Genomic DNA, 57,671 nt, shown 5'->3' on the forward strand with positions numbered 1-57,671 from the left:
ATGATGAGGGTATGGACGTTACCAATAACGATGATGTGGCAGTGGCGACAGCAGAAGATGCGGATATGATGGACGGTACTGAAGACTCAGAGCATGTATCGACGTACTAATCGCATATTATAGAATGCACTAGCGACATATTAAATGTACTAACTACATACTATAAATAGGCAGTTATCAGATAACACAACGCCTCGTATTCTAAAGTGATAAAATAAAGCCCAGAGCGATAAATGCAGTCTGGGCTTTTTTGTATTCGTAGTTTGCTAAAAACTGATTAACCCGTTGGTTAAATACAATATTTGCCTTTTTACTGCGTAATAAGAGACAATATGGCATTTTTCTCTTTGCCTCATCAGGCATATTACGATAATGCATCTAGATGCTTGTACTATATATAGATATAGCTCTTATTTTATTCGTGTTTTCACTCATATTTATTGGAAGTCTGCTGAACCATGCTTGATACTGCAAAAAACCCGACTCGGCCTATCGCCCTAGACTTACAAGACATCCATAAAAGCTACGGCTCATTAGAGGTATTAAAAGGGGTATCCCTAACTGCCTATGATGGCGATGTTATCTCTATTTTGGGCTCATCTGGCTCAGGTAAGTCGACGTTGCTGCGTTGTATTAATCTTCTAGAAAACCCCAATCATGGTCGTATCTTGATCGGTAATGAAGAGCTGATGCTAAAACCTGCCAAGTCAGGTGAGCTACAAGCAGCAGACGTGAAGCAGCTAGAAAGCTTGCGCGCACGCGTCGGGTTTGTCTTTCAGAACTTCAACCTGTGGCCGCATAAGACAATTCTACAAAACATCATCGAAGGGCCAACGCAGGTCTTAAAGATTAAAAAAGACCAAGCAATTAGTGATGCAGAAAAGCTGCTCGATAAAGTAGGCCTGCTCGACAAAAAAGACGCTTATCCTGCCAACTTATCTGGTGGTCAGCGTCAGCGTGTTGCTATCGCCCGTGCGCTTGCTATGCAGCCACAAGTCCTATTGTTTGATGAACCAACCTCTGCACTAGATCCTGAACTGGTCAACGAAGTGCTTGCAGTAATGCGCGAGCTAGCAGAAGAGGGGCGTACGATGCTTATCGTTACTCACGAAATGCGCTTTGCCCGTGAAGTATCAAGCAAAGTCGTCTTTTTACATCAAGGTGTGGTCGAAGAAATTGGCACACCTGAGCAAGTCTTTGATAACCCTACCTCTGAGCGTGTTAAAGATTTTATGGCGTCACACCGTCCTACCTAGTTATTAGTTATTAGTTATTTGCCTAATATCATGTCCAATACAGATGGTGGCAACACTCTTGCCACCATTTATCCTGCCAAACGTAAAATCACTGTAACGTAACCATTGTTGACTGTTTATTGCCCGATGATAACTATGAGTATGCAAAACGTTTGTTTTTGATATTTTACTCAGGTATTATCAAAAGGTTTATAGGCCGTCACGTCTCGTGGCTGTCTGTTATTCTGCTATCTATATTGCTTGTCTGGCAGGGACGTCAGAGAACAAAATATCAGAACCCTAAGTCAGAAGATCCTGTCAAAAACTTATGTAAAACCCATCAGAATTTAAGGAACGTATGATGTCGAATTCTCGCCTATTGTGGTCATCAATGACCGTTACTGCTGCATTGATGTTGAGCGCTTGTAGCCAACCTGCCGATGAAACTACCGATACCAACGCTGACGCCCCTGCAGCAGAAACCACTGGTAAAACCATTCGTATCGCCACTGAAGGCGCTTACCCTCCATTCAACTACACCAACGCTGACGGCAGCTTGGCAGGTTTTGATATCGATGTTGCCAATGCATTATGTGATCAAATGCAAGCCAAGTGTGAAATCGTTGCACAGGACTGGGACGGTATCATCCCAGGTCTATTGGCACAAAAATATGATGCTGTGATTGCAGGTATGTCTATCACTGCTGAGCGTCAAGAAAAAGTTGATTTCAGCGAGCCGTACTTTGCCAATACGATGGTATGGCTGACCAATACGGATGGTGGTTTTGATCCTATGGCGATTAAAGATGCAACGCTTGGTGGTCAACGTTCTACTACGCCAGGTGCTTATCTACAGGATAACTACGAAGGCAAAGAAGGCAACACAGTTCAGTTGTATGACAACTATGACAATGCCTATCTAGATCTAAAATCTGGTCGTAGCGATGCCGTATTGGCTGAAAAAGTTTCTGCCAAATCATGGTTAGCAGAAAACGCAGCGGGCTTCGGTATCGTTGGTGATGAAATTGATAACGATGACAATATTGCCATTGCTGTACGTAAAGGTGATTCACTCAAAGCTGACTTTGACAAAGCATTGAGCGAAATCCGTAGTAACGGTGAGCTTGCACGTCTTGAGCAAATGAACTTTGGTCAATAATGACTCACTGAAGATTTATGCTTAGAACAAGTAACGTTTGATGCGAGTAATGCTTAAAACCAAGCATGTTTCAAATAAACGGTGTTTATAAGCATGAATCAGCAAGCAGTGATTGACGATACAGCTGGTAAATATATTAAGGAATAAAACTTATGACAATTTCAATGACATCATCAATGAGCAAAAAAGCATTGTGGCTAGCACCGCTTAGCGCAGCGATGCTAATGCTGGCAGGTTGTAACAATAGCTCAGCACCAGCAGAAAATGCTGAAGCTGACACCGCTACTGAAGCACCTTTAAATATCAAAATTGCGACAGAATCGAGTTATAAGCCTTTTAGTTATACCGATGCAGATGGCAAACTGATTGGTTACGAGATTGAGCTGGTTGACGCATTATGTGCGCAAATGAAAGCTGAGTGTGAAGTCATCTCTCAAGATTGGGATGGTTTGATTCCAGGGCTTAACGCGCAGAAATTTGACGCAGCTATCGCAGGTATGTCTATCACGCCTGAGCGTAAAGAAGTGGTTGATTTCAGTGACCCTTACTTCCATAGCGGTATCATCTTGATCGGTAAAAAAGGTGATGACTTAAGCGTAGAGTCACTAACAGGTCTACCAATTGCCTCACAGCGCTCAACTGTTGCCTCGCAATACCTACAAGACGAGCATGCAGATGCTGATATCAAGTTATATGATACGCAAGACAATGCTTATCTAGATCTGACCTCAGGTCGTGTGCGCGGTATGATGTCTGACAAAGTAACGGGTATTGACTGGTTAAAAACAGACGCAGGCAAAGGCTACGAAGTTAAAGGTGAAGAAATCAGCACCAATGATGACGCAATGGGTATTGCTTTCCGTAAAGGCGATCCTTTAATTGCTAAGTTCAATGCAGCATTGGCTGAGCTAAAAGACAACGGTACCTATGATCAAATCACGGGTAGCTATTTTGGTACTAGCTCAACGGCTGCAGCACAAAAAGCGGTAGCAACAACTGATAGTGTCGAAGAAGTAGTGGTCGCTGAAGAAGAAGCACCAGCTAACTAATACGATATTTAGCAGTTTTACTGCTGTTGTTTAAAGACGTGTTGTTTACTCAAGAAAAAACCAAGGATGATCATGAGCAACCATTGTGCCCCAATCTGTACCACGACTGGCAAATCTAACATTAATGTAGCCAGTCGTCTGTCTATGTCATTGCTCGCACTAGCGACGGCCTTTACCGTTGCTGGCTGTAGCAATAGCCAAGAGAGTGCAGCTGATACCAATCCAGAGGCTACCAAAACAACGGCAGCGTCTACAGGTGATGTATTACGCATCGGTACAGAAGGGGCCTATGCACCTTTTAACTATACCAATGCCGATGGGACACTGGGTGGTTTTGATGTTGAGATAGCAAATGCACTTTGTGCGGATATGCAGGTAACTTGTGAGATTGTGGCGCAGGACTGGGACGGTATTATCCCTGGTCTAAAAGCGGGTAAGTACGATGCAATCGTGGCCGCGATGTCCGTTACTCCAGAGCGTTCGCAGCAGGTGAGCTTTACCGATCCGTACTTTAGCAATGCCTTGGTCTTTTTGGCCAAAAAAGACAGCAGCTTTGACCCTAGTAACAACAGCGATATCGACTCGCATTCTATTGCTGCACAGCGTTCAACCATTTCATCGCAGTGGCTAGAAGACACGTATCCAAAAGCCGATATGAAGCTTTATGATACGTTGAGCAATGCGTTTTTGGATCTCGGTTCAAACCGTGTCGATGCGATGATTTCTGATAAGCTGCCTGCCATAGAATGGCTGAGCTCAAATGCTGGTAGCAAATATGCGCTTAAAGGTGATGAGATCGATATCAATGATAACTTTGCCATAGCAGTACGCCCAGGCGATCCGCTACAAGCAAAGATCAATCAGTCTCTTGCTAATATAAAAGCTAATGGTACTTACGATAAAATCAATCAAAAGTACTTTGCGGTGCCAGCGTCTGCAACGAGCACAGTTGATGAAGACGCAAATACAGGCACAGATACAAATACTGCCGACCAACCAGCGACAGAAAACGTTAGTTAATAGCGAATAGCTAATAGTAGTCAAAGACAGCAGTCAAAAAATCGTGTTTTGATCAATAAAAGGATATCGCCTTCATGGTGATATCCTTTTTTATTTGTCGTTATAGCAACGAATATACATAATAGCCGCCTATCAATTTTGCTCAAATTTAGTCGGCTGATTGTATGTATCTAGAGGCAAGTGTCTGTTTAAGTACGGTTTAGGCGCAGCTTTTACGCGTCAGTATTAACATCACGGTGAGTGAATATGATAAAATCAGCGCTCATTTCTACTGTGTCAATTATCGCAGCGTTAATCGTATTCTTCTGACGTCATTTTTTGACGCCGACCATCCCTATTGATTTGGTATAAAATACGGTGTTTTGCCGCGTTCAGCTATTGATGCTGATTCTTTTAACTCATATTTTGCAAATTGCTAATATAAAGAGACTGAGTGGATAATCGTGTTTGACTTACAAGGATTTGGCGCGCTTTTATTAAGCGGCGCTACCGTCACCATACAGCTAGCTGTGACCAGTTTAATCATTGGTTTGGCTTTAGGCTTGCTCGGCGCAACCGCAAAGATGTCCAATATCTGGTTGCTGCGTAAACTTGCGACTGTCTATACTGCGACGATGCGCGGTATTCCTGAGCTGCTATTGGTGCTCTTTATTTATTATGGCGGCTCTATCTTATTGATGAGCATCCTCAAAAAGTTCGGCTATAACGACTATGTCGAGATTAGCGCTTTTTGGGGTGGTGTCATGGCGCTGTCTATTGCTTTTGGTGCGTATGCGACTGAGATTTTTCGCATGTCCATTCAAGAGATTCCAGTAGGGCAGCGAGAGGCTGCGCAAGCAATTGGTATGCGTCCTTTTCAGACCTTTTATCGCATCACTTTGCCGCAAGTGTGGCAGATTGCTTTACCAGGTTTGGGAAATTTATTTTTGGTACTGCTCAAAGATACCGCATTGGTATCGGTCGTGGGTCTCAAAGACATCATGTATCAGTCATCGCGTGCGGCACAGTCTACACAGCAGCCGTTTACCTTTTATATGGCAGCAGCGATTATTTATTTGGGTCTGACCATGTTGATTACTGGCTTTATGATGTGGCTTGAGTGGCGCGCCAATCCTGCGGCACGCTATGCCAAAAAGATAAGCCGTCAATCCACTCACAGTCAATCGACCATAGGGTAGAGGAGAGATACTATGGATTGGAATTGGCAGGTCATTTTTGACCATATCCCTGATTTACTAGGCGGCGCGGTATTGACCGTACAGCTGGTCTTGTTTTCAGGTGTGATTGGATTGCTGTTTGGTTTGGTTTTGGCGTTATTACGACTGTCTAAGAATTGGGTGGTACAGATACTACCGTTTCTGTATATCTTCTTTTTCCGTGGTACGCCGCTGCTGGTACAGATATTCCTGATTTATTATGGTTTGGGTCAGTTCGAGGCCGTACGCGAGTCGTTCTTATGGGAGCCAGTACTTAGCCAAGCATATTGGTGTGCCATCATCGCCTTTACCCTCAATACCAGTGCTTATCTAGCTGAGATTATACGTGGTGCGATTCAGACGATTCCAATTGGAGAGCTTGAAGCTGCTGATGCACTTGGTATGTCAAAATGGCAAAAGCTAACACGCGTTACGCTGCCGCGCGCATTTGGTATTGTGATTCCAGCATACAGTAACGAAGTTATCTTTATGCTAAAGGGCAGTGCGCTAGCTTCAACTATTGCATTGATGGATATCACAGGTGTTGCTCGTACGATTAGTGCGCGTACCTATACCTTGATGGAGCTATTCTTTGCCGCTGGTATCGTCTATCTATTGCTGTCGTGGGTTATCTTGTTTAGCTTTAGAATGTTTGAAAAACGTATGAACCGTCATGCCAGTTATGTACCGCCAGATGTGGTGACCAATACGATTCCATAGTTAGCAGTTAGCAGTTAGCAGTTAGCAGTTAGCAATTAGCAGTTAGCAATTAGCAATTAGCAATTAGCAATTAGCAATTAGCAACTAAAAATCGTCAAAGTCACTGTAGACAATATAGTATGGACTGCTGATAAAATAGCCATCATTTACAGGGAGAGTTTAGTATGAGCCAATCGCCACACGAGTCATTAGCGAACGCAATTGCAGCTGGTGTCAATGCCGAGCAGGGCGCTATCGATCATAATGAAAGATTGCGTACTTCTATTGGTAAAGTTGTCTGTGTTGGTCGCAACTATGCGGCACATGCTGCAGAGTTGGGCAATGAAGTGCCAACCACGCCGATACTGTTTATGAAGCCTGCGTCTTCAGTGGTTTCTATCCGTGGTGATGTGGTTCGCCCAAGTCCAGAGCTGTTTGGCGAGACTCACTACGAGGCCGAACTATGTATTCAGCTATCAGCTGACTTATCTATGGCGACGATTGAGCAAGCTCAGCAAGCCATTGGTGGTGTGACATTGGGACTGGATTTGACCTTACGTGATTTGCAAAGCAAGCTAAAAGAAAAAGGTCATCCGTGGGAGCGTGCTAAGTGTTTTGACGGAGCTTGCGTCCTTGCTGATTGGCTCGACCCGCAAGCGTTTGGCAATCTGCAGAATGTACAGTATCAGCTATCTATCAATGATAAATTAACGCAAGATGGCGATAGTGCCTTAATGCTATTTCCTGTCTATGAATTGCTGGTCAATATTAGCCATGCCTTTAGTTTGCAAGCAGGGGATGTGATTATGACTGGTACGCCAAGCGGCGTTGGTGTGTTGCAAGCAGGCGATCAGCTTAAGCTAAAACTGGGTGCTCATGAGTGGGTATCACAAGTACAGTGAGCTTGATTGCGATAACAGATACATATTAAAAGCCCCGAGCAATTGCTTGGGGTTTTTGTTTTTAAGCCTTTATATTTATTTTTTGACTTTGCTAACTGCCAAACAATGCTAATTATCTAATCATTCTATTTCTAAATCATCAGTACAGTCGATTGTCATCAGTTTGTCACCTATTGTTCAGCGTGCTGTCATAAAGGTTGAGTAGACTTAAGCGGAATTCGTATTTTTGTGGTCGTAATTATAAAGCCGCGATCAACTCTCTGCCAATCTAGCCTAATAGCAAGGTGACTGATAATGACATTATTGAACAATGAGCGAACGCTTGCCCACGAAGTGGTTGAAGACTCAAACCCTACTAATAATACTGACTTTCAGACGATTATCAATCGTCGATTGAACCGCCGTAGTATCCTAAAAGGTGGCACAGGGTTGACGGCTGCTGCGTTTTTTGGCGCATTACCTTTGGTCGGTTGTAGTGAAGACGACGATAGCAGTATTGTTGGTAATGACGATAATGCCGCTATCCCTGCACAAGGTAATTTGAAGCGTCCTGATACCTTAAAGTTTGAAGCAGTTGCGCATTCAACAGCGGATACGATGACCGTAGCAGCAGGCTACAAGGCAGAGATGATATTACCACTGGGTACACCGCTGAACTCTGGTATCGAGGATTGGAAAGACAATCGCGAGCAATCAGCAGAGTCATTTGAATGGCGTATGGGTGACAACCATGATGGGATGTGGTTCTTTGGCAAAAACGGTAACGCTTACGATGCCAAAGCGTCAGAAAACAGCTTGCTAGTCATGAATCATGAATACGTTAATAGCAGTGAGCTTAGCCCATTTGGCTATTACGTCACTCAAGATAACGAAGCTGCGCCTATCTTTCAAAACCGCCGTCTCGCAAGCGACGTCCGCCGTGAAGTCAACTGTCATGGCGTCTCAGTGGTCGAGTTAACTCGCCGTGCAGATGGTATGGGTTATGAGATGGTACCTGACTCTAAATACAATCGTCGCATTACCAGTAGTACAACAGCACAATTGGCCGGCCCTGTGGCAGGCTCTGCTCTGGTCAAGACCAAGTTTGATCCGACAGGCTATCAGACTCGCGGCATCAATAATAACTGCGGCGCAGGTCTGTCACCGTGGGGTACTTATCTGACTACCGAAGAGAATTTCTTGGGGGTGTTTGCCCGTGGACAAGATGCCAGCCAATTGAGCGCTGGTGATAACTATGCGCGCGAGCGCTACGGTGCGGTGGAGGACTTCCCAGGTTGGGAGTATCTATGGCATACCCCAGAGGCAAAGGATGCCAAAATAGCAGACGAGTTCTCACGCTGGGATATGACAGCTGTCGGTGCCAGTGCTGCGGAAGATTATCGCTATGGCTTTAACACTTTCGGTTATATTACTGAGATTGACCCATTTGACCAAAACTCTATACCGCAAAAACGTACTGCACTGGGCCGATTCGCTCATGAAAACTGCGCGTATGCTCCGGTTGAGCAAGGTAAGCCAGTAGTCTTCTATATGGGTGATGACGCCCGAGGTGAGTACATTTATAAGTTTGTCTCCAAAGCAATGTGGTCCAACTCGGACATCGGCGGCGGACTAAAAGCAGGTGACAAGTATCTAAATGACGGCACGCTATACGTGGCGGTCTTTAACGAAGATGGTAGCGGTGAGTGGAAGGCACTCGTCCATGGTCAAAACGGACTAGATGCTTTTAATAGTGTACTGCCATTCAATGGGCAAGATGAAGTATTGGTTTTTGCCCGTGCAGCTGCCGATGCTGCTGGTGCTACTAAGATGGATCGACCGGAATGGGTATCGGTCAGTCCTATGACGGGTGATGTCTATGTGACATTAACCAATAATAAATATCGCGGCGTACGTGATGACCAGCCTGTCTCAGCTTCCAATCCGCGTAGCTATCAATCAAGCGGAAAAGCACTTGGTAATGACAATGGCCATATCATTCGCTGGGCAGAAGCGGGCGGCGACCATGCTGCAACGAGCTTCGAATGGGATATTTATCTGTTTGGTGCGCCAAGTGATTTATCAGCAGAAAACCTTTCTCAATTAAATGATAATAATGACTTTTCTTCACCTGATGGGCTATATTTTGACCCGCGCGGTGTCTTATGGATTCAGACAGATGACGGCGCTTATACCGATACCAGTAGCTGTATGTTGCTCGCGGCTCTACCGGGTAAGGTCAGTGATGGAACGATGACGACCACATCGGCAGGGCAGTCAACCCGAGTCGGCACATCTGCTAGCAATGACAATATTAAACGATTCTTTGTTGGTCCTGAAGGATGCGAAGTAACAGGTATTACCATGGCACCAGATTTTAAGACGCTGTTTATCAACATTCAGCATCCCGGTAATACATGGGGCGCTGTCGCTGGCGGTAGTATTCCTCGCTCAGCGACTGTGATGATTACTCGTGAGGATGGTGATGTCATACTGGCAGAATCATTTGATACGGCTGATAGCACGACATAGATAGATAAGCTATAGGCAGATAATAGAAACAACCAGAGTACTCATAACCATAAAAATCCCAAGTTAAGGCTTGGGGTTTTTTATTTTAATAATGATTTAATGGCTAACGAGACCGTCTATCAACTATCTGACTCTGCTAGTCGTCATCCCACTCTAAAGTCAAACCATTCACTTCTCTTTGCTGCCGTTACAGGATAATATAGACCATTACTTTTTTCGCTGAATGTGCAAATATTATGAGCAGTCCAAAGGTGTTTTATAACGACAGTGTTAGTGACAGCGACGCTCAAAATGATCGCAGCTATACTCGTACTCACCATGAGCTCGATGCGCATTTTGTCCCCGATGCGAGTGTAACGCTACACAGTCATCTATACGAGCAAATCGACCAACTCGAAGCCATCGATATGGATGAACTGGTTAAGCTACTAGCAGATTCGGATGACAGTGATGAAATCAACAAAACACCTGTATCTTTGGCTGATTTTTTTGAAGGATTGGCGCAGCTTGCCACTATGGGTGTGGTTGAGATTACAGAAATCGTAGAAGCTATTCACCGTGAAGTTATCTTGCGTCCGCTAGGCCGCTTCAATGACAAACATTTAAATAAATGGTCGCGCGGATTTACTGGACGTATCTATGGCACGATACGTCATGTCATGCAAATGGTCGGTAATAATCTGGCGTCTGTACTACGCATATACAAAAACCTGATTCTCCAAAAGTCAGTGCAGCCACTACCAGACTCGCTAAAAAAGCTGGTTAATGTACTCAATGGTGTCATGGGTGATCATCTGGTCAATAATCAAAATGCGCTCGCCATTCCGATGATGCTATACACTCAAGATGGCAAACCACAGAATGAAGTGCTATCAGGCCGTATCGCTATTTTGTGCCATGGTCTATGCATGAGTCATTTAAGCTGGCAAGCCCAAGCGGATAATGATTTAGGTGAGGCCATTCATATCAGCCAGTCTGATACCACGGTGCTGTATTTGGATTACAACACAGGTCGCCGTATCTCTCGTAGCGGCCGTAAGTTCTCTGAATTGCTACAAGCGCTGGTCGATGACAACCCAAATATCAGTCAGATAGATCTGGTTGGACATAGTATGGGCGGCTTGGTCTCTCGCAGTGCACTGTTTTATGGGGAGCAAGATCGCCTAGACTGGATAAAACGCGTAGGCAACCTTATCACGCTAGGTTCGCCGCATCATGGGGCAGTGCTTGAGCGTATCGGTAATTATGTGCAAGACATCATTGCCAAGCTGCCGTTTGCAGGCTCACTAGCCAAGCTCGGTGATATGCGCAGTGCCGGTATCATTGATCTACGTCATGGCAGTATTCGTGATGCAGATTGGAAAGCATTAGAAGGGCGTAGCGTCCTACCACAAGACTTCCGCCATCCTGCACGGCTGCCAAGTGGTATTAAAACTTACTTTGTCGCCAGTGCTTTGCTTGAGACGCATTATGATTCTAAGGTAACGGATCTGCTCGGAGACAGTTTGGTATCAGTGGCTTCAGCGTTGGGCGAGGATGATGCCGAGCATGCTTTGTTTGTGCCAGATGGTCATAAAGCCATATTTTATGGTGTTAATCATATGAACTTAATTCATAGTAGACGAGTACGCGAACAAGTGGTTGAATGGCTACTTGATAATGGTCGAAGTGACTATGCCGGACGTCCGCGCATACACTCTTATCCTAGAAGTTTAGATGTAGCGGTGTAGTGATTTAATGATAAAAACAAAAACCCTCAGGCATGACGCTTGAGGGTTTTTTTATAAACAATAATTTATAGGAAGTAAGAAAACTTACTCAGCAAATATCGCTGCTACATTATCTTTATTGAACTTATAGACTTCACCGCAGAAACCGCAATCCATCTCAAATGTACCGCCTTGCTCTTCGACGATATCTAACGCTTCTGCTTCACCGATTTGCTCGATTGCCATTTCACACTTCTCGCGTGAGCAAGTGCAACCAAATGATAGAGGCGCAGGCTCAGGGGCAACGATGTTTTCTTCGTGATACAAGCGATAAAGGATTTCGTTAGCATCCAGTGTCGTTAGTTCTTCTGCTTTTACCGTGCGCGTCAATACAGACAAGCGTGTCCATAAATCATCATCGATACCCGCATCTTGGTTTTGCTCAACTTCAGACGTTTCTTCAGCAGTGCGCGGCAGCATTTGCACCAAGATACCACCAGCTTGCAGGCCATCAGATGCCAAGTTAATCAACGTTGGAATCTGTGCTGATTGCTTTTGATAATGCGCTAAGCAATCCGCTAGATTGTCATGGCTACGCTCAACGATACCTTGGTATGGTTCACCGCCATCAGGCTGAATATTGATAAACAATACGCCTTGTCCCATCGCACCAAGTTCAGCAAACGCTTCTTTGGCATGGGTCATTTTGTCCCACGCTTGTACTTGCTCATCCGTCTCGCCTTTCCAGCTAGCAAGCGCACGAATGATACCGTCTTGATCGCATTCCGCCATCGCCCAGTTTAGTAAGCTGTCACTGTCTGATGATTGCAACTGAATAGATAGGCGGCCGTTGATTTTTACCGTACTGATTAGCAAACTCGCTGCCGTCAGCATCTCGCCCAATAAGCGTTTGATGGCTTCAGGGTAAGGCTTTTGAGCAATGGTGCTCGCGTAGCTGCGTGATAGGCGCACAACGTCACCACGTACAGGCGAATCTTCGATAAAGAAGCGTTGGCGTACGTCATTATCGCTATGATGGCCAGTGGTTTGGCTGCCCGTATTTGGGACTTGAGTATCTTGTGTCATAAGTCATTTGTAGTATTAAGAAGTTGTTAGCTTTATGGGGATTGCTGCCAATTTATCAATCACCTTTGCGATGCTGTTTTACCGTTTGCCCAAAACATTCTCTAGATAACTCAGCTTATTTTACATAAAAGACTCAAAGATATGACAAGTAGGCAGTCGGCAAAATAGTCGTTGAGGCACTGCATACAGATAGGGTGGTATGGTAATGACAAGCGGCTTATCTAAAGGTAGAAAATTCATATATTCATAAATAGTGATTCTATTAAAAATAGTTCACCATGAGCATCGATTTTGTTGTACAGTAACATTACGTTGCATTGTGACAAACAATAGCAACAACCGCATGGATGCGCGTCATTAAGGCTAGTTAATAAGACCTATGTCGTCCAAGCACTCATCTAATCTTATGATAATGTGATAAAAGGATGTATCTCATGAGCTATCTATCTTCTCAGTTTTTCTCCAAGCCCTTGACTCTGGCTGCTTTTATGGCGCTTGGTCTAGCAGGGTGTAATAACAGCAGTCAAACGACCACTGATGCGGCAGCAACAGATGACGCGACCACCACAGAAGCCGCAGCAAGCACTAACGGCACGCTACAAAAAATCAAAGACTCTGGCACCATTGTGGTTGGTCACCGTGACTCCTCTATTCCGTTTTCTTATATCGCTGATGACCCAAATCAGCCGATTGGCTATGCGCATGATTTAGAGATGAAAGTCGTCGAAGCGGTCAAGCAAAAGCTCAACATGCCAGACCTCAACGTGCGCTATAACCTAATCACGTCACAAACTCGTATTCCATTGGTACAAAATGGCACAGTGGATTTTGAGTGTGGTTCAACCACCAACAACGAAGAGCGTCAAAAGCAAGTGGCATTCTCAAATGGCTTCTTTGAAATCGGCACACGTCTATTGACCAAAAATGATTCCGGTATCCAAGATTTTGAAGATCTAAAAGGTAAGACGCTTGTGACGACCGCAGGGACAACTTCAGAGCGTTATATTCGTCAGTATAATGATGACAATCAGATGGATACCAACATTATCTCTGCAAAAGACCACGGCGAAGGCTTCTTAATGCTAGAGAATGGTCGTGCTGATGCTTTTATGATGGATGACGTGCTGCTCGCTGGCGAAAAAGCCAAAGCAAAAAATCCTGATGAATGGGTCATCGTTGGTACACCGCAATCGTTTGAGATTTATGGCTGCATGATGCGTAAAGACGACCCTGAGTTCAAAGCAGTAGTCGATGAAGCCTTGGCCAATGTCTTCAGCTCAGGTGAGATTAATAGTATCTATGACAAATGGTTCTTAAACCCAATTCCACCAAAGAACGTCAATCTAAACTTTGAGATGTCTGACAACTTAAAAGCATTGATTGCCAGTCCGCATGACAGTTCTCAACCAAAAGTGGCGACTGCACAGTAATCATTGTCCTTCAACATAGCTTGCTTACGCGTTCAGATAGCCAGTATTTTATTTGACGTATAGGCTTATCAATCGTTGCTCGGAGAGACAACCATGAATTATAGCTGGAACTGGGGTGTGCTCTTTGAGCAGACTGGTATTGGCAACGAGCTCTATATCCATTGGATGATCACTGGTCTTGGCTGGCTGCTATTGATTGGCAGTATCGCATGGGCTATCGCGATGGTCGTCGGTACCATCTTCGGTATCATGCGTACCTTGCCCAACAAGACCGCTCGTGCAATCGGTACGGCTTATGTGACATTTTTTCGTAATATTCCACTGCTTGTTCAACTGTTCTTTTGGTTTTATATCGCCCCTGGCTGGCTCACGCCGACGATACAAGAATGGTGGTATAAGGACTTGTCTCCGAATACTTCAGCCATGTTATCAGCCAGTATCGGTTTGGGCTTATTTACCGCTGCTCGTATCGTTGAACAGGTACGAACGGGTATTGAGTCATTACCAGATGGACAAATCAATGCGGCCTACGCGTTAGGGTTTAGCATTCCACAAGTCTATAAAGAAGTACTGCTACCGCAGGCATTTCGTATTATCTTGCCACCGCTCAGCTCTGAGTTAACCAACTGTTTCAAAAACGCTTCTGTGGCCTCGTTAGTGGGGGTAATGGAGCTGATTAGCCAAACCAAAACCATCAGCGAATATACTCAAAATAGTATCGAGATATATACTTATGCGACGATTATTTACTTGGTTTTCAACTTATCCTTAATCGCTATTATGGGATTGATTGAACGTAAATTGCGTGTGCCTGGGCTTATTGCGGGAGGTCAGAAATGAATATGACCGAATTGGCAACAGCCTATCCTGGTTTGATGGGTGGCATGCTTACCACCTTAAAAGTACTGTTTTTGGCTATTTTAGGCGGTATCAGTTTAGGAACTGTACTGGCATTGATGCGCTTGTCAGGTATCAAAGCGCTTGAGATTCCAGCCAAGCTATACGTCAATTACTTCCGCTCTGTGCCACTGCTACTAGTACTGCTATGGTTTTATTTCGCCGTACCGATGATTTATCTTTGGGTAGCGGGTAAGTACCTGCAACTCGATGCTGCGTTTGCCTCTTGTGTGGTCGCCTTTATGATGTTTGAGGCGGCTTACTTCTCAGAAGTGGTACGTGCTGGTATTCAATCGATTGGTAGCGGGCAGGTCAATGCGGCCAAAGCGCTCGGTATGACTTATGGGCAGACCATGCGTCTGGTCATCTTGCCACAAGCCTTTCGTAAGATGCTGCCATTGATTTTGCAACAATGTATTATTTTATTCCAAGATACGACGCTGGTATTTGCCATTGGTTTGACAGACTTTTTCCGCGCAGCCTACGTTCGCGGTGAGCTAATGGGCTTACTCACGCCGTATATCTTAGGTGCTGGTGCTGTCTATTTTGTGATTAGCTTAAGTGCTTCTATTGGTGTGCAACAATTACAAAAGCGTTTGCGGTTTTAATTGAGCGTATTTTAATAGACCTATCGCTTGCGCTTTTGAATGTTGAGAGCTTGAGTATTTGATTTACCTTTTTTAAATAATGATTATCGAAAATAATGTGGTTAGGAGCCAGTGATGAGCAATGCTGATACGTACTTAAATGCCTTTGGCGGGCTGGTTACCAATAGTGGTCATGCTAGTGATGAGATGGTCATCGAGATATCTAATGTCAGTAAGTGGTATGGAGACTTTCAAGTACTGACTGACTGTACGGCGCATGTACATAAAGGTGATGTCGTTGTTGTTTGTGGTCCATCGGGCAGTGGTAAGTCGACATTGATTAAGACAGTTAATGGACTTGAGCCTTTTCAAAAGGGTGACATCATGGTCAATGGTATCTCTGTCGGTGACCCAAAGACTAATTTACCTAAGTTACGTAGCCGTGTCGGCATGGTGTTTCAGCATTTTGAGTTGTTTCCACATTTGACTATTATTGATAATTTGACCGTGGCGCAAATCAAAGTGTTGGGCCGTAAAGAGTCTGAGGCAAAACAAAAAGCGATGGCCTATCTAGACCGTGTTGGTCTGACGGTACAAGCGGCGAAATATCCAGCGGAGCTCTCTGGTGGTCAGCAGCAGCGTGTTGCGATTGCACGAGCGTTGGCCATGGATCCAGTCGCAATGCTATTTGATGAACCAACCTCCGCGCTTGATCCTGAGATGATTCAAGAGGTGCTAGATGTGATGGTTGAGCTGACTCGTGATGGTATGACCATGATGTGCGTGACGCATGAAATGGGCTTTGCCAGTCAGGTGGCCAATCGTATTATCTTTATGGATGAAGGGCATATCGTAGAAAACTGTAGTAAAGATGAGTTTTTTGAAGGCGCGAAAAGTGGCCGTGCGCAGATGTTCTTATCGAAGATTTTAAATCATTAAATACACTTTGATTTACGATTGTTTATAGCAGTATTTCTGAGATAAAAACATGTTCTAAAGATTACTTTTCTTTCCACTACTAATAATTATATAAAGCGCCCTATTAAAGACAGTTAAACGCTATCTTTAATAGGGCGCTTTGTATTGAGCTTTTTTTGTATAACTATTTGAAAAACGATTTAGAGCCTATGATGTTTACTCTCAAGGTGTTTAAATAAGATAGCTTTGAGACTATAAAGCTGCTGAAAATAGAGCGGGAATAGTCGCAGGATTAGAGAAATCGCAAACGGCAAAGGTAGATGAAATGGTTCATCTGATTAATCAAACAAGTTTGAAAAGATAGTAGTCATAATATAGATGAGTTTAATTTAATTTAACGTTATTAACTTAATTAGGATTGAATATGACGCTAAAACGAACCGTCGGCATACTACTATTCAATGAAGTAGAAGTATTGGATTTTGCAGGACCTTTTGAGGTGTTTTCGTTGGCTGAAAATGCTGCCAGTTCTAGTGATGATAAGCACTTTAAGGTTATCACTATTGCCGAGAACCAAGCAACGATATCCGCTAGGAATGGTCTACAAGTCATTCCTGACTATAGTTTTGCCAATCATCCAGACATTGATGTCTTAATCGTCCCCGGTGGATACGGTGCCGAAAAAACAGAAATATATAATAAGGTGGTAATTGATTGGATTATCACTCAAGCAAGTTTGGCAGAGCTGACGCTTTCAGTGTGTACGGGAGCATTGCTATTGGCTAAGGCAGGTTTGCTAACTGGTAAGTCAGCAACCACGCACTGGATGGATTTGGATAATTTAGCATCCTATCCTGATATCGATGTGATCTCGCATACGCGTTTTGTAGATGCTAGTGATGATACTGGTAATATCATCACATCAGCGGGGATAAGTGCAGGCATTCACGCAAGTCTATACTGTATAAAGAAGTTAATAGATAGTGAAACCATGCGTGCAACAGCACATCGCATGGAGTTCGATATTGATTAAGTGAATTGTTAGATAGGTGAGTGAATGGCTGTTTACTGGAGCCCATCTCAGATTCTGTGTAACTGCCATTTAGATTAAATGCCTGCTTATACGATCATCAAACATAATCATAAAGCGATTAAGAGCAGACGTCCAGTTACGGATTGGCATCGACCACTTTTTGGATGCCTGCTGGGTGGCTAAGTACACCACTTTAAATGCTGCCTGATCAGATGGGAACACCTTACGCTTATTCACCGCTGTTCGAATCACGCTGTTCAATGACTCAATAGCATTGGTGGTATAGATGGCTTTTCTGATGTCTTTAGGGTAATTAAAGAACACCGTTAAGCCCTCCCAGTTATTGCGCCAAGACTTAACCACATGCGGATACTTATCACCCCACACCTCATCAAAGTGCTCAAGATTAGCCTCAGCTATCTCAAGCGTATCAGCGCCGTAGATGGCCTTTAAATCAGCCGCTACGGCCTTTTTATCCGTCCACGGCACAAACTTCATTGAATAGCGCACCATGTGTACGATACACAGCTGAACCTGTGCCTTTGGATAGACGGTGTTAATGGCATCAGGGAAGCCCTTTAGACCGTCAACACAAGCGATTAAGATGTCTTGTACGCCACGGTTTTGAAGCTCGGTAAGAACACCTAGCCAGAACTTAGCGCCTTCATTCTCTGAGAGCCACATACCAAGCAGCTCTTTCTTACCGCTAAGATTGATGTCTAGGGCTAGGTAAATGGCTTTGTTGATGATCTGCTTGTCTTGACGTATCTTCACGACGATGCAGTCCAAATAGACGATAGGATAAACACTGCTCAGCGGCCGGTTCTGCCAAGCAGTGATGTCCTCTAATATGTTATCGGTGACTCTTGAGACAAGAGAGCTTGAGATGTCGACATCGTAGAGCTCTTTAATGCTCTCTACAATCTCGGTGGTGGTTTGACCCTTGGCGTATGAGCGAGGATAAGCAAGTGTGTGGGGCACACTTGCCCGAAGCGCAAGACGGAAGGCTATGCCTGTAGTGACGATATGATCTTGTCATCGAGACCTGAGATACGGGTTTGATGCTTACTAACGAGTACAGGCTCAAAGCTGCTATCACGGTCTCTTGGGGTAGAGATTTCAAGATCGCCTGTGTCACTGCGGACGGTCTTTTTAGTGTGTCCGTTGCGCTTGTTTGGTTTATCTGCTTTCTCATGCTTGGGGTAGCCGAGATGGTCTTCCATCTCAGCCTCTAAGGCAGTATCGATAAAGGATTGCATGAGCTGCTTTTGGAAGTCTTTGATGTCATCAAAGCTTTTCATGCTACCAGCCATTTGCTCGGCCAGTTTCTTAATGTCAGATTGAGTAGTCATTGCTTATTCTCCTGTTAATGGATTATAAGCAGTTACACAGTTTTTAGGAAACTCCCGTTTACTGATACAATAGCGGTCAATATTTTTGATAATTAAAATAATTCATAAACCATCTTGGAGTTTATATGAGCGTAGAAAATCCATCTGTAGCAACGAGCACAGCATCAAAAAAAGGTGTGGTCATTATTGGTGCAGGACTGGCAGGCTGGCATGTCATTGATGCCATTCGTGCCAAAGACACAGAGATTCCAATCACATTAATCACGGCTGATAGTGGCGACCGTTATCACAAGCCGATGTTGACGATGGCAATCAGCCAAAACAAACGAGCATCAGATTTGGTACGAGCATCTGGTAGCGAAGCGGCGAACACAGCAGAAGTGACGTTGTTAGCCAATACGCAAGTGACAGATATCGATCCAGTGAGCCAAACTGTACAGGTGCGCTCTACTGCACAGTCAGATGATGCGCTGACGACTATTGGCTATGAGAAAATGGTGCTAGCGATGGGCGCGCATCCTATCTTCCCTAAAAGTCTGCCGCAAGATTTGGTCTGGCATGTCAATCACATCGAGCGTTTTAGTCAGCTACAAGAAAAGCTAGCAACAGGTAGCCAACATATTGCGATCGTTGGTGCTGGTATGGTGGGTACAGAAATCGCAGAAGACCTGCTTAAAGCTGGTCATAAAGTAACGCTTATTGATCTAAACGATGCACCGCTTTCGCAGATGCTACCAGCCAAAGCGACCGCACGTATAGCCAAAGCGATCGAGTCGCAAGGTATTCAATTCTTAGGTGGTTATCAAGTATCAGCTGTCACTCGTGTTAATGACGATGACAATAATAATGACAGCGAAGATGCCGAGAAGCTACAAGTGGACTATGCACCGTTATCATCGGATACAGATAATACTGATACTCAGCCGCTCGAACCACTAATTGTAGATCATGTGATTGCCAGTACAGGTCTGACAGTCGATGAGCAATTACCTGCGGCGGCTGGTGTGGAATTCGATCGCCGTACGGGTATCGTGGTGGATGCAGCGACGTTGCGTACCAATGCAGCGAATATCTATGCCATCGGCGACTGTATGTCTATCAATGGGGTTGCTTGTCGTTATGTTGCGCCATTACGCGCGCAGGCTGCGACTATCGCTGATGATATCTTAGGTCATGAGCATAGTGGTTATGATCATAAGCCACCAATGATTCGCCTAAAAAATAAAGCCATCTCTGTGATGGTGACGGGTGTACCGCAAGCAGCAGGTAATTGGCAAGTAAAGACTGAAAGCGATGATGAGCTAATCATGGATTTGCTTGATGATAATGAAACCGTTAGCGCAACAGTAACAATTAAAGCGCCTGCAGTTCCTAAGGCATAATGGTTGCAATACCGTCTTTTGAAAAACTAATAAAAGCATATAATTTATAAGTGATGTCCTTTATTAGATACTTTCTAGAGGACTTAGTTAAAAGACAATATTGATGATCGAGCCAGCCCATTCCTTATGATGTGGCTGGCTTTTTTGCGTCAAATATTTGCCATAATTCTATGCTACCTTTTACTAAGTAGAAATATAGGCTATCTAATTAAATGATACACAATGTATTGATATTGTTGACAGGCTTTCATTTAAGGCGCTATATTGGTTAGGGTGTGATTTGACTATCATGTCTAGTGATAAAAGATATTCAAGGAAGAATATCGTGTTTACTGTAGTAGTGCACTTCTACTTTCTACGATAATAGATTGACATAAACAGTTAAATGGCAATACCAACATCAAATAACAAAACGAAAGGACTCGTTATGACCCAGCTGACCAGTTTCGACAGTATTCTCAATGCTGTTCCCAAAGTTGACATAGGTGCACGATCAGCAAATGCGCCGCTTACCCGAAGCCATGATAAAGGAATTGATGTGCCGTTGATTGAGGCGACCATCGGTGATTTTTTTGATGCTATTGTTGAGAAATATCCTGAACGTGAAGCCTTAGTTTCTCGTCATCAAAATATCCGCTGGACGTATCAACAGCTACAACAGAAAGTTAATCAGCTGGCAAGTAGTATAATTGAGATGGGGCTTGAGATTGGCGATCGTATCGCTATTTGGTCGCATAACAATGCTGAATGGCTGCTCATGCAATTAGCCACGGCAAAAGTCGGCGTTATCCTCGTTAATATCAATCCTGCTTATCGCACTTTTGAGCTGAAATATGCTTTGAATAAATTGGGCTGCTCGGCATTGGTATTGATGCGTCATTTCAAAAGCAGCGACTATACGCAAATGATTCGTGAGCTTTGCCCTGAGATTTATCATAAAAAATATACTCAGCTTGATCTGGTTGAGATTCCAACGATTGAACGTATCGTTTGGATTGATGAATCAGACTCTGATGAAGACTTCAATTTTATGCAGAAATTCTCTGCATGGATGGCAGAAGGTGATGCCAACGATCCACGTGTCGCAGAGCGTCAAGCACAGCTTCAAAATACAGACTCAATCAGTGTACAGTTTACTAGTGGGACGACAGGTACGCCAAAGGGTGCCACATTAAGTCATCGTAATATCCTCAATAATGGCTATTTTCTTGGCGAAGGTATGAAGCTAACCTGCGATGATAGGCTGTGTATTCCATTACCGCTTTATCATTGCTTTGGCATGGTAGGTGGTAATTTAGCTATTTTAACCCATGGTGGTTGCGCCGTTTATCCTAATGATGGTTTTGATCCGCTGACCGTATTGCAAACGATTGAAGAGGAGAAGTGCACCGCCTTACTTGGTGTACCGACGATGTTTATCGCAGAGCTTGATCATCCAGATTTTGATAGTTTTGATTTGTCTAGCCTGCGTACAGGCGTCATGGGCGGCTCTAGCTGTCCGATAGAAGTCATGCGACGTGTCATGGATAAGATGCACATGAGCGAGGTCACTATCGCCTATGGCATGACTGAGACCAGCCCTGCTTCTTGCCAGACCAGCTCACAAACGCCACTCGAAAAAAGAGTCTCTACCGTCGGAATGGTGTTGCCAGCACTAGAAGTCAAAATCATCGATACTGAAACAGGTGATGTCGTCCCGATTGGCGAGACGGGCGAGCTACTGACCTATGGTTATGCCGTGATGAAAGGCTATTGGGGCAGCCGCTTTAAAACACGCGCCGCGATTTCTGATGGCTGGATGCATACCGGTGATTTGGCAGTGATGGATGAAGATGGCTACATCACTGTGGTGGGTCGCAGTAAAGATATGGTCATTCGCGGCGGCGAAAATATCTATCCGGTAGAAGTCGAAAATTATCTCTATCGTCATCCTAATATTCGTGATGTAGAAGTTGTAGGCGTACCAGACAAGCACTATGGTGAAGTGCTTGCCGCATGGATTATCCCAAAAGAGCCGGGCAGTTTGAGTGAAGAAGAAGTCAGACAGTTCTGTCAGAATCACATTGCTAATTACAAAGTGCCGACCTACTTTCGCTTTGTCAATGACTATCCGATGACAGTGACTGGCAAAATTCAAAAGTATAAAATCGTTGAGCAAATGATAGAAGAGTTGGGTCTAGAGTAATCTAGGACTATGGGCAGTCGCCGTTACTAAGGATAAGAGAACTATGTATCGTAACGTCTAGTTATCCCCATCATCATTCATATAAAAGCCGGCCCTATTATTTATAATAGGGCTGGCTTTTTGGTGTCAAATATTTGCCATGATTCTATATTACCTTGGACTAAGACGAAATATTGATGACTAATTAAATGATACATATCGTATTGATATTGTTGACAGGCTTTCGTTTAAGGCGTTATAGTAGCTGGATGCTATATAAAACCTAGTCAAGGAAGAAGGTTTTCTCGCAAGCTCTCAATAAGCACATAAAAAGTAAAACGAAAGGACTCGTTATGACGCAAACTTCTGATTTTGATGCGACTCAAATTGATTTTGATACTATTTTAAATAATATTCCTAGTATCAATATGGGCGCATGCTCAGCCAATGCACCACTTACTCAAAGCTATGACAAAGGTCCTGATGTACCGCTGATTGAAGCGACAATCGGTGACTTTTTTGATGCTATTGTTTCTAAATATCCTGAGCGCGAAGCATTGGTCGTCCGCCATCAAAATATCCGCTGGACATATCGTGAGCTACAGCAGCAAGTGAATCAGCTAGCCAGTAGCATGATTGAAATGGGACTAGAGATTGGCGATCGTATTGGTATCTGGTCACACAACAATGCTGAATGGTTGCTCATGCAATTGGCCACGGCAAAAGTCGGCGTTATCCTCGTTAATATCAATCCTGCCTATCGTACTTTTGAGTTGCAATATGCCCTAAATAAACTGGGCTGCTCAGCGCTGGTACTAATGCGTCATTTCAAAACCAGTGACTATGCCAGTTTAATCCGTGAGCTATGTCCTGAGATTTACCATAAAGACTACACTCAGCTTGATTTGGTCGAGATTCCGACGATTGAACGTATCATCTGGATTGATGAGCCAGAGTCGGACGAGACATTTGGCTTTATGCAAAAATTCTCTGCGTGGATGAGCGAGGGCGATGCCAACGATCCGCGTGTTGCCGAGCGCCAAGCCCAGCTTAAAAACACCGATGCTATCAATGTACAGTTCACCAGTGGTACGACAGGTACACCAAAAGGTGCAACCTTAAGCCATCGTAATATCCTTAACAACGGCTACTTCATCGGTGAGGCCATGAATCTCACTGAAGAGGATAGGCTGTGTATTCCAGTACCTTTGTATCATTGTTTTGGTATGGTGCTTGGTAATCTAGCGATTCTCACGCATGGCGGTTGCATCGTATATCCAAACGATGGCTTTGAGCCATTGACCGTATTACAAGCAGTCGAAGAAGAAAAGTGTACAGGTCTGCACGGCGTGCCAACGATGTTTATCGCAGAGCTTGACCATCCTGAATTTGAAAACTTTGATTTGTCTACCCTGCGCACGGGTATCATGGCTGGCTCTAGCTGTCCGATTGAGGTTATGCGCCGTGTCATCGATAAGATGCATATGAGCGAAGTCACCATTGCCTATGGCATGACAGAGACCAGTCCTGTATCTTGCCAGACCAATGAGCATACGCCACTTGATAAACAGGTCTCGACGGTAGGACTGGTACAGCCTGCGCTTGAGGTGAAAGTCGTTGATACGGAAACAGGTGAGATTGTCCCGCTGGGTGAGACGGGTGAGTTGCTTACACGAGGCTATTCCGTGATGAAAGGCTATTGGGGCAGTCGTTTTAAAACGCGTGAGGCTATCCAAGATGGCTGGATGCATACGGGTGACTTGGCCACAATGGATGAAGACGGCTACGTAAAAATCGTCGGGCGTAGTAAAGATATGGTGATTCGTGGCGGCGAAAACATCTATCCAGTAGAAATTGAAAATTATCTCTATCGCCATCCAAAGGTTCGTGATGTACAAATCGTGGGTATACCAGATGAGCGTTATGGTGAAGTGCTGGCAGCGTGGATTATTCCGAAAGAGCCTGGCTGCTTGACTGAACAGGAAGTACGCGAGTTCTGTAGCGAGCATATCGCTCACTATAAAGTGCCGACTTACTATCGATTTGTGACTGAATATCCAATGACCATCACTGGCAAAATTCAAAAATATAAAATCATTGAGCAAATGAAAGAAGAGTTGGGTTTGTAGTAAGCTTACTTATCTACTCTAAAAAACAAAAGACTAACCATATTCATTTCACTGTAAAAGTATTACAGCGTTAACCTCGCTTGAAGTATCACACATACATCTGCACTCGGTTGCCTTGTACTACTTTTAAATTGAATCGACTATATGTGAGCAACGCTTAAAAATAGCAGTTAGTATCATTTATATAAAAAGCTACTTACATCTACGTATCTATCTATGTATAAGAAAAAAAGGGATATCATGAGCGCTATCATAACCAGTAAACTGAGTCCAAACTCAAGCGATTTTCAGCAAAACAGTGCCGCGATGCAAGAGATAGTCGATGACCTGTATGTACACTTGCGTAAAGTTGCCCAAGGTGGCTCAGAGCGCGCACGAGCCAAGCATCTAGCGCGTGGCAAACTCTTGCCTCGTGAGCGTGTCGAGCGTTTATTGGATGTGGGCACGCCGTTCCTAGAAGTGGCACCGATGGCTGCACATGATATGTATGGCGAAGAGATTCCGGCGGCTGGCGTGATTGCAGGTATTGGCCGTATCAATGGCATCGAGTGTATGATTGTCTGTAATGATGCCACGGTAAAAGGCGGCACATACTACCCAATGACGGTCAAAAAGCACCTGCGCGCCCAAGAGATTGCGCAAGAAAACCATTTGCCGTGCGTTTATCTGGTTGATTCAGGTGGCGCAAACTTACCGAACCAAGATGATGTGTTCCCTGATAAAGAGCATTTCGGTCGTATCTTTTTTAATCAAGCCAATCTGAGTGCAGCAGGCATTCCGCAAATTGCTGTGGTTATGGGTAGCTGTACGGCTGGCGGTGCGTATGTGCCTGCCATGAGCGATGAATCTATTATCGTCAAAGAGCAAGGTACGATCTTTTTGGGTGGTCCGCCACTGGTAAAAGCAGCGACGGGCGAAGAGGTCACGGCAGAAGACTTGGGCGGTGGTGATGTACATACCCGTTTATCAGGCGTGGTCGATCATCTAGCCCAAAACGATACGCACGCGTTATCGATTGCCCGTAACATCGTCAGCCATCTAAATCGCCCTGCGAAAAATATCCCTAATCAAATCACACCGTGTCCGCCACGTTACGATGCCAAAGAACTCTATGGTGTGATTCCAACGGACAAGCGCAAGCCATTTGATATCAGAGAAATCATTGCACGTATCGTTGATGATAGTGCCTTTGATGAGTTTAAAGCACGCTTTGGTACGACGTTGGTCTGTGGATTTGCTCATATCGAAGGGATGCCTGTTGGTATCATTGCCAATAACGGCATTCTGTTCAGTGAGTCAGCGCAAAAAGGCACGCACTTCATTGAGCTGTGCTGTAAGCGCAAAATCCCATTAGTATTCCTGCAGAACATTACTGGCTTTATGGTTGGGCGTAAATACGAGAATGAAGGTATCGCTCGTCATGGCGCCAAGATGGTAATGGCTGTGGCCAATGCAAAAGTGCCAAAATTCACCGTTATCGTCGGTGGCTCGTTCGGCGCTGGTAACTACGGTATGTGTGGCCGTGCTTATAGCCCGCGTTTCTTATGGATGTGGCCAAATGCTCGTATCTCTGTCATGGGCGGTGAGCAAGCAGCGTCAGTACTGGCAACGGTCAAACGTGATAACTTTGATCGCAAAGGTGAAGCGTGGAGTGATGAAGATGAAGCAGCATTTAAAGCGCCGATTCGTGAAATGTATGAAGAGCAAGGTCATCCGTATTATGCTACCGCACGTATGTGGGATGACGGCGTGATTGATCCTGCTGATACGCGCAATGTATTGGCTTTAGGACTAAGCGCGGCTTATAACGCGCCGATTGAAGAGACGACGTTTGGTGTCTTTAGAATGTAAGCGTTCTAAGGTCTCCCCATAATAAGCGACTACTGCGTCAACCTCATTTAAAGTACGATTTGTACATCTACGCTTAGTCTTTGCACTTGGTTATCTTGTATTAACATTATTATGGATTGACCAAGAGCTTGTTTGAGTATTTATACAAAAAATATAGAGAAAGTTATGCAAAAAGACAGTAATAAAAATTATAAAAGCCTATTGGTTAACGTTGAGCAGCACGTGGCGACAGTGACGTTAAATCGTCCCGAGATACGTAATGCTTTTAACGATGAAATGATTGCTGAGCTAACCGATGCATTCAGTACGCTTGGTGCTGATGATGAGGTACGTGTCATTGTGCTAGCGGCTGCTGGCAAGGCATTTTGTGCAGGCGCTGATTTGAATTGGATGCGTGCCATGGCAGATTATAGCTATGAAGAGAATCTAGCGGATGCTGATAAATTGGCGCAAATGCTTAAGACTATTTATGAATGTCCTAAGCCAACAGTCGCGGCTATTCAAGGCGATGTTTATGCGGGTGGCATGGGTTTAGTTGCTGTTTGTGATGTGGCTATCGCCGTTAAGATTGCTAATTTCTGCCTCAGTGAAGTGCGTTTGGGCTTAGCCCCTGCCACTATCAGTCCTTATGTTATCCGAGCGCTAGGTGCTAGAGCGTCGCAGCGTTATTTCTTAAGTGCTGAAGTATTTGATGCCAAAAAGGCGCGTCAGCTTGGTTTTATCCATGAGCGTGTTAGCGAAGAGTGGCTAGGCGATGAAGTGGCTGCGTTCTGTAACAAGGTCGTCAAAAACAGCCCTGATGCAGTTAAGACCTGCAAACAGCTATTACACGATGTTGCTGGTGCGCCTATTACAGATGAGCTGATTGCTGACACGGTCAAAGGTATCGCTGATATTCGCTCATCAGAGCAAGGCCGCGAGGGTGTGCAAGCATTTTTGCAAAAGCGTAAACCTGATTGGCTAATGGCAGACTAACTAGTAGCAGAACAATGATAGGCAAATGGGTAAATAGACAAGACGTCAAATAATAACGACAAGACACAGGGATAGTTATGTTTTCTAAAATTCTAATCGCCAACCGTGGTGAAATTGCTTGCCGAGTGGCTGCGACTGCTAAGCGTCTTGGCGTCAGTACCGTTGCTGTTTATTCCGATGCGGATCGTGAGGCCAAACATGTGGCTGTCTGTGATGAGGCTATCTATTTGGGTGGTTCGGCACCGAAAGACAGTTATCTCAAAGGCGATGCTATTATTGCGATAGCGCTTGAGACTGGTGCCCAAGCGATTCATCCAGGATATGGGTTCTTGAGCGAAAATGCAGACTTTGCGCAGGCTTGCCAAGATGCTGGCTTGGTGTTTATTGGCCCATCGGCGGATGCTATTCGTGCCATGGGCGGCAAGTCTGAGTCTAAGCGCTTAATGGAATCGGCTGGTGTGCCGCTGATACCAGGCTATCATGGTGATAACCAAGATGCACAGTTTTTGCAGCAGCAGGCAGATAGTATTGGCTATCCTGTCTTGATTAAAGCCAGTGCAGGTGGCGGCGGTAAAGGCATGCGTATCGTTGAAAAAAGTAGCGATTTTATTGATTTGTTAGATTCGTGCCGCCGTGAAGCGATTACCAGTTTTGGCAATGATCAAGTGTTGGTTGAAAAATACGCGCTAAAACCGCGTCATATCGAAATCCAAGTATTCGGTGATACGCATGGTAATTATGTGCATCTATTTGAGCGTGATTGCTCAGTACAGCGTCGCCATCAAAAAGTACTAGAAGAAGCACCCGCACCGGGTGTTGATACTGCCATGCGTGAAGCAATGGGCACAGCGGCAATCGAAGCAGCACGTGCAGTTGGTTACGTTGGTGCAGGTACGGTTGAATTCATCGTTGAGCAGCATGAAGACTCTATGAATTTTTATTTCATGGAAATGAATACGCGTTTGCAGGTTGAGCATCCAGTCAGTGAAGCCATTACGGGTGTCGATTTGGTCGAGTGGCAGCTGTTGGTTGCTGCGGGTCAGCCATTGCCAAAAACGCAAGATGATTTGGCTATCAACGGTCATGCTATTGAGGCGCGTATCTGTGCTGAAAACCCTGACAATAATTTCTTGCCAGCGACAGGTACGTTGTTTACTTATCAAAAGCCTGAGCATAGTACCTTTAACATTACCGATGTGCGTATCGATGATGGCGTACGTGAGGGTGATGTGATCAGTCCTTTTTACGACTCTATGATTGCTAAGCTTATCGTGCATGCTCCTACGCGCGAGCAAGCGTTGGCGAGACTAGATCGTGCATTGGCGCAGACGCGTATCGTTGGTCTACCAAATAACGTGGCATTTTTGCGTTATATTTTAAATACCGATTCATTTAGCAAAGCCAATCTTGATACGGCATTGATAGAGCGTGAGCAGGATAAGCTTTTTGATCAGCACCCTCTCGGATTATCGACGCTTGTGGTGACTGCTATTGCACAGCAGCTTGCGAGCGAAGCGACAACGCAGAGCTCAGATCCATTTAGCAAGGCAACAGGTTTCCGTGCTTATAGCGATTATACTCGTTCATTTAGCTTGGTTTATGATGAGCAAGCCTACAGTGCTCGCATCATTAATTGGCACAATGCGAGTTGTGCTGATAGCAAAAAAGGCAGCGATAATCTCAGTAGTTTTACGCTTGTCATTGGTAAAGAAATTGCGAATACGCAGGATGATAGCAATATCAATGTAGCGGCTCAGACCGAAACGGTTTATGAAGGTCAGATCAGCTACGATAGCAGTGACGCGCACAATCATACCTTGTGGTTAGATGGTGCACGTATCAGTGCCCAAAGCTGGGTGAATAACGAGAGAGTTTATGTATTCACGGATAGTGGACGCGATGAAATTACGCTTATTGATATCATGGCACATGTGGGCGAAGATACAGCAGCGGTTGGCAGTTTAAAATCGCCAATGCCAGGACAAGTGGTTGCATTCAAAGTAGCTGTTGGCGATACTGTGAAAAAAGGCGAGCCACTTGCCGTCATCGAAGCCATGAAAATTGAACACACGATTACCGCACCGACAGATGGTGTGGTAGCAGAGCTATTATTTGCAGCAGGTGATTTGGTCGCTGATGGTGATGAGCTATTGCGCATTGATACTGAAGGTTAATAAAGGCTTATAATTAACAGCCAAATAACAAAAAGGACGACAAGTATGAGCCATTCGTATCCAAGCCATGTCAGCATCGTTGATGTCAGTCCGCGTGATGGACTACAAAACGAATCCATGACGGTGCCGACTGAGGTTAAGCAGGCGCTCATTAATGATTTGATTGCAGCGGGTGTCAAAAAACTAGAAGCGACCAGTTTTGTTTCGCCAAAGTGGGTGCCACAAATGGGCGATAACAGCGCACTGCTTGACGCACTAGCGCCTGCGCGGCGGACGGACGTTTGTTACTCGGTACTGGTGCCCAATATGCGTGGCTTTGAAAATGCTATTTTGCGTTGCCCAGATGAAATCGTCATCTTTGGTTCAGCCAGCGAAACCTTTAGCCAAAAAAACATCAACTGTAGTATCGATGAGAGTATCGAACGTTTTGCACCAGTGGCTGCGGCAGCAAAAGCGCAGGGTATAAAAGTACGTGGCGTTATCTCTTGTACGGTTGGTTGTCCCTATGAAGGCGAAATTGACCCTAACCAAGTAGCTTATGTCACCAAGCGTTTGATTGAGATCGGTTCTGAGCAGATTGGCATTGCTGATACGATCGGTGTGGGTACACCGCTCAAAGTACAACGAGCGTTACAAGCTGCACTTGAGTATGCTGATATCTCTATGCTATCGGGTCATTTTCATGATACTTATGGCCAAGCGCTAAGCAATACTCTGGCTGCATTACAAATGGGTGTGAGTGAGTTTGATACCTCTGTCGCTGGCCTAGGTGGTTGTCCTTATGCCAAAGGCGCAACGGGCAATGTTGCGACTGAAGACGTGGTTTATATGTTGCATGGTATGGGTATCAGCACAGGCATCGATTTGGATAAATTGCTCGTGGCAGGCGAGCGTATCAGTGCGTTCTTAAAGCGTCCGAATGGCTCAAATGTGGCACGTGCCATCATTAATAAACGCCATTAACAAACGCCAGTCTTAATTAGTATAGTCAATGCACTGTGAAGGTATGACAGCGTTAACCTCGTTTGAAGTATTCGATATACATCTACACTCGGTTGCCTTGCCATACTTTCACATTAAGTTGACTATGACATTAAAAACGGTATCAAAAATACAGTTATATTGGCTTTAAAAAACAGATTAAAATTCGAAAACTAAATATTAAAATACAAGGAATGGTTATGAGTTTACCTGGATTGAATTTTCAACTTGGCGAAGATATTGACGCGCTACGTGATGTCGTACAGCAGTTTGCGGCAAACGAGATCGCCCCACGTGCTACTGAGATTGATAGCAGCGATGAGTTCCCAATGGATCTGTGGCAGAAGATGGGTGACCTCGGTCTACATGGTATTACCGTTCCTGAAGAGTACGGCGGCTCTAACATGGGCTATGTTGCCCATATGGTCGCGATGGAAGAGATTAGCCGAGCTTCGGCGTCGGTAGCACTGAGCTATGGCGCACATTCTAATCTATGTATTAACCAAATCAAACGTAACGGCTCTGAAGAACAAAAGCAGAAATATCTGCCAAAGCTAATCAGTGGCGAGTTCATCGGTGCATTGGCAATGAGTGAGACAGGCGCTGGCTCAGACGTCGTCAGTATGAAGCTAAAAGCTGAAGAAAAAGACGGCAGCTATATTTTGAACGGTAGCAAAATGTGGATTACCAATGGTCCCGATGCTGATGTGATGGTGGTCTATGCGAAGACCAATCCTGAAATGGGTGCCAAAGGCATGACGGCCTTTATCGTTGAAAAAGGTATGGAAGGCTTTGGTACCGCACAAAAGCTAGACAAGCTGGGCATGCGTGGTAGCCATACTGGCGAGATGACTTTTAATAATGTAAAAGTACCAAGCGAAAATATCTTGGGCGGTCTTAATGAGGGCGTTAAAGTATTGATGAGTGGCCTAGATTATGAGCGCGCCGTGTTGGCTGCAGGTCCTATCGGTATCATGCAAGCGGTGATGGACAATGTCGTGCCTTATATCCATGATCGTAAACAGTTTGGTCAAGCGATCGGTGAGTTCCAGCTGATCCAAGGTAAGGTTGCGGACATGTATACGATACTGCAAGCAGGTCGTAGTTTTTTATACACCGTGGGTAAAAACCTCGATATGTTGGACGCGCGCGGTGCAGGTCATAGTCGAGAAGTACGTAAAGACTGCGCCAGTGTGATTCTATGGTGTGCTGAAAAAGCCACATGGATGGCAGGCGAGGGCATTCAAATATTTGGCGGCAACGGTTATACCAATGAGTATCCACTTGGTCGCTACTGGCGCGATGCTAAGCTATATGAGATTGGCGCAGGCACCAGTGAAATCCGCCGTATGCTAGTCGGTCGTGAGCTATTTAACGAGACCAAATAAGAGACAGCTAATAATGCCTTAGCTATTTTCTAATATAAAATAAAAAAGCAGTACGTTTAAAACGTGCTGCTTTTTTTGTGTCAACGTCAAACCGAATTATCTATAAGCGGTTAAGACTTATTGCGATAATCAAAGTATCTTGCCAAACCATTTAATAATAAATCATCACGTAAGCGCACTGGGCGATTAACATGCTGGGAGATAATGGCTGCATCTCCACCTGTCATAATCAACTCAAAGTTAGGATGACGATGGCTAATCTCATTGATCGCGCCGACGATAGAGAGCAAAATCCCTCGATGCACCGCGTCTTGAGTAGTCAAACCTTGACTGACGCTATCAAAAGTACCGTTCGAGATAGTGATTTGCTTAGTACCAGAGAACAGTGACTCACGTTGCAGGTAGATACTGGGGAAAATATAACCGCCCAAATGCTCAGCATGATCAATCAAATCAATGGTCACCGCTGTACCGCAACCAATCACACACTGGCGTTTTTTCTTATCGACCGCGCCCAGCATCTGTAGCCAACGATCACAGCCGAGCTGCTGATCATTGTAAGCACTTTTCATCAGCGCGTGCGCCGCATCGACATGGACAAACTCAAACGGAATATTCAAACGACTGAGCGTCTCTGATACTTTGGCATTGAGATTGTCACCCAATACTGATGAGATACCAATAAAGTCAGGCGCATAACGCTCAAAGCGATCCGTCAGACCCATAAGTAATTCGGCAGGCGCTTGCAAATGCTGCTTGGCATCATGCGCGACTATTTGTCCGATATCATCGGTTAGCCAGTATTTTAGGCGGGTATTTCCAAGATCAAGCCAGAGCATAAAAGTCCCTTTATATAGTGCTCGTTAATGATGGTGTTCATCAATATAGTTGTCTAAGCCTAATAAATAACGTCGATGCGTCCAGTAAAAAGCGTAGAAATCTTACCGCTATCTTGGCGCAATTGCAAACAGCCATGTGTGTCGACACCGCAAGCGATTCCTGTCACGACTTTTTCCTCGTTATTATAGTCTTGCGTGACGCGTAAGCACAGACCTGATAGCGCATCCATCGTCGCAAACTGCTCCAAAAAACTATCCAAATAATAAGTATGACCCGTTGGCTGCTCTATGCCCAAATGCTCAAAGCGTGTCATCGCCGCCATCAATGCTTTGCTCATTTGCTGATAGAGCATTGGTAGGTCTGGTAGGCTCGCAGGTTGTGTCTCTAAAGACAGTATCTCATTAATGTCTTGTAAGCTAATCGCTTGGTAGCTCATACCCTCAGACGTTTGTGTGGTGAGCTTTGGTGCTGCTTGTACATTTAGGCCAATGCCTAGCACCACACCGACCAACCTACCAGCTTTAGTCACTGGTTCTATCAAAATCCCAGCCAGTTTATTAAAGGGTAGGGTACGCTGATTTGCTGCATCACTATTCAATACGGAATCTAATACCGAGCTGTCCGTTATGGATTGTTCTTTAGATAGCTCTTTAGATTGGCTCTGAGCTTGCTGATAAAACCCCAAGTCATTTGCCCATTTTACACCGATTGGTGTCAGTCCCTGCGCTTGCAGTTGCTCGTTCAGTGTTTGAATGACGGGCATTTTTGCCAGTTCAAGGCCAATGATGAGCGATAATAAGCCACTGATTGGCATATGCACAGGATGATATAGCGACAGATAGACATTGCCGCGCGGTGATTGCCACGAGCGCCCGTGCTGACCACGACCTGCGCTTTGGGTTTCCGCCGTCAAAACGTGTACGGTGGCGACATCTAACGACCCGTTTTGCAAGGCTTCTATCAGCTCGCTATTGGTCGAGGCGCTACTAGCCACATGACGGTGATTGAGCTCGGATAAATAGGTAGAAAAACTAGTGAGTGGCGGCATAAGTTTAGTCGATGTGGTTAAAGGAAACTTTGATATACTGAGCGATTATTGCGGTCAGACAGTACCGAGTAAACAGCATAAAGGTCGCGTTGAGATTTGGCAAATACAATTAAGCACGCCTAAGCGCTAGTGAGTACTATAGCGCCAGTCAGTATTATAAAAGGTTCGTTCTATGATGTTATATGTGTGGTTTGTGATTGCAGGCGCGTTTGCGGGTGTCAGCGCGGGCTTGTTTGGCGTCGGCGGTGGTATGATTATCGTGCCCGCATTGGTTTGGATTTTTACCGCATATGACTTTTCGCCAGAAGTAATCACCCATTTGGCCATCGGGACGTCACTGGCAACTATCGTAGTGACCTCAATCAGCTCATTGACTGCACACAACAAGCGTGGCGGCGTGCGCTGGGAAGTATGGCGCAAGATGGCGCTTGGATTGGTCATCGGTAGTTTGGTCGGTGCTGGTATCGCGGATATGATTGATGGGCAAGCGCTACAGGCTATCATTGGTTTCGGTGCGCTATTGGTCGCGCTAAAAATGCTGTTCTTTTCGAATAAAGAGCAGGTGGGCAAACCGTTACCATCGGCCGGTGTCCAGTTTGGTGCCGGTACTGGCATTGGGATGGCGTCCTCTATTTTTGGCATTGGCGGCGGCAGCTTGACCGTACCGTTCTTGAACTGGGCAGGGCTTCCGATGAAACAATCGGTCGGCACATCAGCGGCATGCGGTCTACCAATTGCCTTGGCTGGAGCAGCAGGCTTTGCTTGGTTCGGTCAAGACGTGGTCAATCTGCCTGAGGGTACGATAGGGTTTGTCCATGTAACAGGATTCTTGTTTATTTCAGTCGCCAGCTTTGCGATGGCAAAGGTGGGCGCCAAGCTTGCCCATATATTACCTGCGCTCATGCTTAAGCGCGCATTTGGCATATTATTGATATTTGCTGGAGGGCAGTTGTTACTGAGTGGGTTGGGTGTTTTATAGCAATAATGAGTTTTTATAAAATTAGTATGCAAAACGTGAGACATTATTAGTATGAAAGCTGCAGAAAAGTACCGCCGTGTTTTCGGCTCAATGAATCATCTAAAAGACCAGTTATCATGGACGACGGGTCTCTCTAATATGGTAGAGTTTTTGGCATGGGAGCCGCAGCGTATTTTAGGTATTACTAAAAAGCAATACGTACGCCAAATCATTGAATGGGCGGCCCACCCAGAGTTAAAGGACAAAAATATAGAGGAGATTGAGCAATCAGTCATCAAAAAGCTCAATACAAAAATGAATGAAACTGAGCAGCTAGAGACGTATTCAACGCAAACGATGGGTATCTGTAATGCGAGAGAAGCCGTGCGCCGCGTAACGTTCTTTTCTGAAGACTATCTCAATAAAGAATTCGATATCTTTTTGAGTTTGTGCAGTGATGTTTATCTGAACTTATTTTATCAGCAATTTATCAGCTTTGAGCCGAGTGGATCATGGTCGACACATGGTAATAGCGGTATGTTTGAAAACAGTACAGAGCTAAAAGCAATGTATATGGACAACCTAGCCTATAACCATCAGGGGAATGTATTGATAGCGAATGAGTTAAAACTCGCTGGTCGGAAAAACCCAGACCCAATCCTAAAGTATTGTTTGATGTATGAGCACTTATTAGAAAAAGGCTTTATAGATAAAGGGGCAAAGTTTTTATTGTTATTTATCGGTGGTGACGCGCTAAAGCAAAACAAGCAAACGCTCGTAGATCGGGAGCTGGCTCTATGTCATAAACGGCCAAGAAAGTATCAGCATTTGCTAAGACCAGAGCTGTTAGAAATAGTCGATCACTTAGAAGTAGCAAGTATCTCTTGGTCAACCTTCATCGAGTTTAATAATCGCTACTTAGCAGAAAATAGCGTCTGCCAAGTGGAGCAAAAACTATTACGAGGGTTCCATCAAAGCCTAGAATCAAAATCGTTTATGCACTTAGCCGTTTAACCCTAAAAACCCACTACAATTTCAGGTAGAATAGCCGCCTGTTTTTGCTAAGTTTATTGACTCTTCATGCGTTTAAAATCTCTAAAGCTGGCAGGCTTTAAATCCTTTGCCAATCCAACCACTTTTACTTTTCGTCATGGTATCACCGCCATCGTCGGGCCGAACGGCTGTGGCAAATCCAATGTGATTGATGCTATCCGCTGGGTGCTAGGCGAAACCTCTGCCAAGCAGTTACGCGGCGGGGCGATGAGTGATGTTATCTTTGCCGGTACGCAGGATAAGACAGCCAAAAGTGTCGCCAGTGTCGAGCTGACCTTTGAGCATACTCAAGATGAGCAGACTGGTATTCGCCACGAGTTTAACTTGTACCAAGAGTTATCGGTTCGCCGTCAGGTAAATAAAGATGGCCGCTCAGATTATTTTATCAATGGCACGCGTTGCCGTCGCCGTGATGTGGTTGATGTGTTTTTAGGTACAGGGCTGGGTGCACGTAGCTATGCGGTGATTGAGCAAGGCATGATCGGGCGCATTGTTGAGTCTAGTCCCGTGCAGCTGCGTGAGTTTATCGAAGAGGCGGCAGGTGTCTCACGCTATCAGGCTCGCCGTGAAGAAACGCAAAAAAAGTTAGAGAGAACGAAAGACAATCTAGCGCGTCTGCACGATATGCAAAGCGAATTACTACGTCAACAAAAGACACTGTCTAAACAGGTGGCTAGTGCGCAGCGTTACGAAGAGTTGGCATTAACACTAGCTGATATCGATCAGCAGCTCGCTATTCAGCAACTCTATCAAGCTAAGCAAACACATCAACAGCAGAAAGTAGCGCATGAGCATAGTGCTGCTGAAGTATCGACGCTACAGGCCGATTATGACACGCTCAAAGCTCAGCAAGACAAGCTTACTGCGCGTATCAATCAAGAGCAATGGCTCAAAGACGATGCCCAAAGCGCTCACTATCAGCAGCAGCTCGGCTATCAACAAGCGGAACATGAGCTAAGTGATGCTAAGTCACAGCTAGCTACTATTGAGCATCAACTGTCTGGCTTGGCTCAGCAGCGTGCGCAATCACTCGCTGATATCGAACGGCTCAACGCTGAACAAGCTGAGCAGAATCAAGCGCTAGAAACGCTACGTCCGCAGCTGACTGAGCTGACAGATAAGCGCAATAACCATAAGCGCAATGAGCAGCCACTACAACGCGCGTGGCATGAAGCGCAAAACAATCTGTCACGCTTACAAGATAAAAACCGTTCGCTTGAGCAGCAGCAAGCCATTAACGCTCAAGCGCAGAAACGCCATCAGCAAAGCTATGATAAATGGCAACGCCGTGAGCAAAACTGGCAAAACCTGTGGCTGCAATTACAGCAGTCTATAGCGCCGTCTGCATCTGACAGTGCTGATGTGAGTAAGACGGATAATGCGCACAATCTAAGTCAGGTGCTAGAACAGCAAGTCACTGAGCTAAGCACGCAGTTGCAGCAAGTTGAGCGTCAATACGAAGCCGTCGATGAACGTTTGTCCGAGATACAACCGCAAGCGCACAGCTTGCAGCAGAAATTAAGCTCACAGCAGAGCGAGTTGAGCGATAATGAAAAGCGTCATGCGCTGCTGGCAGGCGAATACGATACCTTGCATCAGATATTGCATCCGAAACCTACACAAAAGCAATCAGCAAAGTCGAAAGTTACCGCGACAGATAATGCAGATAGCAGTGGTATACATAATCAGCCGTTAGCCATCGCGACGCTACGTGAGCAGATTGAGCTAAGTGCGAAAGGGCAGGAGTATGCACCGCTACTGGATAGTATCTTGGCATTATGGCTAGACAGTCATGTGCTGGTTGCTAACCAACAAGCGAATCAAGCCAAGCAGTCAGACGTTAATAATGCTACTGGCGTTTTTCAACAAACTAATAGCTTATGGCAAGCGCTTGAGCATGACATTACAGATTTACTGACTTATCAAACGGCACAAAATACGCCTGCCAGTGCAAACGATAAAGCTCTAATAGAGACAAGTCATAGCCTATGGTTGCCAACTGCGAAAAGTGACATTAGTGACCAAGAATTTGTCAGCGAACTGCCAGACAATTTGATTGATAAAGTGTTGCCATTATCGCAGTTGATTACTCAGCCGCTACTCTCGCTATGGCAACAGTGCTATATATATACGGCGCAGCTTGAGACTAGTGAGCAGCATGAAATTGACACACTTACTGATGTACTGAAGTCATTACCACCATCCGCTATTGTGCTTACCGCAGATGGTTGGCTGATCAGTCGTCATGGGACGATTAACTTAAGCAAATTCGCTGGTGCACAGGATGAGCAAAACGATAGCAATAACCAATTCCTCACGCAGCGCCTGCAACAGCGTACGCGTTTGCAAGCATTAGAAGACTTGCTTGATGAGTTTGAAACCAAAATACAAGATCAGCAAAAATCTATCGCCAAAAATCAGCGCGTTTATGATGCATTGTTAGTTAGCTTAGAAGAAACGCGCGCTCAAGCTGAGCAGTTAACCCGTGATAAGCATAAATACCAGCAGCAATTAACCACCGAGAGAGCTAACGCCGAGCGGTTGCAAGCGGATAGCCAACGCCTGAACGCTGATAAAGCAACGCTTGAGCAAGAAAAGCAAGAACTGGCGCAAGAGCAACAAACCCTTGAGCAAGAACAACATCATATTGAAGGCGAGATCGCTACGCTAACGCCGCAAATAGTAGAAGCACGAGCGACAACTCAGCAACTGCAAGCTGAGCGCAGCGAGCTAAACCGTGCGCGTCAAGCTGATGATGATGCTTGGCAAGCATTGCAGCTGCGTATTCAGCAATACGAGATGCGCTTGGAGCATAGTGTTAGTAGTCTGGCTCGTGCGACTGAGCAACACGACAAGTCGTTAGAGAATGAGCAAAGTCTACAGACGCGTTACGAGCAGCAACAGGCTAAATTGCCAGAGCTACAAACAGCGCTACAGTCTGTACAGGTAACGCGCGATGAGCAGCAAGTGCTATTGAACGAGCGTGATACTGCGCTAACAGCACTAAAACAAACGTACGCTGAGCAACAGACAGCATTTGATACGTTGCAAAATACATTGCAAACGCAGCAAAGCGAGCTTGCACGTTATGCTACTGAGCTGGCACTGAGTGCGGCGCGGTTAGAGGATGCTAGCGCGCATACGCAGAGCGCTCTAGATGCCTACTATCGTGTAAGTCATAAATATAAAGCGCAAGCAGAGCAACCGCAACAAAGCATGAGCGTCTCAAACTTGCTAGCAGATTTTATCGCTCATGATCGCCGTGTCCGTCCAGACAAAATCGCTGAGCTTGAATATGAGCGCGCCAAGTTGACCCAGCAATTGAGCAAGATTGGGCCAGTCAATTTGGCAGCAGTCGCAGAGTTGGCCGAAGTGAACGAACGCCTAGAGCCACTCGCGCAGCAGACTACCGATATCGCCGCCAGTATGCAGACATTGACTGAAGCGATTGCCTCTATTGATGAGACGACCAAGACACTGTTTATGCAGACACTTGATGCGGTAAACAATGAGCTTGCCAATTTATTTGCCAAAGTCTTTGGCGGTGGACAGGCTAGCCTGACGTTGAACACCGACGAGATGCCAGCCAATACGCCAAAGTCAGAGCAGTGGCGGGCAGGGCTTACCTTAATGGCGCAGCCGAAGGGCAAACGTAATAGTCGCTTAGCGGTACTATCGGGCGGTGAAAAAACCCTTACCGCGCTGAGCTTGATTTTTGCGATATTTAAGCAGCACCCTGCACCGTTCTGTGTCCTTGACGAGGTCGATGCACCGCTTGATGATGCCAACGTCGCGCGCTTTACCAGCCTCATTCATGAGCTAGCAGATGATTTACAGTTTATTTTTATCAGCCATAATAAATTAACGATGCAGATTGCCGATGAGCTAAAAGGCATCACCATGCCAAGCGCAGGTATTTCTACCCTAGTCAGCGTGTCGCTCGATGAAGCCGCGCGTTATGTAGAGAGCTAAAACCAAAAAAGCCAAATTAAAAGCGCTATGAGAATCAAAGCGATGCAAATATAATCAATCCATCGGCATAAATACAAATATGCTTGACCTCAGTCCAGCATACTGGTTATAAAGTACACAATGTGGTGACGACATGGGTCAGCCATGCTAGAATATTGCCATTTATGCTCGTTTGTGTATTCCCTTTTGTTATATATACTAGGATGTATTTATCATGACCGCTATTCAGTTTGTATTGATTGCCATTGCCGCGTTTATCGTGCTCGCAGGGCTGTTTATGGTCATTCGCAGTTTTAAGCGCCGTAATGGTGCTGAAGCTGCTGCGGTCAATTATGATAAAAACGGTATTCCCATCATACCGCGTCATGAGCGCAATATCGTTGATCAGCCAGACTTTGATGATACGGTTGCTGGCGAGACGAGCATTGGCCCTGACCGCACTTATCTGAATGCTGTCGTTGAAGAAGAGCCATTGACGCAGACTCATACTAACGTCGATGCCCAGCTGACTGCTGAGCGTGACACTATGGCGGATGAAGATCATGACGTCGTCGACAATGAGGACTATGCGCGCTGGCAAGAAGAGCAACGTCGCGCTGATAATGCTGAGTTTGCAGAAGCGGCTGAGCAGATGCATATCGAGCAAGAGCCTGATGCATTCTCTAGCCTCATGTCGGCAACAGATAGCTTGATGCCATCGATTGACACGGCAGAAGAGCCAAGCTTCGACAACAACAGCCCGATACTGGATCAGCATCTATCAGAATCAGGCGATGACGCGCAAAACGGCCCCTTGATCAATGCCAAAGACAACATCAACATCACTATCTTGCCGCACCAATATCGTGACCGTCCAGCGGCGATTATCCGTGGTCGTGATCTGTTAGCATTGATTGATAAATACGGCCTACGCTATGGCGCGATGAATATGTTCCATCGCTACGAGCAAAAAGATGGCACGGGTATGTTGTGGTTTAGCATGATGGGCATCACTGATAGCGGTATCGCGCCGTTTGATCCGCATAGTGTCGCGACCAACACCTATAACGGTGTCGTCGTATTCTTGTCACTGCCGCATCCACAAGCCGTGCGCAGCTTCGATAGCATGATGAGCATTGCTTATATGATGGCAAGCGACCTTGACGCGATTATGCTTGATGAAGAGAACGAACCAATCACGCCTGAATACAAACAGCAACTACGTAACCAAGTTCGTGATTATGAGGGTTAACGGTTTAAAAGCCAAAAGCTACGAAAGTTAAAAGCTGATTAATAGCAGAAATCATAAAAAGGGCAAATAGCGATTAACGTTATTTGCCTTTTTTATTGGGCTATAGTTTCCGCAAAGTGCTAACCATAGATAGTAGACTGAGCGAGCCTGACAAAGTATCTGATTTATATAGGATTGACTATACCGAGCTTCCTACAAACTTGTTATCATATCGACATCTTGAATTGCAAAAAAGACGCCGACTATGACTGACTCTATCTCATCAAATAATTATAAAAACCTACCTGCTCAAGTAGAAAACCAAGCACCTGCGACATCTAATATAACCAGTCCGACCGACAGTAGTACGGATAATAATACAGAGATTATCTCAAAAATGCGTGCGCTTATTGAAGCGATTAAGACGCATAACTATGCCTATTACGTGCTCGACAATCCAATTCTAGAAGACAGCGAATACGACCAATTACGTCGCTCGTTGCTTGAGATCGAAGAAGAATATCCAGATTTGGTGCAGCCAGATAGCCCAATTAATCAAGTCGGCGATATGCCGCTATCGGCTTTTACCCAAGTCACGCACGACATTCCGATGTTGTCGCTAGGCAACGTCTTTGAATATGATGATTTGCGCGATTTTATGCGCCGCGTCAATGATCGCCTAAGTGACTCGCAGCAAAACCCTGAGTACGAGATGGAGCTAAAGCTTGACGGACTGGCGGTCTCACTGAAGTATGAGCACGGCAAATTTGTCCAAGCGGTCACGCGAGGTGATGGGCAGACGGGTGAAGATATTACCCAAAATGCCAAAACCATTCGTAACCTGCCACTATGGATAGCTGATGCTGCTGATATCGAGTTGCTAGAAGTGCGCGGTGAAGTATTGATGCCCAAGGCAGGGTTTGAACGTCTTAATCGATTGGCAGAAGAGAACGAGGGCAAAACTTTTGCCAATCCGCGCAATGCCGCCGCTGGTAGCTTACGTCAGCTAGATCCAGCGATAGCAGCCAGTCGTCCACTCGCATTCTATGGCTATTCGGTCAATCAAGGACTGCCTGAGAATATCGACACTCAGTCAGGGGCGTTGGCATGGCTTACCGCGCTTGGATTTACGGTCAGTGCTGTAGAAGTAGTCGCAAACCCACGCGCCGCGCAGACCTATTATGAGTCAGTGATAGAAGGGCGTAGCGATCTGCCATTTGAAATCGATGGCATGGTGATTAAGGTGAATAGCCTTGCCTTGCAGCAGCAGCTCGGCTTCTTATCCCGTGAGCCGCGCTGGGCGACGGCCTATAAATTCCCTGCCGAGACCGTCATGACGCGTCTCAACGATATCGAATGGCAAGTTGGCCGTACGGGTCAAATCACCCCAGTCGGTAAGCTCGAACCCGTCAAAGTCGGTGGTGTCACCGTCAGCAATGTCACCTTGCATAACTTTGGTGAGATTCAGCGCCTTGACGTGCGCGCAGGCGATATGGTTAGCGTGCACCGTGCAGGTGATGTCATCCCAAAAGTCACCCGCGTTTGGCACGAGCAGCGCCCAGCCGATAGCGAGCCTGTCACCCTACCTTCGACTTGTCCTGTCTGTGATTCGCCTGTCATCCTACCAGAAGATGAGGCATTGGCACGCTGCACAGGCGGACTGTATTGCCCAGCGCAGCAGACTGAGGCGCTGATTCACTTTGTTTCACGTCGTGCTATGGATATCGATGGGCTTGGTGAGCGCTGGCTGATTAGCTTCTTTGAGCATGGTCTGGTCAAAACCGTTGCTGATATCTATCAATTGCACAATCATGCAGATGAGATGGTCACCTTTGAAAAACTGGGTGAGAAATCTGTCCAAAATATCATCAACGCTATCGAAGCTAGCAAGCATACGACATTGGCTCGCTTTATTTACGCACTAGGTATTCGCGGTGTTGGTGAAGGCACAGCACAGAACTTTGCTCAGCAATTTGGTGATTTAGATAGTCTAATGTCGGCCAGTATTGAGACTTTGATAAAAACCCCAGATGTTGGAGAAATCACTGCCGAGCTGACTTATAAGTTCTTCCGTGCCCCGCACAATATCGAAGTGATTAATTCATTGCTTGAAGCTGGCGTACATTGGGATAAGGTCGAGCAGGTTGCATCAGAAGGGCTACCACTCGATGGGCAAACGTGGGTCATCACAGGCGCGCTCGATAGCATGGCGCGTGATGAAGCCAAAGCCAAACTACAAGCATTGGGTGCAAAAGTATCAGGCAGCATCTCGGCAAAAACCACCGCGCTACTGGCAGGGGATAAGGCTGGCTCAAAAATGGCGAAGGCTGAGAAGCTGGGCGTGAAAGTGGTGGGTGAGAACGAGTTTTTGGCGTTGGTTGGGGAATAGTGTATGACAGAAAGTGATAGAAAAATCATTGATAAGTTAAAAGAAATTCCAGATGAATATACTTGTGGAATAATTAAGAAATTAGCAAGAATAATAATAAGTGGTGATGGGAATAAAATAAGTATAGCAAATGCGAAATTTCTCATAGCTACTATTTTGTTGAATAAAAATTACAAGGAAGAAGAACTAGAGGTGTTCAATAGTATCAGACTTGAAGAGAATAAAAGTATTTATGAGAATGCTCAGTTCTTTATAGGAGATATACTTTTAGAAAGTGATAGCTTAGTAGATATAGAACATGCTAAGAGCAGTTTCGTCTTCGTAAAAAACAAGTTCCCTTACGAAGCAAAAAATAAAATAGATATATGCGATTTAATTTTAGATAGAAGTTTTGAGGAACTGGGTAGAAATATCTTTGAAATATCTAATCTTGTATATAAAATATTATCTATATTAAAGATTGATATCAATAGTATAGGAAAGAAACAGTTGCATGCAGAGCGTAAGCTTGCACATTATACTTCAACTGAAGTGGCCAACATTTTACTACATGATCCAAATACTGATTCTTTTCGACTGAACACTATTCATAATGTTAATGATCCTAGTGAAGGTAAGTTACTTGAGGGTTATCTAAAGAACGAGATTAAAGATGGAAATAATGGAGTAAGGTTTGATGGTGAATATCAGACATTTATTGGATGCTTTACTTTTAATCATGATAGTTTAAACCAGTTCAGACTTTATGGTAAGCAAGACTATAAAGAAGCTTCTGGTGTTAGTTTGATATTCAATAAAGATTTCTTTAAAGAAAATGATCACCCTGATCAAGTGTCATTTATCGCAACTGAAAGAAGCTTGGATGAAGAAGTATCTAAGGAAAAAATTAGTCAACAGCCAGTAATACGTTGTGTTTATATAGATCCTAGTTCTCAATTTATACATTTAGCACAACGCAATCAGATTACTTTTTATAGAGAATTTAGTGACCGTGTTGAAGCTGACATAAAATGGATGAAGTATAAAAAGTATATTGATAAAAAGACAAATGAGTTTTTGATATGGTTTGAGTTTTTGAAAGGTACGTATCAGAAAGCTATGGACATTGTAAGTAAGCTAGATCAATCGAAAACTTCAGAAATAAATATTTTACTAGATAGGATATTACTACCAATAAAGTATTTAATTAAGCATATAGCTTTTCAGGAGGAGCAAGAGTGTCGAATGATTTATATTACTTCACTTGATAGACCTGAAGTTAAAATGGAGTTTGGTAGGTTTGAGACCATCCCAGATTCTGTGTAACTGCCCTTTAGATTAAATGCTTACTAATACGGTCATCAAACATAATCATAAAGCGATTAAGAGCAGACGTCCAGTTACGAATGGGCATCGACCACTTTTTGGATGCTTGCTGGGTTGCTAAGTAAACCACCTTGAATGCGGCTTGATCGGATGGGAACACCTTACGCTTATTAACCGCCGTCCGAATGACACTGTTCAGTGACTCTATCGCATTGGTGGTATAAATGGCTTTTCTGATGTCTTTAGGATAACCAAAGAACACTGTCAAGCCCTCCCAATTGCTGCGCCAAGACTTGATGACATGTGGGTATTTATCGCCCCACACCTCATCAAAGTGCTCAAGATTGGCCTCTGCTATCTCAAGCGTATCAGCGCCATAGATGGCCTTTAAATCAGCCGCTACTGCCTTCTTATCCGTCCATGGCACAAATTTCATAGAATAACGCACCATGTGTACGATACACAGCTGAACCTGTGCATTGGGATAAACGGTGTTGATAGCATCAGGAAAGCCTTTTAGGCCATCCACACACGCAATGAGAATATCTTGCACCCCGCGGTTTTGTAGCTCGGTGAGAACACCCAGCCAGAACTTAGCGCCCTCATTCTCTGATAACCACATGCCAAGCAACTCTTTTTTACCATCAAGTCCCACGCCTAGCGCCAGATAAATGGCCTTGTTGATGATCTGTTTGTCTTGGCGTACTTTGACGACAATGCAGTCCAAATAGATAATAGGATAGATACTGCTCAACGGGCGGTTCTGCCAAGCGGTGATGTCATCTAAGATGTTATCGGTGACTCTTGAAACCAGTGTGCTTGAGATGTCGACATCGTAGAGCTCTTTGATGGTTTCGACAATCTCAGTGGTGGTTTGACCTTTGGCATAAAAGAATATAATTTTAGGGGCTGTAGTAGATAAGCACTATGCTAGACTACTTTTATGAAGATAACCCGTTGTAAACTAAGTAAAAAAGCACAGCGAAGGCTGTTAGAGTTTTTTACGGCTGAAGTGACTGCTAGAACAGCCGCAGATTTGCTTGATATTCAGCCTAATACTGCTGCACTTTTTTATCATAAAATAAGACTTGTGATAGATTACCATCTCTCATTAGAAGCTGATGAGCTTTTTGATGGTGAGGTCGAATTAGATGAAAGTTACTTTGGCGGTGTACGCAAAGGCAAAAGAGGTCGCGGGGCTGCTGGTAAAACCGCTGTATTTGGTATTCTAAAACGAAACGGTAAGGTTTATACCATTGTCGTAGCAGACACCAAACAGACTACCCTAATGCCTGTTATTAAGCGTAAAATCAAGCCTGACAGCTTTGTTTATACGGATAGCTATCGAAGTTACAATGCATTAGATGTGAGTGAGTTTAAACATTTCAGAGTCAATCACTCTATAGAGTTCATTTGCGGTAAGAACAATCACATCAATGGCATTGAGAACTTCTGGAATCAGTCCAAACGAACACTCAGAAAGTATAATGGGATTAATAAGAAGAACTTCCATTTGTTTTTAAAAGAGTGCGAGTTTAGATTCAACTATGGCTCACCATCTAATCAGCTGAAAACCTTGAGAAAATGGTGTGATATTTAATCCTTATCTACTACAGCCCCTAATTTTATCATCAAGGCCACTAATACGGGTTTGATGTTTGCTGACGAGTACAGGCTCAAAGCTGCCACCGCGGTCTCTTGGGGTGGAGATCTCAAGATCGCCTGTGTCACTACGGACGGTCTTTTTAGTGTGTCCGTTGCGCTTGTTTGGCTTATCCGCCTTTTCATGCTTGGGATAGCCGAGATGGTCTTCCATCTCAGCCTCAAGGGCAGTGTCGATAAACGACTGCATGAGCTGCTTCTGAAAGTCTTTGATGTCATCAAAGCTGTTCATGCTACCAGCCATTTGCTCAGCCAGTTTCTTGATGTCAGTTTGGTTAGTCATTGCTTATTCTCCTGTTAGTGGATTATAAGCAGTTACACAGTTTTTAGGAAACTCCCGTAGGTTTCTATACGTTGAATATGAAGCAGATGTAAAGTTACATCTTGATAAAATCTATATTGCCCCAGCAGCTACTCAGTATCAACCTTATTTAGCAAAGCTGTTATGCGATACCAATATAAAAATTGAACTTTCAAACAATCCTTACCGCCAAACTTCGTAATAAAATAATAGCGTGTGTCATATAAGTCAAAACACACGCTATTAAATTTTACTCCGCCATCTCCCCATGCGCCTTCACATCGCCTTTCTTACCATCTGGCTGAATCACGATAGGTAGCACCAGCCCTTTGGCAAAGTCATCAGACAGCACATAATCATAGCGACTGGCAGCGACATCAGGCGTGGTATGAATGATAAGCGTCATCTCATTGCCATCGGTTAGCTCATGTGAGACATAGGTTTCGCTCAGTTGATCTAAGGCTTTCGATAGCGCTTCGTTACTTGCCATGCTCACCGTCAGGTTATGCTGAGCGGTCGCAGCGTCCACTTTGAAGTAATCTGCATAGTCTCGGACGTTTTGACTGTCGATGGCAAACGGATACTTATAGTTGGTAGGGTCAGCAGGCTTTGTACCGCTATCTACCAGTGACCAGTCGATGGTATCGGCTGCTGATGCAGTTGGATCTGTTGCTGTCTCCGCAGTTTGCTCAGTGGCATCGACGGAATCGGTAGCGTTATCGCAGCCTGTCAGCGCCCACATGCTTGCCGTTGCAATTACCATCATACTTATCAGACGCTTTGCCATCGAGTTACCCTTTTGATTGTCGGTCATGATTGATTTGCTCTATCTGCTATTTTGACAGCTTTCTTTATGCTTCTCTAGCGAAATACATCAGATGGCAAGTTTTGATATAGTCGATCCTCTATAAAAGAATGACAACGTTAACCTCGCTTGCAGTATCACAGTTATATCTGCACTCGGCTGCCTTGTACTACTTTTAAATTGAATCAACTATATAGTCAAGTCTATATAAATCCGCTACATCGTCATCCTCGCTAAGCATACTAATGTATAACTTGCACTCGGTTTCCTTTTATCGAAATTATATTGAACTGACTATACAACCGTCTATTTGGAACTGGTTTTTATAGCCGTCTTTATAAACGTATCAAACGAACACGCATAAAAAAGCAGCCACTATTTAATGACTGCTTTTTATCTATTACGACTATTTGTCTATTACGATATGAGCGTATCTCTAACTGATTAGATTTGGCAATTTACTTGGTATTCTTTACCGTCAGCCGACTTCATCGCAAAGATACCTTTGTCACCTTTCATGTGCCATGCATAGACGACTTCTGGGTTTGAGTCGTTTACATAGCTTGCAACTTCGCCTTTCACTTTACCGTTTAGGATGATTGGCTGCTCGGCCCATTTTACTTTTGGCAAGGTGACGTTGAGCATCACTTGTTCTTTATTGATAGACTGCTTTGCCATGATTTTGCTGTCATCGGTACAGGTGTATGGTGCTGGTGCCATACGATCATAGGCAGCGGTTACTTTTTCTGGAACTGGCGTATCAGTTGCATCTGGGGTAGTGGGTGCGGTAGTCGCACAAGCGCTCAATAAGGCAAGGACTGGTAGGGTGGTCGCAATTTTAGTTATCATTTTCATAGTGCTCTCCAAAGCTTTTTACTAATGTCATTTACTTGTTCTTAATGATGCGTTTAGCATATGAGGGTTATAGTAGCGAAAACGAACCATTTCAGTGTTAGAAATTGTTCGTTACCTGTTAGCTTCGTTACCCAACCGCTGTCTAATGTAACTTGTAATCTGAGACAGGGTGAAAAGTAAGCAGGATTAGCTATGAAGTGCGCGTCTATAAAATTGGTGCATAAAAAAGCGTCTATCACCGAGTGGCTGATAGACGCTTTTGTTTTACTTAACACGCGTTAGATTGAGCGTGTACTTTTATACTATGAACATTACTTGCTATGAATACTACTTGGTTTTACGCGGTGGCAGACCAGTATGCTGCGTTTGGAAATTGCCTTTGCTAACTTTCTTCTTACCCGCCATGCCTTTGCCTGCTGCGCCTTTAGCTGACGCACTGCTGTTTGACGAGCCATTACTACGCTTCACTGAATCATTGCCAACACGGCTATTCTTTTTGCGCGCTGATTGGTAAGTATCTTGCGCGGCATCACGCCCTTCTAAACTGGCGTTAAATGGTGGAATCAAGCAACCACGGTTTTTACCAATCAAGTCACTACGATCCATGTCTTGTAGGGCTTTACGTAGTAGTACCCAGTTTTTTGGATCATGATAGCGCAAGAACGCTTTATGCAGTTTGCGCTGCTTGCCAGACTTGACGATATCCATGTCACCTTCATCACGGCTGACCTTATGTAGCGGATCTTTGTGCGTATGATACATGGTAGTCGCGGTCGCCATTGGGCTTGGATAAAACGCCTGTACTTGGTCAGCGCGGTAGCCATTACTTTTGAGCCAAAGCGCAAGGTTCATCATATCTTCATCTTTGGTACCCGGATGGGCGGCAATGAAGTAAGGAATCAGATATTGCTCTTTGCCTGCTTCTTGGCTGAACTGCTCAAACATGGCTTTGAACTGATCATAACTGCCCATGCCCGGCTTCATCATCTTCGATAGCACGCCTTCTTCAGAGTGCTCAGGCGCAATCTTGAGATAACCACCGACGTGATGACTGACCAACTCTTTCACATATTCAGGATCTTTTACTGCCAAGTCATAACGCAAGCCTGAAGCAATCAGGATTTTTTTCACGCCTTTGATATCACGTGCTTTGCGATATAGCTTGGTCAAGTTGCTATGATCGGTCAGCAAGTTTTCGCAGACATCAGGATAGACACAAGACGGCTTACGGCAGTTCTTTTCAATCGTCTCGTCTTTACAATTGAGGCGATACATATTGGCTGTTGGTCCGCCCAGATCAGAGATCACACCTGTAAAGTTAGGCGCGGTATCACGAATGGCTTCCACTTCACGTAAGATAGAGTCTTCTGAGCGGTTTTGAATAATACGGCCTTCGTGCTCGGTAATTGAGCAGAAGGTACAACCGCCAAAACAGCCGCGCATAATATTGACCGAAAACTTAATCATGTCATAAGCAGGGATACGCGCATCGCCATAGCTTGGATGCGGTAGACGGGCATATGGCAAGTCAAATACGTAGTCCATCTCTTCTGTCGAGAGTGGAATCGGTGGCGGGTTCAGCCAGACATCGATAGAAGTATGCGAGTTACCAGCACCGCTGCTATGACGTTGTACAAGCGCACGCGCGTTACCTGGGTTGGTCTCTAGATGCAAGATGCGGTTGGCATGGGCATAGAGTACAGGGTCAGATTTGACATGCTCATAATCAGGCAGACGAATCACCGTTTCCTCACGGGGCGGCATCTTGATCTTGTGCTTGCGTGCGGTCTTTGGCTTATCAAAGCCGCGCATTTGCACTACTTGCGTGTCGGTGTCTACTTGATTGGCGTTGATGACTTTATTGGCAACTGGCTCAGCGACAAAACCCTGATACTGTGACGACATTGATGAAATGGACGACGGCATGGCTTGCCCAACAGGGGAGTCAGATGGCTTTTCTTGCTCGATTGAGCATTGGTCTACATCTTCTGTCATCACATAAGGGTTGATGATTGGATCGACACGGCCAACGGTATCAACATCATTACTGGCGACTTCTGTCATGTCCGATTGCCAATGACGGCGAGTCGGTGTCAACAGATAAGAGGTGCCACGCAGTTTACTCATTTGCTCAAAGCTATAGCCTTTAGACAGACCATGTACCACATCGACGATCGCACGCTCAGCATTACCATATAGTAAGACATCAGCACGCGCATCCAGCAAGATACTACGGCGGACTTTGTCTGACCAATAATCATAATGAGCGATACGGCGTAGACTGCCCTCAATACCGCCCAAGATAATTGGCACATCAGGATAGGCTTCACGGCAGCGCTGGCTATAGACGATAGCTGCGCGGTCAGGGCGTTTGTTTGCTACATTGCCAGGAGAGTAAGCATCATCGCTACGGATTTTACGATCTGCGGTATAGCGGTTGATCATGCTGTCCATGTTGCCCGCGGTCACGCCATACGCATAGACGGGTTTGCCCAATTCCATAAAGGCGTCTTTGCTCTTCCAATCTGGCTGCGCGATGATACCAACACGAAAGCCTTGCGACTCAAGCAAGCGACCGATAATCGCCATACCAAAGCTTGGATGATCGACATAGGCATCACCTGAGATGATGATGACGTCACAAGCATCCCAGCCTAGATCGTCCATCTCTTTGCGGCTCATCGGCAGATAAGGCGCTGGCTCGTAGCAGCTCGCCCAGTGTTTGTCATAATCGTAAAGTGGCTTGGTGCCTTGTTTAAAGGCAGTGCGGGCGATGGTATCGGCAGACATGGGCGGACCTGTTAATTAGAAAAATGGCACTAAAAATACAGCCCTTATTACCCAATGATAATAAAGGCGAATTTAAAAGCGCTCATTTTAACATGAATCGCCTTCACTATGCGACCTATTCTATGAGTGGCGATTGCCGATAAGTTATTGATAGCGTGAGATAAACTGCTCATGCAAAGTAAGCTGCCAGCACCACGAGATAATAGTAAAAATAGCTTAGCTATAACTGTCACGCTGTTATTTTCATCACTAATTCTATAAAGGTCATTATCAGCTCTATAGAGTTTCCTTCTAAGACTTAATCTCTATCCTATTTCAATTTATAGCCACGTCCTCGCAAGCATTTTTATCAAAATACTTATTTGGCTGATACTGGTCATTTGTTCTCTTATATTTATAAGTTTCTTTAATTTCTAATAATAGGTTTTGGCACAGGTTTTGCTCCACCTTCATTAGGGCTTATTTGTGTGCATTAATGAGTAAAAATAGTGCATCGATAAAAATTGAACGGCTAGATAAGTGTTTGGAGATAAAATGAGAACATCATCTGTTGGACTGGGCACGATAAAGGCATTATTAAAACTATCAAAACTATTAAAATCATCGCTAAGTAATAGGCTGGTGCTAAGTACATTATTGTTTGCAACAATGGGTAGCACCCAAGCCGCTGAGACTGACACATTGACCGTGGCACAGCTGCTCGAATATCAAAATATCGCTTGGATTATCTGGGGCGGGGTATTGGTGTTCTTTATGCAGGCAGGTTTTGCTTTACTTGAGAGCGGATCAGTACGCGCGAAAAATGCGGTAAACGTAATGATGAAAAACTATACCGATATGTGTATCGGTGGTCTGGCGTTCTACTTGGTGGGTTTTGGGCTAATGATGGGTACCAATCACTCAGGATTCGTCGGCACGGATCATTTTATGCCAACAGCGCTGTCTAATATGGACTGGGCTTTGATGTTCTTTCAGATGATGTTTGCAGCGACAGCGGTGACGATTGCAAGTGGTGCAATGGCGGAGCGCGTCTCCTTTATTGGTTATGCGGTGGCCGCCTGTTTGATTTGTTTGTTCATTTACCCTGTATTTGCCAGTTGGGTATGGGGTGGTTATTTTGGCGGGACAGGCTGGCTAGCCGAGCTTGGTTTTATTGATTTTGCTGGATCTACTGTCGTGCATTCTATCGGTGGCTGGTTGGCATTGGCAGGCATCTTAGTCATTGGCCCAAGATTAGGCCGCTTTGCACCTGATGGTACGCCAAGACTTATCGCAGGGCATAACATGACGTTACTGGCGCTTGGCGGATTTATCTTATGGTTTGGTTGGTTCGGGTTCAACGCTGGGTCGACATTATCTATCACCGGCAATATTGGTTTAATCGCAGTCAATACTTTTGTCGCTGCAGTCAGTGCGGTGGTGAGTTACATGCTGATCTCCCGATCGCTTAACAAAGCTATTTTACTGAGCGATAGTGTCAATGCCAGTCTGATTGGTCTCGTATCGATTACTGCAGGTTGTGCGACCACAACGCCTGTATTTGCCATTATTATCGGTGCGGTCGCTTCAGTGGTGTATATCTTATCATCGCAAGCATTATTAAAATTCAAAGTAGATGATGTGGTCTCGGCAGTGGCAGTACATGGCTTTGGCGGGGCATGGGGTACGCTCGCAGCAGGATTATTCTATACAGGAGATTTATTTAACTTATCACGGCTTGGCGTACAAGCGCTAGGCGTCGGCGTGGCGTTAGGTTGGGGGTTGGGATTGGGTCTAGTGATGTATAAGCTGATCGATCTAAGCTTTGGGTTAAAAGCCAGCCGCTTACATGAGCAGCGAGGCCTTGATTATACCGAGCATGCAGAGCTTGGTTACCCTGAATTTCAGAAGCAGATGTTTGATTCCAAGAGTTTAACCGAGCGGCATTTATAGGAGCGAGCTGATGAATATTGATACTCAGTCCGTAGACCAAGCTGTGACTGCGATGGCAGAAGTACTTGCCGATTATCTACATCCTGAAGAGGTGCGGCTGCTTAAATCACAGTGGCAGCGATACTCAACGGTCTCTGTGAAAATGATGCAACAGTGCGTCTTGGATGCGACAAGGCGCTATCCTGAGCTGCAAGCTTATAAGTCTGATATTAGGAAAGGCTTTTGGGCTACGTTGCAAGCGGACAGTCAGCAGACTGTCGAATCTGATAGTCACAATCGCCATAATAGTCATAATGAAGCAATCAAAGCGCCAGTACCTGTCTCTGAATTGGTTCTTGCATTTTATACCGTCGTAGAGGCGCTGCGCAGTCAGTTATCAGAAACAGAAAGTCGCAACCTATTTCTAACCATGCACCAAACTGTTTCGCAAGAGCGCACCTTCAAAGGGCATAGTTTTAACATCAGTCAATTTTTAGAAGGCAATCGCCCGTCTGTACCTGATAATGAGCACCTGTTAAATAATTTGATGCAGCTGGCTTATGTATGCTTATGCGATGTTGCAGGCCCTGTCGAAGCAGATGAGATGATGTTTCGAGCGGCAGAGAAGGCAAAACAAAATTACCCGAAAACATTGGTCGAAAAGTTATTCTAAGATATTAAGCAGGCACGTTACGGTCGGGTACGGAATACCTTTCGATAGCGTGCCTTATATAACGTAGTTTTCATGAGATAGCTTTCACAATGTAGCCTTCATGGCGTACCTTGAAACTTGATACTAGACGATGAGTAGTCTAATAGTTAGCTATTTAATCTAATAACTGAAGCGGGAAAGTAACCACGTCAAAGGCGAGGGCAAAGGGTAGCAATACTAGCTTTTGTGCGCCATTTGGACCGCTATGAGTGACGACATCTTGCTGAGTTTGTGTATAGAAGCTCACCGTATAGGGCCTGGTCAATGCACGATAGTTTGACTGAATTAATCCTAAGTTACTAACTTGCGGATAGATAGCGCCTTTGACAGGAACGCTAAAACAAAAGCGCTGAGCATTGATACGTTGATCGCTCGCTGAGGTGCACTCTTTACCATTATTTTGCAAAAAGAACTGATAGTCTGAGCGCCCAAACTCATCTTTTAATTTGGCATAAGACAGTTTCATCTCACCTTGAAAGTACCCATCATTATTGGGTACATGAAAGCTCATGTCGTTATCCACTTGAATGTTTTCTTGCGTGAGATTACTCAGTAAATTCACCATCTCTGTCCCACCTTGGGTAAGGACGTAGCTGTTTTTTTCTCCTACGATAACCATCGTCGCGTTTGGCATTTTTGGTAACGCCTGCGCAGGACGACCAAAGGCAACAATTTGATCTTCAGACAGTATCTGCTTCGTTGTGTTCGTAGTGACATGCCCGCTATTGTCTAACAATGAGCTAGTCGCACAGCCTGAGCTGGCTAGTACCGTAGCAAACAGAGCGCCTGCTATTATCTTTTTTAAATTTAATGGGTTTAACGGTTTTAGTGACGCTTGCATATTCTTCTGAGTAGCATTTGTGTGGTCAGTCATGATTAGGCTTCCTTGTCTAACAAATGGGCTTACGAAATTAACTATCGAGTTTTTATTTCTTCTCGGATGTCTGGTGAATATCGTACAGAGTTTAGAGGTAACTTAGCTACTTATCATCCATTGTCATATGATAGGCAACTTCAGCTGAGACGTATTAATTATAATTAATCTAGGGTAATTTTTGTCCCACTCTTAGTAAAGTTCATCACAAACTGGCTTTTGAAATTGCGCACATTATTTTCGTAAGTCAGTAAGCTGCGAGTGAACTGATGATAGTCGCTCATATTCTTTGCATTGACCATCAACATAAAATCAAAATCGCCCGATACTTCATAGCAGCTCATGATTCGTGATTGCGCATCCATTAGGCGCTCAAACCGATGCTGCATTGAGGTATTAGAGCGCTCCATTTCTATCATTACCACTGCTGTCAGACCGTAGCCCACTTTGTCAGGATTGACGATGGCTACTTGTTTGGTAATCACGTCACTATCTATCAGCGCCTGTATACGCCGCTGCGCCGTCGCAATGGATACATGTACTCGCTCTGCGACAGTTTTAAGCGGTAATGTCGCATCATCTTGCAGCAAGTTCAAAATAGCTTTATCAATATTGTCTAAAGTATGGCTCATATCAGGACATCCTTAATAGCAGAGTTTTCTATCGGTTTTTATAAATATTATCACTAACAATCCTAATATAAGAAAATAATTATTTATACGACACCTATTTGAGATGTTTATCCATCAATGAACTTATATAGAGATAATATATCAAAGCACTCTAGTAAAATAGACCATACCAATCAGAACCGCTTTAAAAAAAGAGCTAGCAATTGGTTTTTTATCATCTATTAATAGCTACGGTGCTTATCATGTCTATCTCAATGCTCTCCAATGTATTCGCTAATACGCTAGCAACGACTGCTGCACGTTTGCCACTACCTGCGATTTGGACGACAGGTAGCGCACAACAACGCACTCTGATACTAGGAGTGTCTTTTGCCATATTATCCAATGTGCTATTTGGCGTACTCTATGCGTACAGCAGTTTTTTAGCGCCACTATCAGGGACGCAAGTTTTTATTTGGCGGATGCTTGCGATGTGGGCAGCGTTGGTCGGATATTTAATGGTAAGTGGACGTCTAGGATTGCACATCGATAAATTGAAAGTGATAAGAGGCGCTAAGCAGTGGGCTTGGCTGCTATTACCTACGCCAATATTCCTTAGCCAATTTTGGTTATTTATGTGGGCGCCAGTGAATGGCCAAGGTGTGCAAACCGCGATGGGGTACTTCTTATTCCCATTAATGATGGTGGTGTTTGGTTGTGTCCTCTTTGGCGAAAAACTAAGCCGTTTGCAATGGTTGGCAGTGGCCTTTGCTGCATTGGGTGTGGGTATTGAAGTTATCCGTACCCAAAGTGTCTCTTGGGCAACGCTATGGGTATGCGGTACGTATCCCGTTTACTACATTTTACGCCGACTGCAGGAAGTCGGTGCCGTGACTGGGTTATTGGTTGATTTAACAATATTTGCACCCTTTGCGCTGGCTTACTTGTTCTTCTTTGCCCCAAGCAGTTTGGCATTAGTTAGCGGCTCTGGTTTCTTTATCATGATGCTAGTAGGTTTAGGTGTGCTCAGTGTCTTGGCGATGAAGACCAATATTGATGCCAGTCAAATGCTACCAGTCAACGTGTATGGAATGATGAGCTATTTGGAACCTGCGTTGCTATTTATCTTGGCAGTGACCGTGCTAGGCAACCCATTTGAGTCAGCGATGATCTATAGCTATGGTCTGATTTGGTTAGGTATTGGGTGTTTGATTGCTCATGGTGTTAGGCAATTACGTCAGGCTAGTAGAAAGACAGCATTATCCTTAAAAGAGCAAATGGCATAGTAGAATGGATTGCTAAATGCTTGTATGAGTTGTTATTGGTAGCTAAAGCTGAACGGTAATATTTATAGATATCGTAGATAACAAAAAAGGACGGCTCAGTAAACATTGAGTCGTCCTTTTTTATATAGATTAAATAACGCTTAATCTAAATGCTGTTTGAAACCGCGCTGCTTATCACGTTCCCAGTCACGATCTTTTAGCGTTTTACGTTTGTCATGTTGCTTTTTACCCAATGCTAGGCCAATTTGGCATTTCACCAGTGAGTTTTTCCAGTAGCAAGACAGTGGTACACAAGCGTAGCCTTTCTGGTTGATTGCCCCAGATAGTTTTTCGATCTCACGACGGTTTAGCAGCAGTTTACGGGTACGAATACTGTCTGGACTAACGTGCGTTGAGCTCGATAGTAATGGCTGAATGTGCGCACCGAACAAGAAAGCTTCATTATTGCGGAATATGACGTACGCTTCGGTAATGGTCATTTTTCCTGCGCGAATGGCTTTTACTTCCCAACCTTGTAATGCCAGTCCTGCCTCAAAGGTTTCTTCGATAAAATACTCATGACGCGCCTTTTTATTGGCACAAATCTGATTATCTGGCTTTTTTGATTTTTTTGACATAATTTCTCCATAAAGATGACCTAAGACACAGGCTCCTTATTTAATCAGTCCCACTAATTCCTCATCCTAATCCAATAAATAGTCTCTTTTTTTATTTCGATTATGAGATGGATGAGTCGAACTGCCTATTGTATCAAAGCCTCTGATGAAAAGGTAAATCAGCTGTTAGGACAAATGTAGCAGATAAGTATTAAGTTTGAGCAAAATTTGCTAGCATATGGCCTAATATCACCGATTATATCAGTCATGCTATGAGCCACTCTATTTCTCCCAATTCCTCAAAGCTACATACCAAAATTCTATACCCTGGTACCTTTGATCCTATTACCAACGGTCATGTAGATTTGGTCACACGCGCCGTCAAGCTATTTGATGAGGTCGTTATCGCGGTTGCCTCAGGCCATCATAAAAAACCCTTGTTTAATTTTGAAGAACGCGTTGCTTTGGTCGAAACCGTATTTGCTGATTTACCGCAGGTATCTGTCATTGGTTTTGAAGGGCTGCTTGTTGATTTTATGCGTGAAAAAAACGCCACGGCAGTTTTGCGTGGCTTGCGTGCAATGTCAGATTTTGAGTACGAGTTTCAGCTAGCCAATATGAATCGCGAGCTTGATGAAAACTTTGAGGCAGTGTTTTTGACCCCAT

At 44.7% G+C, this 57,671-nt stretch carries 43 protein-coding genes and 3 pseudogenes (2 of these 46 cut by a window edge); 34 read left to right on the forward strand and 12 right to left on the reverse strand.

All coding sequences use genetic code 11. From position 1 onward, the window contains the following. From ACS8FA_RS16950 to ACS8FA_RS16995, 10 genes are all read left to right on the forward strand, one after another. Window positions 1-110, forward strand: the final stretch of a protein-coding gene (locus ACS8FA_RS16950; RefSeq protein WP_179799076.1) for a hypothetical protein. It extends 196 nt beyond the left edge of the window; 110 of the gene's 306 nt are visible here — the last part of the coding sequence; its start codon lies off the left edge, out of view; it ends in the stop codon at window positions 108-110. A 348-nt stretch (window positions 111-458) separates the two neighbouring features. Next, window positions 459-1,256, forward strand: a complete 798-nt coding sequence (locus ACS8FA_RS16955) for an ABC transporter ATP-binding protein (protein WP_057758311.1) — start codon at window positions 459-461, stop codon at window positions 1,254-1,256. 337 nt (window positions 1,257-1,593) lie between these two features. Next, window positions 1,594-2,394, forward strand: coding sequence for a transporter substrate-binding domain-containing protein (locus ACS8FA_RS16960; RefSeq protein WP_179799075.1), 801 nt, complete (start codon window positions 1,594-1,596; stop codon window positions 2,392-2,394). Between the two features lie 152 nt (window positions 2,395-2,546). Then, window positions 2,547-3,443 (forward strand): transporter substrate-binding domain-containing protein, encoded by an 897-nt coding sequence (locus ACS8FA_RS16965; protein ID WP_238050788.1) that lies wholly within the window; start codon window positions 2,547-2,549, stop codon window positions 3,441-3,443. A gap of 72 nt (window positions 3,444-3,515) precedes the next feature. Beyond that, window positions 3,516-4,463: an ABC transporter substrate-binding protein gene (locus tag ACS8FA_RS16970; protein WP_439264282.1), complete on the forward strand. Its 948-nt coding sequence runs from the start codon at window positions 3,516-3,518 to the stop codon at window positions 4,461-4,463. A gap of 443 nt (window positions 4,464-4,906) precedes the next feature. Beyond that, window positions 4,907-5,641, forward strand: a complete 735-nt coding sequence (locus ACS8FA_RS16975; protein ID WP_057758316.1) for an ABC transporter permease — start codon at window positions 4,907-4,909, stop codon at window positions 5,639-5,641. A 12-nt stretch (window positions 5,642-5,653) separates the two neighbouring features. Then, complete coding sequence (locus tag ACS8FA_RS16980; protein ID WP_101205569.1) at window positions 5,654-6,379, forward strand: ABC transporter permease; 726 nt, start codon at window positions 5,654-5,656, stop codon at window positions 6,377-6,379. 251 nt (window positions 6,380-6,630) lie between these two features. Further along, window positions 6,631-7,260, forward strand: a complete 630-nt coding sequence (locus tag ACS8FA_RS16985; RefSeq protein ID WP_439264302.1) for a fumarylacetoacetate hydrolase family protein — start codon at window positions 6,631-6,633, stop codon at window positions 7,258-7,260. Between the two features lie 294 nt (window positions 7,261-7,554). Continuing rightward, window positions 7,555-9,771 carry a PhoX family protein gene (locus tag ACS8FA_RS16990; RefSeq protein WP_439264285.1) on the forward strand — a complete coding sequence of 739 codons (2,217 nt, stop codon included), beginning with the start codon at window positions 7,555-7,557 and terminating at the stop codon, window positions 9,769-9,771. Between the two features lie 236 nt (window positions 9,772-10,007). Further along, entirely contained in the window at window positions 10,008-11,501 is a 1,494-nt protein-coding gene (locus ACS8FA_RS16995; protein ID WP_439264287.1) for a PGAP1-like alpha/beta domain-containing protein, read from the forward strand. Between the two features lie 84 nt (window positions 11,502-11,585). Here the strand turns inward: ACS8FA_RS16995 and hslO are convergent, their stop codons facing one another. After that, window positions 11,586-12,566, reverse strand: coding sequence for an Hsp33 family molecular chaperone HslO (gene hslO / locus ACS8FA_RS17000; RefSeq protein WP_439264288.1), 981 nt, complete (start codon window positions 12,564-12,566; stop codon window positions 11,586-11,588). 434 nt (window positions 12,567-13,000) lie between these two features. Here hslO and ACS8FA_RS17005 point away from each other — a divergent pair, with 434 nt between their 5' ends. From ACS8FA_RS17005 to ACS8FA_RS17025, 5 genes are all read left to right on the forward strand, one after another. Next, complete coding sequence (locus tag ACS8FA_RS17005) at window positions 13,001-13,996, forward strand: glutamate/aspartate ABC transporter substrate-binding protein (RefSeq protein ID WP_439264290.1); 996 nt, start codon at window positions 13,001-13,003, stop codon at window positions 13,994-13,996. A 93-nt stretch (window positions 13,997-14,089) separates the two neighbouring features. After that, window positions 14,090-14,836, forward strand: coding sequence for an amino acid ABC transporter permease (locus ACS8FA_RS17010; RefSeq protein ID WP_057758328.1), 747 nt, complete (start codon window positions 14,090-14,092; stop codon window positions 14,834-14,836). After that, window positions 14,833-15,501, forward strand: coding sequence for an ABC transporter permease subunit (locus tag ACS8FA_RS17015; protein ID WP_101205580.1), 669 nt, complete (start codon window positions 14,833-14,835; stop codon window positions 15,499-15,501). The genes ACS8FA_RS17010 and ACS8FA_RS17015 overlap by 4 nt, the downstream gene beginning before the upstream one ends. A 186-nt stretch (window positions 15,502-15,687) precedes the next feature. After that, window positions 15,688-16,419, forward strand: coding sequence for an amino acid ABC transporter ATP-binding protein (locus ACS8FA_RS17020; protein WP_439264304.1), 732 nt, complete (start codon window positions 15,688-15,690; stop codon window positions 16,417-16,419). 403 nt (window positions 16,420-16,822) lie between these two features. Further along, the gene (locus tag ACS8FA_RS17025) at window positions 16,823-17,431 is read left to right on the forward strand and encodes a DJ-1/PfpI family protein (RefSeq protein ID WP_439264293.1); all 609 of its coding nucleotides are present in this window, start codon (window positions 16,823-16,825) and stop codon (window positions 17,429-17,431) included. Between the two features lie 69 nt (window positions 17,432-17,500). On the opposite strand, the pseudogene ACS8FA_RS17030 reads toward ACS8FA_RS17025, so the two are convergent. Then, window positions 17,501-18,783, reverse strand: a pseudogene (locus tag ACS8FA_RS17030) (IS256 family transposase). A gap of 125 nt (window positions 18,784-18,908) precedes the next feature. Between ACS8FA_RS17030 and ACS8FA_RS17035 the strand changes: the two are divergent. From ACS8FA_RS17035 to ACS8FA_RS17070, 8 genes are all read left to right on the forward strand, one after another. Continuing rightward, window positions 18,909-20,165, forward strand: a complete 1,257-nt coding sequence (locus ACS8FA_RS17035; RefSeq protein ID WP_439267317.1) for an FAD-dependent oxidoreductase — start codon at window positions 18,909-18,911, stop codon at window positions 20,163-20,165. A 427-nt stretch (window positions 20,166-20,592) separates the two neighbouring features. After that, window positions 20,593-22,350, forward strand: a complete 1,758-nt coding sequence (locus ACS8FA_RS17040) for an AMP-binding protein (protein ID WP_439267315.1) — start codon at window positions 20,593-20,595, stop codon at window positions 22,348-22,350. Window positions 22,351-22,682: 332 nt separating this feature from the next. Continuing rightward, window positions 22,683-24,458 carry an AMP-binding protein gene (locus ACS8FA_RS17045; protein WP_439267313.1) on the forward strand — a complete coding sequence of 592 codons (1,776 nt, stop codon included), beginning with the start codon at window positions 22,683-22,685 and terminating at the stop codon, window positions 24,456-24,458. 240 nt (window positions 24,459-24,698) lie between these two features. After that, the gene (locus tag ACS8FA_RS17050) at window positions 24,699-26,309 is read left to right on the forward strand and encodes a carboxyl transferase domain-containing protein (RefSeq protein WP_439267311.1); all 1,611 of its coding nucleotides are present in this window, start codon (window positions 24,699-24,701) and stop codon (window positions 26,307-26,309) included. A gap of 165 nt (window positions 26,310-26,474) precedes the next feature. Beyond that, window positions 26,475-27,284 (forward strand): enoyl-CoA hydratase/isomerase family protein, encoded by an 810-nt coding sequence (locus ACS8FA_RS17055; RefSeq protein ID WP_439267309.1) that lies wholly within the window; start codon window positions 26,475-26,477, stop codon window positions 27,282-27,284. Between the two features lie 77 nt (window positions 27,285-27,361). Next, window positions 27,362-29,458, forward strand: coding sequence for an acetyl/propionyl/methylcrotonyl-CoA carboxylase subunit alpha (locus ACS8FA_RS17060; protein ID WP_439267307.1), 2,097 nt, complete (start codon window positions 27,362-27,364; stop codon window positions 29,456-29,458). Between the two features lie 45 nt (window positions 29,459-29,503). Further along, window positions 29,504-30,421, forward strand: a complete 918-nt coding sequence (locus tag ACS8FA_RS17065; protein ID WP_439267305.1) for a hydroxymethylglutaryl-CoA lyase — start codon at window positions 29,504-29,506, stop codon at window positions 30,419-30,421. A 218-nt stretch (window positions 30,422-30,639) separates the two neighbouring features. Beyond that, window positions 30,640-31,827, forward strand: a complete 1,188-nt coding sequence (locus tag ACS8FA_RS17070; RefSeq protein ID WP_439267303.1) for an isovaleryl-CoA dehydrogenase — start codon at window positions 30,640-30,642, stop codon at window positions 31,825-31,827. A gap of 110 nt (window positions 31,828-31,937) precedes the next feature. On the opposite strand, the gene ACS8FA_RS17075 is transcribed toward ACS8FA_RS17070, so the two are convergent. Then, entirely contained in the window at window positions 31,938-32,666 is a 729-nt protein-coding gene (locus tag ACS8FA_RS17075; protein ID WP_101205592.1) for a pantothenate kinase, read from the reverse strand. 59 nt (window positions 32,667-32,725) lie between these two features. Further along, entirely contained in the window at window positions 32,726-33,715 is a 990-nt protein-coding gene (locus ACS8FA_RS17080) for a biotin--[acetyl-CoA-carboxylase] ligase (RefSeq protein WP_439267301.1), read from the reverse strand. A gap of 175 nt (window positions 33,716-33,890) precedes the next feature. On the opposite strand from ACS8FA_RS17080, the gene ACS8FA_RS17085 reads away from it, so the two are divergent. The 6 genes from ACS8FA_RS17085 to ACS8FA_RS17110 all read left to right on the forward strand — a co-directional run bounded on the left by ACS8FA_RS17085 (window position 33,891) and on the right by ACS8FA_RS17110 (window position 44,602). Further along, window positions 33,891-34,694, forward strand: coding sequence for a sulfite exporter TauE/SafE family protein (locus ACS8FA_RS17085; RefSeq protein ID WP_185156659.1), 804 nt, complete (start codon window positions 33,891-33,893; stop codon window positions 34,692-34,694). 51 nt (window positions 34,695-34,745) lie between these two features. Beyond that, the gene (locus tag ACS8FA_RS17090) at window positions 34,746-35,687 is read left to right on the forward strand and encodes a hypothetical protein (RefSeq protein WP_439267299.1); all 942 of its coding nucleotides are present in this window, start codon (window positions 34,746-34,748) and stop codon (window positions 35,685-35,687) included. Window positions 35,688-35,753: 66 nt separating this feature from the next. After that, window positions 35,754-39,698: an AAA family ATPase gene (locus tag ACS8FA_RS17095; protein ID WP_439267297.1), complete on the forward strand. Its 3,945-nt coding sequence runs from the start codon at window positions 35,754-35,756 to the stop codon at window positions 39,696-39,698. A 214-nt stretch (window positions 39,699-39,912) separates the two neighbouring features. Continuing rightward, window positions 39,913-40,929 carry a cell division protein ZipA gene (locus tag ACS8FA_RS17100; RefSeq protein ID WP_439267295.1) on the forward strand — a complete coding sequence of 339 codons (1,017 nt, stop codon included), beginning with the start codon at window positions 39,913-39,915 and terminating at the stop codon, window positions 40,927-40,929. A 244-nt stretch (window positions 40,930-41,173) separates the two neighbouring features. Next, window positions 41,174-43,297: an NAD-dependent DNA ligase LigA gene (gene ligA, locus ACS8FA_RS17105; protein ID WP_439267293.1), complete on the forward strand. Its 2,124-nt coding sequence runs from the start codon at window positions 41,174-41,176 to the stop codon at window positions 43,295-43,297. Between the two features lie 3 nt (window positions 43,298-43,300). Further along, window positions 43,301-44,602, forward strand: a complete 1,302-nt coding sequence (locus tag ACS8FA_RS17110) for a DUF2971 domain-containing protein (protein WP_439267291.1) — start codon at window positions 43,301-43,303, stop codon at window positions 44,600-44,602. 7 nt (window positions 44,603-44,609) lie between these two features. Here ACS8FA_RS17110 and ACS8FA_RS17115 read toward each other — a convergent pair. Next, window positions 44,610-45,506 (reverse strand): annotated as a pseudogene (locus ACS8FA_RS17115) (IS256 family transposase); the annotation flags it as partial. 39 nt (window positions 45,507-45,545) lie between these two features. On the opposite strand from ACS8FA_RS17115, the gene ACS8FA_RS17120 reads away from it, so the two are divergent. Next, entirely contained in the window at window positions 45,546-46,202 is a 657-nt protein-coding gene (locus ACS8FA_RS17120; protein WP_045455674.1) for an IS1595 family transposase, read from the forward strand. A gap of 21 nt (window positions 46,203-46,223) precedes the next feature. On the opposite strand, the pseudogene ACS8FA_RS17125 reads toward ACS8FA_RS17120, so the two are convergent. The 4 genes and pseudogenes from ACS8FA_RS17125 to ACS8FA_RS17140 all read right to left on the reverse strand — a co-directional run. Further along, window positions 46,224-46,547: pseudogene (locus ACS8FA_RS17125) on the reverse strand (transposase); the annotation flags it as partial. 268 nt (window positions 46,548-46,815) lie between these two features. Then, window positions 46,816-47,379, reverse strand: coding sequence for a hypothetical protein (locus tag ACS8FA_RS17130; RefSeq protein WP_439266177.1), 564 nt, complete (start codon window positions 47,377-47,379; stop codon window positions 46,816-46,818). A gap of 435 nt (window positions 47,380-47,814) precedes the next feature. Continuing rightward, window positions 47,815-48,225, reverse strand: coding sequence for a hypothetical protein (locus ACS8FA_RS17135; protein ID WP_439266175.1), 411 nt, complete (start codon window positions 48,223-48,225; stop codon window positions 47,815-47,817). Between the two features lie 327 nt (window positions 48,226-48,552). After that, window positions 48,553-51,015 (reverse strand): YgiQ family radical SAM protein, encoded by a 2,463-nt coding sequence (locus ACS8FA_RS17140; protein WP_439266173.1) that lies wholly within the window; start codon window positions 51,013-51,015, stop codon window positions 48,553-48,555. A gap of 648 nt (window positions 51,016-51,663) precedes the next feature. On the opposite strand from ACS8FA_RS17140, the gene ACS8FA_RS17145 reads away from it, so the two are divergent. After that, a complete protein-coding gene (locus ACS8FA_RS17145) occupies window positions 51,664-52,947 on the forward strand; it encodes an ammonium transporter (protein WP_439266185.1) in 1,284 nt (427 codons plus the stop codon). A gap of 10 nt (window positions 52,948-52,957) precedes the next feature. Then, on the forward strand, window positions 52,958-53,599 hold the full coding sequence (locus ACS8FA_RS17150; protein ID WP_165598310.1) for a hypothetical protein: 642 nt from the start codon (window positions 52,958-52,960) through the stop codon (window positions 53,597-53,599). A gap of 154 nt (window positions 53,600-53,753) precedes the next feature. Here ACS8FA_RS17150 and ACS8FA_RS17155 read toward each other — a convergent pair whose 3' ends face one another. Then, window positions 53,754-54,512, reverse strand: a complete 759-nt coding sequence (locus ACS8FA_RS17155; RefSeq protein WP_165598311.1) for a YidX family protein — start codon at window positions 54,510-54,512, stop codon at window positions 53,754-53,756. 164 nt (window positions 54,513-54,676) lie between these two features. After that, complete coding sequence (locus ACS8FA_RS17160) at window positions 54,677-55,144, reverse strand: Lrp/AsnC family transcriptional regulator (RefSeq protein ID WP_101204277.1); 468 nt, start codon at window positions 55,142-55,144, stop codon at window positions 54,677-54,679. Between the two features lie 242 nt (window positions 55,145-55,386). Between ACS8FA_RS17160 and rarD the strand changes: the two genes are divergently transcribed. Further along, the gene (rarD, locus tag ACS8FA_RS17165) at window positions 55,387-56,409 is read left to right on the forward strand and encodes an EamA family transporter RarD (protein WP_439266170.1); all 1,023 of its coding nucleotides are present in this window, start codon (window positions 55,387-55,389) and stop codon (window positions 56,407-56,409) included. Window positions 56,410-56,549: 140 nt separating this feature from the next. Here rarD and smpB read toward each other — a convergent pair whose 3' ends face one another. Beyond that, entirely contained in the window at window positions 56,550-57,026 is a 477-nt protein-coding gene (gene smpB, locus ACS8FA_RS17170; protein WP_057758370.1) for an SsrA-binding protein SmpB, read from the reverse strand. Window positions 57,027-57,277: 251 nt separating this feature from the next. Between smpB and coaD the strand changes: the two genes are divergently transcribed. Further along, on the forward strand, window positions 57,278-57,671 hold the 5' portion of the coding sequence (coaD, locus tag ACS8FA_RS17175) for a pantetheine-phosphate adenylyltransferase (protein ID WP_102078894.1). It continues 125 nt past the right edge of the window; the window shows 394 of its 519 coding nt (coding positions 1-394); its start codon is at window positions 57,278-57,280; the stop codon falls past the right edge of the window.

Source organism: Psychrobacter sp. 1Y1 (assembly GCF_051847395.2).
In the GTDB taxonomy this organism is placed as follows: Bacteria; Pseudomonadota; Gammaproteobacteria; order Pseudomonadales; family Moraxellaceae; genus Psychrobacter.

Coding starts and splice junctions, on each gene's coding strand:
- ACS8FA_RS16955 (WP_057758311.1), top strand. CDS start 459: ATGCTTGATACTGCAAAAAACCCGACTCGGCCTATCGCCCTAGACTTA.
- ACS8FA_RS16960 (WP_179799075.1), top strand. CDS start 1,594: ATGATGTCGAATTCTCGCCTATTGTGGTCATCAATGACCGTTACTGCT.
- ACS8FA_RS16965 (WP_238050788.1), top strand. CDS start 2,547: ATGACAATTTCAATGACATCATCAATGAGCAAAAAAGCATTGTGGCTA.
- ACS8FA_RS16970 (WP_439264282.1), top strand. CDS start 3,516: ATGAGCAACCATTGTGCCCCAATCTGTACCACGACTGGCAAATCTAAC.
- ACS8FA_RS16980 (WP_101205569.1), top strand. CDS start 5,654: ATGGATTGGAATTGGCAGGTCATTTTTGACCATATCCCTGATTTACTA.
- ACS8FA_RS16990 (WP_439264285.1), top strand. CDS start 7,555: ATGACATTATTGAACAATGAGCGAACGCTTGCCCACGAAGTGGTTGAA.
- ACS8FA_RS16995 (WP_439264287.1), top strand. CDS start 10,008: ATGAGCAGTCCAAAGGTGTTTTATAACGACAGTGTTAGTGACAGCGAC.
- hslO (WP_439264288.1), bottom strand. CDS start 12,566: ATGACACAAGATACTCAAGTCCCAAATACGGGCAGCCAAACCACTGGC.
- ACS8FA_RS17005 (WP_439264290.1), top strand. CDS start 13,001: ATGAGCTATCTATCTTCTCAGTTTTTCTCCAAGCCCTTGACTCTGGCT.
- ACS8FA_RS17010 (WP_057758328.1), top strand. CDS start 14,090: ATGAATTATAGCTGGAACTGGGGTGTGCTCTTTGAGCAGACTGGTATT.
- ACS8FA_RS17015 (WP_101205580.1), top strand. CDS start 14,833: ATGAATATGACCGAATTGGCAACAGCCTATCCTGGTTTGATGGGTGGC.
- ACS8FA_RS17020 (WP_439264304.1), top strand. CDS start 15,688: ATGGTCATCGAGATATCTAATGTCAGTAAGTGGTATGGAGACTTTCAA.
- ACS8FA_RS17025 (WP_439264293.1), top strand. CDS start 16,823: ATGACGCTAAAACGAACCGTCGGCATACTACTATTCAATGAAGTAGAA.
- ACS8FA_RS17035 (WP_439267317.1), top strand. CDS start 18,909: ATGAGCGTAGAAAATCCATCTGTAGCAACGAGCACAGCATCAAAAAAA.
- ACS8FA_RS17040 (WP_439267315.1), top strand. CDS start 20,593: ATGACCCAGCTGACCAGTTTCGACAGTATTCTCAATGCTGTTCCCAAA.
- ACS8FA_RS17045 (WP_439267313.1), top strand. CDS start 22,683: ATGACGCAAACTTCTGATTTTGATGCGACTCAAATTGATTTTGATACT.
- ACS8FA_RS17050 (WP_439267311.1), top strand. CDS start 24,699: ATGAGCGCTATCATAACCAGTAAACTGAGTCCAAACTCAAGCGATTTT.
- ACS8FA_RS17055 (WP_439267309.1), top strand. CDS start 26,475: ATGCAAAAAGACAGTAATAAAAATTATAAAAGCCTATTGGTTAACGTT.
- ACS8FA_RS17060 (WP_439267307.1), top strand. CDS start 27,362: ATGTTTTCTAAAATTCTAATCGCCAACCGTGGTGAAATTGCTTGCCGA.
- ACS8FA_RS17065 (WP_439267305.1), top strand. CDS start 29,504: ATGAGCCATTCGTATCCAAGCCATGTCAGCATCGTTGATGTCAGTCCG.
- ACS8FA_RS17070 (WP_439267303.1), top strand. CDS start 30,640: ATGAGTTTACCTGGATTGAATTTTCAACTTGGCGAAGATATTGACGCG.
- ACS8FA_RS17075 (WP_101205592.1), bottom strand. CDS start 32,666: ATGCTCTGGCTTGATCTTGGAAATACCCGCCTAAAATACTGGCTAACC.
- ACS8FA_RS17080 (WP_439267301.1), bottom strand. CDS start 33,715: ATGCCGCCACTCACTAGTTTTTCTACCTATTTATCCGAGCTCAATCAC.
- ACS8FA_RS17085 (WP_185156659.1), top strand. CDS start 33,891: ATGTTATATGTGTGGTTTGTGATTGCAGGCGCGTTTGCGGGTGTCAGC.
- ACS8FA_RS17090 (WP_439267299.1), top strand. CDS start 34,746: ATGAAAGCTGCAGAAAAGTACCGCCGTGTTTTCGGCTCAATGAATCAT.
- ACS8FA_RS17095 (WP_439267297.1), top strand. CDS start 35,754: ATGCGTTTAAAATCTCTAAAGCTGGCAGGCTTTAAATCCTTTGCCAAT.
- ACS8FA_RS17100 (WP_439267295.1), top strand. CDS start 39,913: ATGACCGCTATTCAGTTTGTATTGATTGCCATTGCCGCGTTTATCGTG.
- ligA (WP_439267293.1), top strand. CDS start 41,174: ATGACTGACTCTATCTCATCAAATAATTATAAAAACCTACCTGCTCAA.
- ACS8FA_RS17110 (WP_439267291.1), top strand. CDS start 43,301: ATGACAGAAAGTGATAGAAAAATCATTGATAAGTTAAAAGAAATTCCA.
- ACS8FA_RS17120 (WP_045455674.1), top strand. CDS start 45,546: ATGAAGATAACCCGTTGTAAACTAAGTAAAAAAGCACAGCGAAGGCTG.
- ACS8FA_RS17130 (WP_439266177.1), bottom strand. CDS start 47,379: ATGACCGACAATCAAAAGGGTAACTCGATGGCAAAGCGTCTGATAAGT.
- ACS8FA_RS17135 (WP_439266175.1), bottom strand. CDS start 48,225: ATGAAAATGATAACTAAAATTGCGACCACCCTACCAGTCCTTGCCTTA.
- ACS8FA_RS17140 (WP_439266173.1), bottom strand. CDS start 51,015: ATGTCTGCCGATACCATCGCCCGCACTGCCTTTAAACAAGGCACCAAG.
- ACS8FA_RS17145 (WP_439266185.1), top strand. CDS start 51,664: ATGGGTAGCACCCAAGCCGCTGAGACTGACACATTGACCGTGGCACAG.
- ACS8FA_RS17150 (WP_165598310.1), top strand. CDS start 52,958: ATGAATATTGATACTCAGTCCGTAGACCAAGCTGTGACTGCGATGGCA.
- ACS8FA_RS17155 (WP_165598311.1), bottom strand. CDS start 54,512: ATGACTGACCACACAAATGCTACTCAGAAGAATATGCAAGCGTCACTA.
- ACS8FA_RS17160 (WP_101204277.1), bottom strand. CDS start 55,144: ATGAGCCATACTTTAGACAATATTGATAAAGCTATTTTGAACTTGCTG.
- rarD (WP_439266170.1), top strand. CDS start 55,387: ATGTCTATCTCAATGCTCTCCAATGTATTCGCTAATACGCTAGCAACG.
- smpB (WP_057758370.1), bottom strand. CDS start 57,026: ATGTCAAAAAAATCAAAAAAGCCAGATAATCAGATTTGTGCCAATAAA.